A 57,671-nucleotide genomic window follows, 5' to 3' on the forward strand; every position below is an offset into this window, starting at 1 on the left:
GGGTCGCCTTTTGAGCGACTTCACGCATGGAACTGTGCGGATGACTGACATGATCATGAGACATTGGAGACAATCCTTTGAACATAAAAAACAGGTTAAATCAGGCAGTCTTGCGGACTGACTCATCAAGAATGACGGTGGCTTCGCCAGTTAGTACGCGAAAGACAAAGCTTTCCTGGAGATAAAGTTCAACCGTTTCGGCCGAATGGCTTAGATAGCCAATGGAAAAATCCTGACCGACGTCAAGCAGGTAATCTCCTCCGCGCATACTCATGACAAAGGCTCCTTCAAGGGCAGGAGCCCAGATGATCTTGCCATCGATCAGGCTTTCAAGATGCCTGCGGACCGGATATCCGTCATCATTGCCGCCATTGACCGCCAGATAGGCCTGCGCACCAAGAACAACGGCATAGGGACCATTGACGCCCGCCAGTCTGAGCGCATTCAGGGCCCGCGCAATGGCGGCAGGATAATCCTTTGCTGCTTCGGGCAATTGGAGTGGAGTATTGGTCGTAGCGTTCCGGACGCCCTTAATGCCGGCGGCTTCATAGCCATTAAAAATAGCACGGTCCTCAGAGAAGGCGATTTTCTTTGCCGCATCCTTGACCGGTTGCCAGTCAGAATCCAGCGACCCCCGGTCGACAGCGTCGATTTCCTCGCGAGAGAGCGTGAATGGCACCCGGAGTTCAACCAGAGGCAGAACGGTCCGCGCGGACGCGATGACACCTTCAGAAGGCGCTTGCAGCATGGCTTTACGCCCGGTTCCCACCGCGGCGAAGGCCTCACCTTTGGGTTCGGTCGTATCTACGATCCGGCGCCCGGCCAGATGACGCCGAAGCGTGCGGGCCGCCTCCTCTTCGATCTGTGCCCAGGCTGCACCTGAAACCGGAGCAAGATGGCGATGCAGGTTGTTCATGTCAGACATCCTCTTTCAGGGAACCGATAGCGAGGGAGCCATGTCCCGAAATTCCTGCCTGTTGTGCAGGCGGGGTCTTTCCAGTTTCCGACCTAGCGTCGTCGTGTTTTGCCGCAGGAAGCACCATATCAGGCACATTGTCCAAGAAATCGGCTGTCGGAATAAAGAAAAGGGTCCCGGTGACTGCCCGGCTTACATCGAGAATACGATCATAATTCCCGGCGGGCTTACCGACGAACATGTTCTGAAGCATCCGTTCGATACGGTCAGGCGATTTGGCGTATCCGATGAAATAGGTGCCATATTCGCCCTTGCCGACCTGCCCGAAAGGCATGTTGTCGCGCACGATCTGAAGCTGCTGCCCGTTTTCTTCAATGTTGGTCAGAACATTATGAGCATAGCTGGGCTTGTCGACGTCCCGAAGTTCGATATCGGATACTTTCCTGCGGCCGATGATGTGTTCCTGAACCTCGGTCGGGATGGCATCCCATTTTTTCAGATCATGAAGGTATTTTTGGATGATAACGTAACTTCCACCGGCAAAAGCGGGGTCTTCGTCTCCAATGATCGTCGCGTCGAGAGCAGTCTGGCCCGTCGGATTTTCAGTTCCATCCACAAAGCCGAGCAGGTCGCGCTCGTCAAAATATTTGAAGCCATGGACTTCATCAATGATCTCGCCGGCCCCATCCAGACGCGATGCAATGGCAGATGCCAGTTCGAAACACAGATCCATCCGTGTCGCACGGATATGGAACAGCAGGTCCCCCGGGGTGGACGGCGCCTTGTGCACGCCATCGATTCCCTGAAAAGGATGGAGACCGGCTGGTCTGGGCTGTCCGAACAGACGGTCCCAAGCGGTAGAACCAAGCCCCGTGATGCAGGAGAGACGTCCGTCAGGAATGCGGAATCCTACGCCCCGAACCAGTGAGGACATATCACCCAGAAGATCCCGGACCTGCGCAGTTACCTCTGCCCCTTCCCGGAATGTTGCCACGAGGAATACTGCGGCACTGGTCAGCGTTGCTGAAACGGGTTGGGATATAACCAATGAACTCAAATTCCCTTACACCAGATCTGGTTTCGTCTGATGTTTTATACAGGGTTTTCACGAGCTGGAACAAGTGCGTTTCAGGTACCCTTTTTTCTGGACTACCGCATTATAACCTACAGGTATAAATATATACTGATGCAGTCTTGAATCTCCTTCACAGAACTGACGTCTGTACTTTCCATAAACCTTTCGCCCGCTGCCGGAAAATCTGCCTGTCCGGGATGGCCGGGATTCTGTAGACGCGAACCAAACAGGGTATGTCTGTTCCATTGTCGATGAGAACGTGCTGGCAGTTGATTTGCTACAATCTTCCACCTCCGCATCGTGAATCAGCACACCACAAGACTGGGAAACAGGACGGAATACTGCTGCCCCCATCAGGCAAAAGGGTCTGGAAAGAAAATCCCTTCGAGCCGGAAGATGGTCAGCCAGAATTCAGCTATAGATTTTCATGAAAATTCTGACGACTTCCCTGCCATGCCTGGAAATGGCTTCTGCGGAACTGTCGACAGGGACACACAGGCGCCTGCGCTCCACAATACCAGACATACAGAGCGAAATGAAAACCCGCTCTGCCTGATCCATGTCCTCAACCTGAAGAGTCTGTTTTTTACACCAGTAAATCAACGCGGAACGGATACAGGAACGCGTCGGATTGATCGCATATTCCTGCATGATTTCCGATATTTCCGGAAATTTGGGCGCTTCCGAGACGACAATCCTGTAAATCCCCAGAGAGATCGGATGCGTTATAGCGGTGACAAACTCCTCACAGATGGCAACAAGACAGGTTTCGCACGCCCCGTCAAAATGCTCCTCGTATCTGAACAGACCGGAAAGCTTGTTTTTGCTGATACTCAGAATGATCTCCCGGAAGAGATCCTTCTTGTCCTTGAAATGATTGTACAATGTCCCCTTGGAGACAGCAGCGTACTGTGCGATCCGTGACATGGACGCACCTTCGTATCCCAGATCCAGAAAAACCGCTTCTGCACCACGCAGTATCTGATTCCGTTTCGCCTGAAATGCTTTCTCACTCAGGGACAAAGTAGACATACGATCCTCGGACACCCTTTCAATCAGTTCGTCTTTGCCGCACGGGCGCTGGCGATCTGCTTTTTTCTGGTCAATGGGTAAGTAGTTTCCCATCCACCGCCCAGGGCATTGTAGAGTTTCACCACGTCTGTTGCGAGTTCAGCAGTGCTGTCTGCAAGATTCAGATCGGCATTTTCCATGTTGGCCTGTGCCGAAAGGACATTCAGATAGTTTGTCAGGCCGTGACGATACTGATCCCGGGCCAGTTCGAAAGACTGACGCGCAGCCTCACTGCTGGCGGTAAATCCGTCGTGCCGGGCCTGTTCGTCGCGATAGGCGATCAGGGCATTATCGATGTCACGCCACGCTCCAAGAACCGTCGAGCGATAGGCAATAGCGGCTTCGCGCTGCTGCGCCCTGGTGAGACGAAGATTGCCCGTCAGACGTCCGCCCTGAAAGATCGGAAGAGTAATGCGGGGTCCAACGTTCCAGGCGCGGGCGCTCCACATGCCGAAATCCCGGAAGGACAGCGACTGGATCCCGAACCCGGCGTCAATAGTGACCTTGGGATAGAACTCCGCCGTTGCGGATGCGACGCCTGCCGTGGCCGAGTGCAGCCGGGCGTCGGCCTCACGGATATCCGGCCGGCGTTCGGCAAGCTGGGACGGAATGCCGACAGGAACGCGCGGCGGGACAACCGGAATTCGGTTGGCCTGCTCCAGTTCGGCGTTCAGGGAACGCGGAGGAGCACCCAGAAGAAGGGCAATCGCATTCATCTGCTCTTCCGCAGCCTGCTTCATCCGGGCGATCTGTGCGTCCGTTTCGCCAAGCTGGGCCCGGGCACTCTGGACATCGACGTCACTGACCAGTCCAGACCGGTGCCTGTCTTCCGTCAGGGCAAGTGTGGAGGCCTGAAGACCACGGTTCTCCTGCGCAATCCGCAGACGCTCCTGCGCACCGCGGAGGGTCATGTAGTCCCGGGCCATATCCGCCTGCCGGGCGATCAGGATACCGCGCTGTACTTCCCGCGAGGCCTGCATCTCGGCTTTCGCCTGCTCGTAGGCTGAGGAAATCCGTCCCCACAGATCGATTTCATAGCTGGCGTCAATCCCATCCGTCCAACGGTTCAGCAGAGGGATCTCGGCGTTGCTGGCGGCGGCTCCCAGATCTCCGACCAGAGGGTTGTTGACGCCTCCGACAGTAGAAGACTTGGCAATGTGACCGAGGATGTACTGGAGCGACTTAGAACTGTACTGATTGCGTGAATAGGATGCGTTGGCATCCAGCGTCGGGAAACGTCCCGCACCCGAAACCAGCATCTGAGCACGGCTTTGCGCCAGTTCCTCCGCTGCCCGCTGAACATCGAGATTCTGCTCGGCGATGCGACTTTCCAGTTGATCCAGTTCCGGATCATGAAAGATCTTCCACCAGTTCGGATCAGGTCTGTCCATACTGGCCTGACTGAACTGATGACTGTCCTGCGGACGCGGCTCATATGCGCCCGGCGCCCAGGGGTCAGGCTTGTGGTAATGCGGCCCTACGGAGCAGGCCGACAGGGCCGTCATGGCGGACAAGATAACCCCTGCCCTGACAAACTTCATCTGAAACATAGGCTGTAAAAACACGCTCATCAGTGGCCTCCCGCTTTCTTGCCGCCATGTGCGCTGTTGGGAGCCAGAAGGAAACAGACTGGCACGACCAGAAACGAAATCGTCCCGATTGCCATGAATATTTGATTGTACGCCAACATCGAGACCTGTGTACTGAACGTTTGCAGAAGTTTGTGAAGAGCAACCGAGGATGCCGCCGAAGACGTGAAGCCATGTTCAATGGCGCGCTGTTTCACAACAGCGAGATATTGCAGGTATTCGGAACGCAGCGGCGTCATCCAGTGCGCGAGATAACTCTGCCGCTCCTGCTGGGTCTCTATCACGGCGGCGGTACTCAGGGAAATGGCGAGCGAACCAACATAGTTACGGGACATGCTGAACATGGCCGACGCATCGCCGTTCAGTTCACGGGGCAACGTCTCATAGGCGATCGTCGAAAGAGGGACGAACAGGAAAGCCAGAGCCGCAGTCTGGGCAATCCGGTATTCCACGAGATGCATGAAATTGGTCGTCGGCATCAGATGGGCTGAATAGAACATGGAAACGCCCATGAAGAAGAAGCCGAAAGCGACGATCTTGCGGATCTGGATGAAGCCCATAAGCCGCCCCACAAACGGGATCAGACAGATGATCGCCACGCCACCGGGAGCGAGAACCTCTCCCGATACGGTTGCAGTATATCCAAGAACCTGCTGCGCAAACTGGGGTACGATGATCGCCGCGGCGTAAAGAATGGCGCCGACCATGGCCATGAGAAACGTGGCAACCGCGAAGTTTCGGTCCTTGAAAATAGCCAGGTTCAGGAGTGGATCCTTGGCCTTTAGCAGCCATACGATCGAAGCGATGATCCCGACGACGCCCAGTACGGCCATGGTAATGATGAAATTGGAACCAAACCATCCATCGTCTTCACCGCGGTCACACATGACCTCGAGACAACCCAGACCAATGGTGATCAGGGTAATGCCAATGACATCAATCTTCTCGCGACGTCGCTGCTCCCACGGCGGATCCTCAACAAGAGCGGACACACCGATGAATGTCAGGATGCCGAAAGGCACGTTGACGTAAAAAATCCAGTTCCAGGAAAAATTATCGACGAGATAACCTCCCGCGAGCGGACCGAGAACAGGCGCCACCACGGTTGCAATGGCAGCCAGCCCCATGGCCGCTCCGCGCTTTGCGGGCGGGAAGGTGTCGAGGATGATCGACTGCTGACTAGGCTGAAGACCGCCGCCAAAGAAGCCCTGCAACAGACGGAAAACGATCAGCATCGGCAGGCTGTTGGAAAGCCCGCAGAGAAAAGAGCAGACCGTGAACAGGGCCACACAGATGAGAAAGTAACGCTTGCGCCCGAAAAGCCGGCTGAGCCAGCCTGAAATCGTCAGAACGACACCGTTCGCAACGAGATAGGCTGTCAGGGCCCATGTCGCGTCGTCGTAGCTGCTGCCCAGCGCACCGGCAATGTGTGGCAGGGCCACATTGATGATGGTCGTGTCGAGCACTTCCATGAAGGCGCCCATCGTCACGACAACGGCAATCAGCCAGGGATTGGCTTTCGGCTTCCAGTCTTCATGTGCTGTGCTGGCAGCGTCGCTCATTGCACATACACCGTGGGCACAACGGACAGTCCGATGGCCAGCGGGAGCTTCGGGTCAAGACCGCTATCGATCAGGATCTTGACGGGAACACGCTGCACGATCTTCACGAAGTTGCCCGTCGCATTCTCGGCTGGGAACGCGCTGAACTGCTCACCTGAACCAAGCTGAATGGAATCCACATGTCCATGCAGTTTCAGCGCGGGATAGGCGTCCACACTCAGATCAACGGACTGACCGGGCCTCATCCTGGTGATCTGGGTTTCCTTGTAGTTCGCGGTCACCCAGATTTCAGGCTGCACGAGCGTGAAAATCTGCTGTCCCTGCTGGACGTAATTGCCCTGCTCGACATTACGCTGGGAAATCCAGCCATCATGTGGCGCGCGAACTTCCGTCCAGCCCAGATTCAGCTGGGCAAGCGCCAGATTGGCCTGGGCCGTCTTCAGAAGGGCCTGTTCTTGGGTAATGGTTTCCTGGGAGGTGGAGATATTCGGAATCACCGGAGTGGCCTGCTGCAGACGGCCCTGTGCGGACAGCACCTGGGCACGCGCCTGGTCGAGCGCGGCTTTGGCATAGTCAATATCCTGCTGGCTAGTAGCCTGACGGGATACGGTTGACTGGCGCTTGTAATCTGCAAGGCTTTTTGTTAACTGGGCCTTGGCGCTTGCCAGATTACCCTGCGCCTGCGTGAGAATGGCAGGAAATTCCAGCTTGGCGACTTCATATCGGGCATTGGATGCGCGCAGATTTGCTTCGGCTTCTTCCAGCTGACCCACGGCCTTCTGAAGCGACGCACGATAGTCCCGGTCATCAATTTTCACGAGCAGTTGCCCGGCGCGCACGAACTGATTGTCATTGACCAGAAGCTGGGTCACATAACCGCTGACATGCGGGGCCATCGAGATTTTCCGGCCGTCCGTATAGGCGTCGTCTGTATCGATGTCATTGCGGGTGAGGTACCAGTAGATGCCCGTGGCGATGACGGCGAGGACAATGAAAAGAATGACAAGGACCCGAACCAGAGGATTCTTCTTCTTTTTCCCACCTTCCTGTTTGGTGTCATTCGTATTTCCGGACTGATCGGTGTGGGAATCCTGCGCCATTTCGGTCTTTCCAAAGATATTGTGCTTTTTGCGCCTGCCACACGGGCCTGCGGACGCGCGTGAGGGGCCAATGTTCGTCTTGTTGATGCCCTGCCCTAATATGACCATTCGGTTCGGTCAATTAAAATATCAGGACCTGAGCGGTGCCTCTATTTCTGGCAGATTTACAGGATGCCTCTTCATGAGGATGACATGCTCATTGGTCCGTTCCAGAAATGGCCTGGAAGATTCCGTGGTATCCCAGCAAAGTCGGGCAAGAGTGATCAGACCCGGGGAAAAATCTGTGCGGAAGATCGCAATCATAAGCTCGGAAAGGGCATGAATTTCGACCGGAACCGTTCTGTTTCCTCAAAAATCTGGAGAAGATATTGACCCGTCCGGCTACCGGACGCATGAATGATAGATGACCGTTGCAACCAAACAGATGCTTGTCAGACGCACCATTGTGGATGCAGCCCGTCCCCTGATCGGAAGCCAGGGTTTTTCGGCGGTTGGCATTTCTCAGATCATCGAGGTCGCTGGCATCCCAAAGGGCTCTTTTTATCATTATTTTGAGTCCAAAGAGGCGTTTGGCGAGGAACTTCTCCGTCTGTATGTCTCAGATTATCTGGCCAAGATGGACACCATGTTCGGAGCCTCCCGGAAAAATGGCCGAGAGAAAATCCTCGCCTACTGCCAGTTTTGGTGGGAGACGCACGTTGACGGGAAAACAGGTGACAAATGTCTGATCGTTAAGCTGGGAGCTGAGGTTTCGGACCTTTCGGAACGAATGCGGCATATTCTCAAAAACGGAACGGAACAGGCCGTCGAGCGCATTACGTCTATCGTCCGGGCTGGTCAGGAGGATGGATCCATCCAGTCGGACATGAATTCCTATATCCTTGCGCAGGCACTTTATCAGCAGTGGCTTGGCGCAACCCTGATGGTCAAGATCACAAAGGACTCACATCCATTTGATAATGCATGGGTAGCGACGAAAAGCTTTCTCGATCATACCTGAAGACAGCAGCGAGGCCCCGCCTCCTGTTGGTTCGATTCTATAGACGACCGGTCTAATATTATACGACCGGTCTAATTTTATTGGGAAAAGACTGTCTGAGGAGGGAGTTCTCTCAATGCATTCCCCTGCCCGCTCAGCAGATGGCCGTGCGTTTCGTGACCGGAGAGGTCAGAACCCGATGGTCACCTGCACGAAAATGGCAGGCTCTGCTCAGCGTTACTTTTTCCGTACGTGCAACACGAGGTAAGAATGGCTTACGCAAGTACCAATCCTTTTACCGGCGAAGTGCTGGCAACCTTCCCGAATGCAACGGATGCCGAGGTTCAGGCTGCTCTGACGCAGGCCAATGCCGCCTATGAAAAATGGCGTGAGACCTCATTTGCCGAGCGCGCCCGGATCATGAAGGCTGCGGCTGACATTCTGCGCCGCGACGTTGATAAATATGCCCGCCTCGGCACGCTGGAGATGGGCAAGCTTTTTTCAGAGTCCAAAAAGGAAGTCATCCTTTCCGCCGAGATCTTCGAGTATTATGCAAAATATGCTGAAGAACTACTGAAACCAGAATCTCTCCCCATTGCCGATCCTGCTGAGGGCAAGGCTGTTCTGGTTCATGAGCCGCTTGGGATTGTTCTTGCGATCGAACCGTGGAATTTCCCGTTCTATCAGGTCGTCCGCATCATTGCGCCGCAGCTCTCCGCAGGTAATGCGGTCATTCTGAAGCATGCGTCCAACCTGCCACAATGCGCCGCCATCTGCGAAGAGCTGATGAAGGAAGCTGGTCTCCCGGCTGGACTGTTCCGTAATCTTTACACAGCCCGTCACCATACCGAGATGATCCTGAGTGATCCCCGTGTTGTTGGCGTTGCGCTGACGGGTTCCGAAGGGGCCGGTACCATCATCGCCGCCACGGCTGGCAAGGCCCTCAAGAAATCCATGATGGAACTTGGTGGTGCAGATTCTTTCATCGTTCTGGAAGATGCAGACGTTGAAAAGGCGGCAAAGTTTGCAGTGATCGGACGTCACTGGAATGCTGGTCAGGTCTGTGTTTCTGCTAAGCGTCTTATTGTGGCCGACGCCATTTATGACCGTTTCCTGGAGCTGTACAAGAAGGGTGTTGCCGAACTGAAAGCTGGCGACCCAATGGATCCGGCGACGACGCTTGCACCGGTCTGTTCCCAGGGCGCGAAGGAAGATCTGGAACGCCAGGTCGAAGAGGCCAAGAAGCACGGTGCGAAGGTTGAAGCAATTGGTGCGCCTGTGCCAGAAAAAGGCTCTTTCTTCCGTCCGCTGCTCATGACGGGACTGGACAGCAACAACGCAGCCCGGCACTGGGAATTCTTCGGTCCGGTAACGCAGCTTTATCGCGCCAAGGACGAAGATGATGCGGTACGCATCGCAAATGACTCCCCCTATGGGCTGGGTGGTGCCGTTTTCACGAAGGATGAAACCCGTGGCGCACATGTGGCGTCCCGCATCCGGACGGGCATGGTGTTCATCAACCATCCACTCATTCCCAAGGCAGACCTGCCATTTGGCGGCATCAAGAATTCTGGCTTCGGTCGTGAACTGATCGGTCTGGGCATCAAGGAGTTCGTCAATCACAAGCTGATCAATATCGTTGATATTGACGCTCCACTGTAATGAAACGGGGTGATGGAAGTATTTCCATCGCCCTCTGATCCTGGCGTCTGATCATGCATGACTCCCGGAGTTGGCCTGACGGACGCTTTTCAAGAAAAACGCATGAATCTTGAAGCCAACGGATAACGCTTCGTCATCCGGAGCCTTCAGCGTGCCTGAAAAAACCTCTTTGGCCCCGGCAAATGTGGTTTTTCTGGCAGGAGCCGTGCAAACAGAGGCTTGGAAACCAATGACGTCTCGTCCTGAAATTCTGATTGTTGGCGGAGGTGTGGCCGGACTTTCGCTGGCGACCCAGCTGGGGAAATCTCTTGGCAAGCGTGGCAAGGCCCGCATTACCCTCATTGACAAAAGTTTCTCCCATGTCTGGAAGCCGATGCTGCACTGCTTCGCTGCCGGAACCGTTCTGAATGAAAACGACCGAATCAGCTTCATCACGCAGGCCAGCCGGCATCATTTTGAATTCTGGCCCGGAGAGGTTGTTTCGGTTGATCGGGACAAGAAGGAAGTTGTTCTCAGCCCGCTTCATGCTTCGGATGGTACGCTCGTACTGGATAGCCGGACCCTGCGCTATGACGCCATGGTGCTGGCAATTGGCAGTTGCGCCAACGATTTCGGTACGCCTGGTGTAAAGGAACATTGCCTACCAATCGATAATCTGGTCGATGCCAACCATTTCAATGAAAAATTCCGCATGGAGCTACTGAAGGCATTCGCAAATACCTCGGAACTGGACATCGCGATTGTCGGCGGAGGCGCAACAGGGACGCAGCTTGCAGCGGAACTCCACAAGGCACTTGATATTGTAGATCCCTACAGCCTGCATGCTTTCGGTCGTACGCCCCCCAAGCTACATGTCACGCTTTTGCAGTCGGGGGCCCGTATCCTGCCCGCTTTCCCTGAATCCGTCTCCGAAGCTGCCAAAACTGAACTGGAACGGATTGGCGTCACGGTCCGGACCGGTGCCCGCGTTACCGGAGCGGATGCAAGCGGATTCATCCTCAAGGACGGCACACATGTTCCGGCCAAACTCCGTGTCTGGGCTGCAGGCGTGAAAGCCCCACAGGTCACGCAGACTTATGGCGGGCTGCCACTGAACCGGTCGGGGCAAATTCTGGTCAATGGCAATCTTTCGTCAAAGGATGACCCGAATATCTTCGCCATGGGGGATTGCTCGTTCATCGAAGACGATCCTTTGCCAGCCACGGCGCAGGTTGCCCGCCAGCAGGCCAATCATCTGGGGCGGCATCTGCCAGCCTGGATCGAGCATGGGCGAGACGTGCCAGGATGCATCTTCCACAATAAGGGCGCCATCGTGGCGCTGGGTAAATACAACGGCTGGGCAGCACTCCCGGGAGGGACTGTCTGGGGTGGTGGATTTTCTCACGGTCTGTCGGCGCGGCTGGGACATATCATGCTGTATCGTCAGCATCAGATCGAACTGTTCGGATACTATCGCGGCCTGATCTCCTTTTTCTCCGACTGGGTGGAAGGTTTTGTCCGTCCCTCCATCCGGCTGGACTGATGATCTATCCGGCCTGTCTGAATTCATCGGTTACGGACGGGTCGGAAGATGCCGGACAGAAAGAAATTCATCAGATCGTCACACGGCAGACCGGGTTTTGTAGCCAGAATGGAAGCACGGTGTTTTTCGCAGCATGAGGATGTTCCATGACGCAGCCTTTCTTTCGGGGAAAAGAGCCACATACCCTTTGGCACGAAACAGCTGCGACGGCTTGGAACACGCAGGTAGCCGAAGCAAAAATATCCAGCATGAAGAATATTTTCCGGGACGCAAATTAGGATGACGGAGGTTATGATAGGGTTACACCTGCAAAAAACTGACTGTCCTGCCTGATGAAGCTAAAATTCCATTGTCGCCCCTCCTTCCTCTTCCCGATCCTTGCTTTGGGCGCAACAGCTCTTTTCCCCTTGCCTTCATTGGCCCGTCCCGTCACCCCAACGGCTACACCCATTCATCATCTGGTCGTGATTTATCAGGAAAATGTCTCGTTCGATCATTATTTCGGAACATATCCTCATGCGCTCAACCCTCCGGGAGAGCCGGTTTTCCAACCCGCAGATGAAACACCGCGCGTCAATACGCTCGAAACGGCGAAGCTGCTTCTGACCAATCCAAATACGCGCGCCGCCAATGGCCGGGATGCTGCCCTTCCCTTCCGGCTGGACCGGACACAGGCCAGCACTGCTGACCAAAATCATCTTTATACTGCGGAACAACAGGCCTATGACCACGGACGCGCGGATCTTTTCCCGCTTCATACCGGGCGGGGTCTACCCGGCGGAGTAGGCGCCTTCTCTACCCGCGGCCAGGTCATGGGATATTTTGATGGCAATACGGTCACGGCCCTATGGCATTACGCCCAGCGTTTCTCCATGAGCGACGCGGCTTATACAGATACCTATGGTCCATCCACCCCCGGCGCGATCGAGGTTGTATCCGGCCAGATCAACGGGCTGAAGATCGTTCATACGAAGCAGCAACGCGCAACCCTGACTGTTCCCTCTCCTTTCATACCGGACGGGCAAGGTGGCTGGACGATGATCGGAGATATCGATCCTGCGGGTGATGTCTGTTCCGTTCCCGGTGAACAGGTCATGCTGACCGGACGCAACATCGGAGACCTTCTGAATGAGCGGAATATCTCCTGGGGCGGCTTTATGGGCGGCTTTGACCTCTCGCTTCGCAACTCCGACAAGAGTACTGGTTGCCAGCGCCAGACATATTCGGAGATCGTTGCCGAACCGGTGACGGATTACATTCCGCATCATAACTGGTTTCAGTATTACACCAGCACGGCCAATCCGACGCATGCCCGCCCTTCCGATCCGTCCCGCATTGGTCAGACGTTTCTGAAAGACGGCGTGCATCGCGATCCGGCCAATCATCAGTACGACCTGAAAGATTTTGCCACGGCCCTGAAAGCTGGAAATCTGCCCGCTGTTTCTTTTCTCAAGATGTCCGCCTATCAGGATGGTCATGCCGGCTATTCCGATCCGCTGGACGAACAACAGGGTGTTGTGCAGGCAGTCAACCTGATCGAACAGAGCCCGGAATGGCAGAATACGGTAATCATCATCGCATATGATGACTCAGACGGATGGTATGATCACGCTTATGTCACGCCCCGGCATGGCTCCTATGACAGTATGGTGGATCAGCTTGATGGCCCGGGCCGGTGCGGAAAAGGCATCCCACAACCTATAGGTGTAAAGGGACAACCTGTGAACGGACGATGCGGCCCGGGAACGCGCACGCCATTTCTCGTGCTGTCCCCATGGGCCAAACGCAATTATGTCAGTCACGTGCAGATAACACAGAGTTCCGTCACCCGCTTCATTGAAGACAACTGGCTGAATGGAAAGCGTCTTGGTCAAGACTCCTTCGATGCGGACGCCGCACCGCTCGAGGATCTGTTCGATTTCACCGGCCCGGCACATCCTGATCCTCTGTTGCTGAATCCGAAGACAGGTACCCCCCTTTTACAGACCGGCTCACATTCTTGACGAGACAACGGCTGTACGGATTCCTTCTCGCCTTCGCCGGGACAGTCCTTTCCTCATCTGTCCTGGCAGAGCCTTCTTGTCAGCCTGACGCGAAAGGCGCCAATCCGTGCCCCGTTTCACTCCACAGGCCGGCAGCTTTTCCACTTTCCGCTATGGCCCGGATCGGACGGCAGATCTTCTACGACCAGCAGCTTTCCGGTTCCGGACGCCTATCCTGTGCGTCCTGCCATGATCCGGCCCATCATTACGGCCCATCGGGGAAAACTTCTGTTTTTGTTGCTGGCGGGACAGGACTGAACAGGCCTGGTCGGAGGGCCATCCCTTCCCTTGCCTATCTGGACACCATCCCGAATTTCAGCATTGGTCCGGATAATCCGGAGAGTGAAGGCGCGCCCGTCCCGGTCCTGCCAGCTTCCGGTCCTAACATCCCTGTACGGAAAACCGCACGAGGTAGTGCGACTGCAACCATGGTCCCACAAGGGGGGCTGTTCTGGGATGGTCGGGCTGATACCTTGCAGCAGCAGGCCGCTGGTCCTCTTTTTGATCCGTCAGAAATGGCGGCTGACCCCAAGATCGTCATCCATCGTTTTCGGTCCGCACCTTACACGGCATTGCTGCTGGCACTCTCCGGACCAGCCGCCAGGCAGTCCGACCAGCTTCTCCTTTCCGAGGCCCTGTTTGCCGTCGCGCGCTACCAGATCGAGGAACAGGCTTTTCACCCTTATAGCAGCCGCTTCGATGACTGGCTGGAAGGCAGGGCGCATTTTACCCCTGCGGAACAGCGGGGTTATCTACTTTTCAATGATCCAGCGAAAGGCAACTGCGCGGCCTGTCATCCCGACCGCCCTCTGCCAGGAAATTTTCCTCCTCTTCTGACGGATCATCAATATGAAGCGCTCGGAGTTCCAAGGAATATCAATCTGATGGGACCTGCAGGAAACGGTCGTTTCGACCTTGGTCTCTGTAAAGCCACACCCGGAAGCCAGCAAAACGCAGCGGCCTATTGCGGAATGTTTGTCACCCCGACCCTGCGCAACGCAGCAGACCGAAAAGTGTTTTTCCACAATGGTGTTTTCCATGACCTGCATCAGGTGATGGACTTTTATGTCCTGCGGGATATCGAACCAGAACAGTTTTATAATCAGGACGCGCAGGATCTTCCCAAGTTGTATGAAAAAAATATCGACAGGATGGATGCACCGCTGGACCGTACGAAAAAAGATACTCCCGCCCTGACAAAATCAGAACGGGAGGACATCATTTCGTTTCTGAAAACCCTCGTGGATCAGCCTGCCAGATAAGCTCCACTCAGGTGGCGGAGGACGGTCTCAGATACCGATTTTCCTCCGCAATGGAACATTCAGAAATCCACGCTTGCGCTGCCACCCACAAAGAATGGGGATGCAACATAATATGTGGTGCTTCCGGCAGCAATCTTGGAGCCGAATACCCCAGTCGTGGCCTTGCCGTTGGAAGCTGTTCCGTTCACAAAACCAAGATAATGGTTGTTTGTGATATTCTGAAGGTTCAGTTGTAGAACGGGATTCTTTAGGAAACCAAAATTCTTGAACCGGTATCCTGCATGGATATCCATGGTCAGATAGCTTGGAACGGACAGATCGTTATTAAAGGACGAATACTGTTTCCCGACATACTTCAGACTGAAACCGGCGAACGTATGTGAGTCATCATAATCGAGATTGAAAGCCACCTGCACTTTCGGTGTCTGTGGAGCAAATTTTCCTTTGCTGAAGACATAATCACTGGTGCTGCCACCAGCAGCAATATTGCTGTCTGTCCGGGCATCAATATATTCCGCGGAGACATAAGGTCGCAGATGATAGAGAATTGGGCGCGTACCAATTTCGAAATCCACACCATCAGCGTGCGAATTGCCACCATTGATGCTTGTTGAATAATAACTACCATTTGCCTGAACAACAGTCTGATTGTAAAGGCGGTTTGTGAAGTTGTAATGGAAGTAGGTTAGGGTACTGTTGAACAGTGCCCCCTGATAGCGAATACCGGCTTCTTCTGAAATGGAAATTTCAGGCTTCATATTGGTATTTGCTTTTGTTGAATACCCGCTTCCAACCGTGTAAGTGCCCGAGTCATAAAGCGACGTATTCATCGGGATACGGAAATTGGTTGTTCCCGAGGCAAAAAGCTGAATTTCGTTATTAACTTTGTAACGGATGGAGGCCGCAGGCAGGGGCTCGTACCAGCTTCCGCGAATATTCGAGCCTGTTGACGTATCGGGCAGGTAATTATGGCCATCCCGCATAACGATGGAATATTTCAGACCAGCTTCCAGCGTCAGACGATTGTTGAGAAGTGACAAGCTGTCGTCAATGAAGACTGTATGGATACGCGTCTGCGTCAATGTATCTCGATATTGAGCTGTTACCCCATTGGAAAGGGTCATGTTCTGCCCGCCGCCATATTCATTATATGGCTCACCCGTCGCCATGTTGACAAGGCTGTAGGGGCCTGTCTGGAACTGCTTGGAATACTCAAACCAGTATCCGATCATGACGCGGTTTATACCGGTATGAAGTGCCAGTTTCGTGACGGCACCAGGACGATAGGTCTGCGTATTGGATGGGTTGTAGAGGAGAAGACTGCTTGTATTGGACGCATTGTGATCGCCAATTGAGCCTGTAAGCGTCTGGTTGCCGTATTGCTGGCTTGTCAGACTTTCATTGTAGGCGCCACCACCATTTCCGTTGCCATACCAGAAATACGGCGTTTCGGTCAGGGTTAGGTTATCCGTTAGATGGAACGTGGACGGAGCGCTGGCGTAGATATTGGTAAACGGATTCTGATGCAATTTGTAGTAATTCGCGCTCGGATTCTTGGCATCCCATTTGCCGGCATAAGTATAATTTACGCCATATTTTGCCCAGTTGGCAGCCGACATGGATGGAAACAGGGTGCTGTCACTCTGGTTCCCAACAATTACCAACGAGACCCGGTTCCCGTTACCCCATTCATCGACCCACTTCGTTTCGCCATGCAGCTTTCTCTGCGCGCCAGGACCACGCCATGAATCTTCATGGGCGGCGGAGAACGAGACATATCCTTTGAGGTTGGTCGCTCCGATCCTGCCAGTATCTATACGGCCGAAAATACGCCGGGAATTATAGCTGCCATATGTTCCGTCAAGATGGCCACCAAAATGGTTCTTGGGGTCCAGTAGGTACATGTTGACCGCACCGCCTGAAGCACTGATATGCGGGCTGTCGAGATCCGCCGAACCCTGCTCCACATTAATAGTGCGCAGGTTTTCGGAATCAACGATTTCCTGAGGGTAGACAGCATAACTACCGATATCGTTGATGGGAAAACCTTCCAGCGTAAACCCGATCTGGCTTGCATTCAGGCCACGCATGGTCATGTTGCCTCCGTTCAGTCCGAGCGGATCGACAGAAGTCGTGTTCACACCCGGCAACATGGCGATAAGCTGCATCGGGTTCAGTCCGGGCGTCTGCTTGGAAATAAATTCCTGTGTCACGGTAGAGCGGGATTTCGCGGCATCTTCCGCCACCATCATGCCACCACCGGGAGAGGAATGGCGCGCGCCACGCACCTGAACAACTTCGGATCTGGCAGCATCCGTCGGGGATGTCGCCCCCATCATCGACGGCCCAGCATCGCTGTTTTTTCCAGCCTGATGCGCCGCAGCCTGCGGATGACCACCATGACGGTGAGATACGTCTGATTGTGCAAAGGCGCTTGAAACCGTTAGCGCCAGAACAGAGGTTGCACAGAAACAATAACGGGATCTCGTCACTATAACAGGCCCTTAACAAAGGTAATGATGGGGTTTTTTCTAAGAAAGCTCTACCGAAATTCCCCTTAACAGGTTTCATGTTTCTGACAATGTTATTTTTTTATGACGAAACCGGTCGAGAGTATCATATAATTTGTAACATACTATCTATGATTTCTTATATATCATACCCGAAACGAATCTGTACATAGATCTCTCCTGTAAGATCCGGAAGGACCTGTCTGGCCATCAGGCAGCATGGATATTTCTTTTCGGAGACTGGTGAATCGAATCCACATTCCAGACGTTACGGCACTTGGGAAAATCATTTCCGTTCAGAGGGATCACAAAGGAAAGTGCTCATGTCCACGTCCTGTACCGGTGTTGCCGGATGGTCGATTCCTTCAGCTCTGGCTACAAAATTCCCACAGGAAGGAACACATCTGGAACGATACGGAACACGCCTTTCAGCAGTCGAAATCAATAGCAGCTTCTACCGCCCGCATCGTCGGGCGACTTACGAGCGCTGGGCCGCGAGCGTACCAGCTGCATTTCGCTTCTCCGTCAAACTGCCCAGAACTATTACACATGAACGCCGCTTCATCGACTGCGAAGCGCTTGTCATGCAGTTTACTGAAGAAACGGACGGCCTCGGTGAGAAACGCGGCCCAATCCTTGTGCAGCTTCCACCAAGCTTCGCTTATCCCGGCATCATTGCTGAACAATTTCTTACCAGTCTAAAAGCCATCATCAATGGTGCTGTTGTGGTAGAACCGCGACATAGCAGCTGGTTTCAACCAGATGTGGAACATATGCTGAAAGAGCTGAAAATCTCAAGAGTGGCAGCAGACCCGGCCAGGCCTTTGTGCGCAGCGAAACCCGGCGGCTGCCAAGATCTCATCTATTTCAGACTACATGGCTCCCCGCTTATGTACGAATCACCTTATGATCAGAATGCTATTGAACAACAGGCAGCAACTGTTAGCTCTCTTACCCGCTCTGGACATGACGTCTGGACAATCTATGACAATACGACCTACGGCGCTGCCACACAGAATGCTTTTGATCTCGCAACCCTCCTTGCCGAGAAAAAAGGGTAAGAAAAAAGCAGCCTCATGCTTTATATTGTTTCTTTTTTTACAATATAAAGCATACTCTAACAGAAGAGGTACTGTGTCGGCATGAGATCTGACTAAGTGTCTGTTTCTACGGCAGTAAACGATATATCAGTCAGGGTACGTAACAGAGCATAGACAAGAATTAACTCGCAGAGGCAGCATAGTTGCGCAATTTATACGAACCAACCTTCGACAATTTCGTCACAGTTCAATTAAATGATTATTTCTGCTTCTGAGCAGGATCGTAAGCGACAATTCTTGAGCCTAATGCTGGTAAGCAGCCAGACATACCGAAAATTCGAATGTCCATTTTAGGGCAGGTGTCCAGGCAAGATAGAACTTTCACCCATCCAGTCACGTTTGCCTCACAGTAAAGAAAAAACGCAAAGCCTTTCGGTTCCCAAAGGAGACTTTCAAAACAATAAAGGCTGCTTGACCTTATTTTATTCAATCATATTCCCTTACCTATAGATTCCGCAAAACTCTTGCAAATACCAGCAAGACCGCCATTGCTGGTCTGATTTATCTGGACCGTGTTCTGGCTGGTGCCTCACAAACGGAACATATCATTGTAATTTGCAGGCGGTTCAGAGGCCGATATTCAAGCGATAGCAAGCTTATACATTGGGAGGTCAGGCACAAGTTCATGGAACCCGCCAGCTGTATTTTGGGCAGTAAATCCATGGCTGTATTTTCCGGATAAGGAATTACGGATAGGAATAAATTATAGAAACAATGCGTTTCTGTTATTTTGATTTGTTACTTCCTTTTCCTCACTTAATTCTCTTGATCCACAAGGACGCACAACAGGCTTTCCAACCTCTCTTTAGGCCTCCTGTTTTGCGCGTCCTGCCTCTTATCTCTGACTGGAGCACAAACCTCATGAAATCCCGTTTCTTCCTGCTCCCATTTGCCGCGCTGACCTTTGCGTCTATCGCACCTTATTCAGCCTCGGGCCAGGTCGTCACCAACCCGAGTCAGGCCCAGTCCGGCACTTATGATGTCGAACCTGGACATACACAGGTTGGCTTTTCCGTCCTTCATTTCGGCTTCACGAACTACCAGGGCACTTTCTCCGACGTCTCCGGCACGCTGGAACTGAATGACAAGAACCCGGCGGCTTCCAGACTGTCTGTCACCATTCCGATCGGATCAGTTCAGACCACCAGCGCCAAGCTGACTGAAGAACTCAAGGGGAACCAGTGGTTCAACGCCGCCCAGTATCCGAACGCCACGTTTGAGGCCACCAGCGTTCATCGCGTTGGCAGGGCTGATGCCATCGTAAACGGCAACCTGACCCTGCACGGCGTCACGAAGCCCGAGACGCTGAAAGTTCACTTCATCGGCGCAGGCGTAAACCCTCTCGACAAGAAATATACGGCAGGTTTCGAAGTTACGGGTACAATCAAGCGCAGTGACTTCGGCGTAAAAATGTATGTCCCGTATGTCAGCGACGAAGTGCAGTTGCGGATCGCAGGCGCCTTTGAAAAGCAGGACTGAATTTATGGCCGCGTCCACAAGCCAGACTGGGGGGATCACGCGGCATACCGCCCTGACGATCATTTTTCACGGGATGATCGCTGGGTGAATCCAAATACTGATCGTCATGGGACAGATCATGGATCACCCGCATTTCGGCCCGATGCGTGCTTTTCAGCTGTACACGTCGATCGGCATTACAGCGAAAAGGCATCACCACTTCCGGGTTGCCAGCTGATGAGAGCATGACTCCAACATATGAGCACTGGATAGGCTCCATTAGCCGAAAGTGTTCATGTTCCGGGCTTCTACACTTCCACCTTATCAGTGGCAGAAGATGCGCTACAGAAACGTCTCAAACACGCTGCCGAGCGGATGCTCATAGCGTCATAGGCGTCATGTTCCCCTTCGAAGCCGGCAGACCCCTCACTGGAGAAAGGATCGCAAACCAGTGCGTTTGCAGGTGGGCTTACAGGCAAGTCACGGATATCGCCCTCAACCCTCGAAGTAATCTTCTCGCTCTGCCGGAAGGCCGGCCCCTGAACCACCGCGGATATTTTGCCGCCTGTGCACTTCTGGTGCTGACCACTACCGAAGTGGGTCGTTTCTTCCTAGATACATTTTGCAAATAATCAGGAACAAAAATCGGGAAACGATGTGTTTCCTGATTTTCTGTAGCTCTGTCCATTTCAGAGCGTAAAGTCATGGTGTTCCTTACCAAACACGGAAACTATGCGCAACTGAACAAGAGGTTACGACAATGCCGAAAATTCTGGTTCTTTATTATTCCTCCTACGGCCACGTTGAAACACTGGCTCATGCTGTCGCTGAAGGTGTCCGGGCGGGAGGCGTTGAAGCTGTCGTCAAGCGTGTTCCGGAAGTCGTTCCCGAAGATAGGGCAAAAGCGAATTGCTTCAAACTTGATCAGAACGCCCCGATCGCCACAACAGGTGAACTGGCTGAATATGATGGCATTATCCTGGGAGCACCGACAAGGTTTGGGCGTCTGCCTTCACAGATGGCAAATTTCTGGGATCAGACCGGCGGTCTGTGGCTCAAGGGTGCCCTGATCGGCAAGGTGGGCGCGGTGTTTACCTCCACCGCATCCCAGCACGGTGGTCAGGAAACAACACTTTATTCCCTGATGACCAATCTTCTGCATCATGGCATGATTATCAGCGGCCTGCCCTACAGTTTCCAAGGACAGCTCAAGCTCGATGAAGTGACCGGTGGATCCCCCTACGGTGCATCAACCATCGCCGCCGGCGACGGCTCCCGTCAGCCAAGCACCAATGAACTTGATGGAGCCAAGTTCCTCGGCCAGCATGTTGCAGGAATTGCAAAGAAACTTGCATAATCCATCACATCGCTGAACAGGTGACACAGGCAGGGTCGATCTTCAGATGGACCCTGCTTTTTTGCGACAAACCGACGATAAGAAGTACCTGAGCCCGAATGGTCCGGGCCGCCTCCCCTGAACGGATCCCACCCGCATCAGGACACTCTCACGGGGCAGAAACCGCCCATGGCGGATGCTCGAAAGCCTTGGCGAGATGCTCCAGAAACACAGAGACCCGGAAAGGGCGAAGCGTGCTGCTGGGCGTTACAAGGTAAAGGGCGATGCTGGCAGCATCCCACTCCGGCAAAATCTGTTCAAACCGTCCATCCCGCAAGCCGTCCCAGATCATGAATTCTGGAAAAAGTCCAAACCCCAGATCCGCATTCAGCGCTGGAAGGAAAGCTTCAGCATTATCTGCCCGGAACCGAGACGCCTGCGACAGGACAAATTCTTCTCCGGTATTCGCCCTGGTCAAACGCACCGTGCCAGGGGCAGAATTGTTCGTATAGACGAAACTTTTCAGCTCTTCGAGATCCCGCGGATGGGTGGGACGACCGATACGATCCAGATAGGTCGACGTCGCGATCAGCAGAAGGCGCACCCTGCAAAGACGTCGTGCCCGGAGGGAGGAATCCGCGAGAGCCGCAATTCTCAGTGCGAGATCATAGCCTTCTGCGACGAGGTCAACAAGCGCATCGCTGAAATCGACGCTAATATCGATCTCGGGATATTGCTCCAGGAACCCGGGAAGAACAGGAGACAGATGCTGGATGCCGAACGTCATAGGCGCCGCCACCCGGATCAGCCCGGACGGACGATGTGTTCCGCCGCGAGCCTCACTTTCGGCGGCTTCGGCTTCTGCAAGGATGCGGTTGGCATGACCGACAAGAAGACGGCCGCTCTCGGTCAGGGACATGTGACGGGAATTGCGGTTGAAGAGCGAAATCCCCATGGATTGCTCAAGTCGGCTGACGGCTTTTGAAACGGTCGGTTTGGAAAGTTGAAGTTCCTCAGCCGCGCGGGCAAATGAGCCGCGTTCAGCAACCTTGGCAAAGATGGCCCACGCCTCGAAATCCGGAAGTTTCATATCAGCAATCCCTGGAACTGAACCTATTCCGATATTTCCATATTTTTACCATTTCTCATATCGCTATTGCTGATTTCTACAGGCACATGAACAGAAAACCACGTCCTGCAGAAGCACAAGCGGACCGGAAGAAGCGCTTCAAACACATCATGATTTGGAAACAGAGTCTTTCCAGCCTTTCTATATAATGTCCCTACCCTGACAGATATATTGTTGCCCAGACACCACTCCAAGCAGGAGATACTCATGATTGAGGTTCGTCCTTACAACAAGCTGGGTCATGCAGATCATGGCTGGCTCGACGCAAAACACCATTTTTCATTTGCCGAATACTTTGACCCACAGCGCATGCACTGGGGTGCACTCCGCGTCTGGAACGATGACACGATTGCACCAGGTACAGGTTTCGGAACCCATCCTCACAAGAACATGGAAATTATCACGTATGTCCGCAAAGGTGCGATCACACATGAGGACAGCCTAGGCAACAAGGGACGGACAGAAGCTGGCGACGTTCAGGTCATGTCGGCCGGCACAGGCATTCTCCATAGCGAACACAACCGCGAGTCCGTGCCGACCCAGCTTTTCCAGATCTGGATCATGCCTGGTCAGCAGGGTCACAAGCCGTCATGGGGTACGAAAGCTTTCCCGAAGGGCGAACGCGCTGGACAGTTTGTCATTCTGGCTTCCGGATACAAAAACGACGATGCGTTGCCAATTCATGCGGATGCCAGAGTGCTGGGCGCAACGATCGGAAAGGGACAAACTGTCGAATACAACCTTGGAATCGACCGTCTGGGATATCTGGTCCCTGCAACCGGAGCCGTTGAAATCGAGGGAAAGACCGTAAGTACAAGAGATGGCGCGGCAATTTCAGATACTGACACGCTGGTCATCCGCGCTCTCGAAGATTCAGAAGTTGTTCTGGTCGATACATCGGTCTGACAGACGTCTAGCTCAAAGGGGCCGGACCGGGTATGCATCCCTCCGGCTCCAGAGATATTCATGGAATTTACGCGAAACATGCCCATGATCACGGACGACATAGATCGCCGGGTAGGGCAGATCATCAGACAGGGCATAAGCACATAGCAGTTCGTGCGCCTGACCGGACGCCAACCTGAAGGACAACGCCCTGCTACGACAATCTGTAGCTACCCCTACCCTGGTGCCTAAACCTCCACGTGAGCGGCCTTACACTTTACGAATACATCTGCAGGACCAGGACTTCAAAACCAGAAAAATTCATCGCCAATCCAACCTATCAGACCACGGGACTAAACAATGTAGGAAAAGAGGCTACAGCAGTGCACTTGGTGCAGCGCCGAGCATCTTTCAACCTTCCTCTCCTCGACCTCCAGTACGATTGTCTAACGGCAGGCATGTTCTTTGTTGAACAAATTAGATTATCATAAGGAAATCCTCGACAGAGAGACAGAAATGAAGAAGATCATTGTCGCGGCAATATCACTTTCGAGTGTATTGTATTCCGTTGATAGCGCATACGCCAAGACGGGTTCTGTCCGACATGCCACTGCTGGTAGCAGTCCCTCATCAAGACAAGGCGCTCATACCTCTTCTCCCAGTTTGGATAGTAAAACTGCAGAGAGCATCAGGGTGACCGGACAGGGCGTCGTTTCCAATAATGGTGTTACAGGACGCACGCCCGGAGGTGGTCTGATGGCGCCCCAGCACGGACCGAAAACAAAACAAACCATTACACGGGACTACATCGCAACGCAGGCACCTACCAGTAATCCCGTCCAGCTTCTGGCCATGCTGCCAGGCGCTAATACAGCCAGTTCAGACCCTTTCGGGTTACAGGGCAGTACTATTTCCGTGCGTGGCATGACTAGCGGCCAGATCGGTTGGCTGTTTGAGGGAATGCCGCTTAATGATGTGGGTAATTCGGCCTTCTATGCCAATGACGTCGTTCTTTCCGAAGACCTCCAGCAGGTTTCTCTGACGCCAGGTTCATCAAATATCGACACACCGACACTTTCAGCTTCGGGCGGACTGGTGGAAATGAATATGATCGATCCCTCGCATCACGCGGGTGGAACGATGGATGCAGCTTATGGCAGCTACAATACCAGTCGGGAATTCATCCGGTTGGAATCCGGCGATATCGGTCATACGGGTTTACGTTCCTTCGTGGCTTTTGCAAATGTATATGGGAACGACTGGCGAGGCCCAGGAAAGGTCAAGTCCAAACAGATGGACGCTAAACTGGTCAAAGACTGGCTTGGTGGGAGCCAGACCCGCCTGGCGCTGAGTTATGCGACGCAGGATACACAGGAAGACCGTTATCCTACGCTTTCACAATTTGAAGAATATGGGAACAGCCAAGACTATAACTACACCAAGATCAGAGATACAGCGAATTATTACAAGCTGCATCGTAATATGTTTCAGAGTATGGCGGCAACCCTCCCCAATGAAATCAATGTCACACGCCATTTTCATCTTTCTGAAACACCTTATCTTTATTATGGATATGGCAATGGTGGTGGCGCTTCGACCCTGACAGCAGGCAGTCTTTACTCAGGTACGCAGAAAACAGCATTACTCGACCCAAATGGAAACGTCATGGGCGATGGAACACAGGTGATGGCCTATACGCCGTCCATCGCAAAGACGGTCCGAATCGGAAATGTTTTCAAGGGCACACTGGAACTGGGTAACCACACGATTACCGGCGGCTACTGGTATGAATGGTCTGACAAAATGCAGCAGACCGAGGCCAGCTATATCGATCCGGTCAGTGGCGAGGCCGCAAATATCTGGGGACAAACCTATAATTATTTGACTCCCAACGGTTATCCCTATGCAAGCCGCTCCCAAATCACCTTCAGTCAAGTACATATGTGGTTCATCGAGGACCAGATCGACCTGCTCCAAAAGAAGCTGCATATCGAGGTCGGGTTCAAGGACGCCTTCGTCAAACGCGATGGTTATAATTCCCTTCCCGGTGCGCCATATCGCGTCACGACGTCTAACAATGTTCCCTTACCGCAGGTTTCCGCCACGTACAAACTGGGCAAACACCACCAACTCTATGTTGTGGGTGCAACAAATTTCCGCCTCGCGCCCAATACGTCCATGTTCAACGTTTATAGTGGTTCCACCGGAAAACTTGCGACAGCTGCAACATCCCAGAGCCCAGAATATTCAATCGAAGAAGAGATCGGCTACCGCTATCACTCCGACCTGTTTCTAGCGGATGTAGCGTTCTTCAATTACAACTTTACCAACCGCCAGCTTTCTTTGAGCGCCTATCAGAACGGGGCTCTGGTTTCAGAAAACGTCAATGCAGGCGGTCAGACCACACGCGGCGTCGACGTCGAGGTCGCCACACGTCCGATCCTCTATCATCTGCGTCCTTTTGCCTCGTTCGAATACCTGCATGCCAGCATCGATAATGACCTCCATGTCGGAAATGATCTTCTGCCCACCAAGGGAAAGAGCCAGATCATGACGCCTTCCATTCAAGCTGCCCTTGGGCTCAATTATGACGACAGTCATTTCTTTGCGAGCGTCAATCTCAAATATATTGGTAAGCAGTATGCAACATTCATGAACGACGAACACATTTCAGGCTATTTCACTAATAATGTGACACTCGGATACCGGATGCACAAGCTGGGATTCCTCAAGGCGCCCCAGTTCCAGTTGAACCTCTCGAACATCGCCGATGCAAAATTTCGCACTGGCGTTTACAGCTTCACGAACGCAGCCAAGACGACCCAAGGTGTTTACGGGACTTCCATGTCCGGTTCTGCACCGACCTATTATCTAATGCCTGGCACCTCCGCGATGTTCAGCTTTTCTACGGGGTTTTGAAAATCATGGCATGCAGCATCTTTTGAAAATGCACATGCTATTCTCTTCACCCTTCGCACTGCCTTGCCGCTTTCACAGCCTTGCAGGCCCCTCGTTCATTCTGAAAAACGATCTCCTCGAGACAAGCAATTCAAACATCTAGTCTCTATCTCTAGGGCCAGGGCCCATCGATTTTTGAGAGAGATTTTGGTTCAGAGTATGTGAAAAAATCGAAAATAAGTGATCTGTACTGGCCGGGCAGATAAACACGTCTGCGGTCATTTCTCCAAAGAGTCATGGCTGACCGCGATTATAACGCTTATTGGTTCAGCGGCATCCCAAAACAGAGAGAGATAAAGCCATGAATTCCAGAATGAAAATCTAGAAGGGACTTATCAGATATGATAAGCGGCGCTGCAATCATATCAAAATTATGTTCGGCAGACTCAAGAACTGGCGACATGTCGATACACGCTACTACAGCTGCTGAAACGTCTTCTTTTCTGCTATCTATTTTACTAAAACCGTCGTGGTCTGGTTATGAATTCTCTGGCTAAACTTTGCGGTGTTTCTTTGTCCCACCACTTCTCAATGGACCAAACCACATCCAATACCATTAGTGAGATAACAGTATCTCAAGACGGTGTGCATATCGGCATCATATCGGTCTTGCTGTTTAATTATTAAACCGGAATGATAGGAGAAGAAAACAGACCGACGGAGATCGCTCGTGTATCGAAGGCGTTTTTTGGCCTCACTTCCTGTAGCCGCACTCACCCCCACAGCTTTGGCGCAAGAAAAAAGCAGTCAGCCCAATTTACCGAAATTTGAAAATCCGGGCGACGATCGCTTTATCCGACCTGATGTACATGCGGGAGACAGGCCTGTCGGCGCAAGCTTCAGCTCCCGGAGCGCTGTCTATGGCACCCACGGTGCTGCAGGCTCAGCTCATCCCCTTGCAACATTGGCAGCTATCGAGATCTTGAAAAAAGGCGGATCAGCAGCCGATGCCGCCATAGCTATGAATGCCTGCCTAGGTGTCCTTGAACCTACATCCTCCGGACTCGGAGGAGATTGCTATTGCATGTTGTGGGACCCTAAAGCGAAGAAAGTCGCGGGCCTTGCCGGCTCCGGTGGCAGTCCGCGGGGTCTGAGCCTTGAAACCGTTCGGAGCCGAGCGAAACATGGTGCGATCCCGCCACTTGGCGCGATATCTGTATCGGTACCTGGTGCACTCGACGCATGGTGGATGCTTCACCAACGATACGGCAAACTTCCCTGGGCCGAACTCTTCGCACCTGCCATCACATACGCAAACGAAGGGGTCCCTGTACCAGAAATGATCGCCTGGTACATTCGCCGCAGCCTCCGGGTCTTTCAGCGCTCCGGCGCAGGCGTGGAAGAAACGGCCAACGCACTAAAAACATATGGCCTTGGACATGGCGGTCCTCAGACAGGCCAGATATTCCGCAATACAGACCTGGCCCGCACCTATACCATGATCGCCCAAGGCGGCCGGGATGTGTTCTACAAAGGTGAAATCGCCCACACGATTGATACCTATTTCAGACGCATCGGCGGTTGGCTCCGTCATGAGGATCTTGCCGCACACCATGGCGAATGGGTGGAACCCCACCAGACTAATTATCGTGGTACGACGATCCATGCACTGGGCGCCAACACGCAGGGTATCGCCACACTCCAAATGCTCAATATTCTCGAAAATTTTGATCTTCGGGAAGCGGGCTTTCAGTCGCCGTTATCGATCCACCTTCAGGTCGAAGCCAAACGCCTCGCTTATGAGGATCGCGCTCGTTACTATGCAGATCCACATTTTTCGAAAGTTCCGGTCGAATGGCTTATCTCCAAGGAATATGCCGCACGTAGGGCCAAACTCATTCGTCCAGACCGCATTCTCACGCCAGTCTATCCGGGTCAGGCGCCTAGCCATGGTGACACGACCTACTTTTCGTGTGCGGATGAAAGCGGCATGATGGTTTCCATGATTCAGTCCAATTTCCGGGGGATGGGTTCTGGCCTTGTAGCCGACGGACTTGGGTTCATGTTTCAGGATCGCGGACAGCTTTTCAGCCTCACAGACGGCCATCCCAATCTTTACCAACCCGGGAAACGCCCCTTTCAAACCATCATTCCAGGCTTTGCCTCCCACGGAAATACACCATGGCTCGCCTTTGGAGTGATGGGAGGAGACATGCAGCCCCAGGGTCAGACGCAGATTATTGTCAACCGTAAGGACTATGGTCTGGATGTGCAGGCTGCGGGAGACTCACCGCGCTGGCATCATGAGGGATCATCCCAGTCCATGGGGGAAGATCCACCTCAACTTCCGCCTCATGGTCTGCTTCGGCTTGAAAGTGGTGTCCCGGACACGACCAAGGCGGCGCTGGCCAATCTGGGCTGGACGCTCGGAAAATCCGACGGAGGGTTCGGACGTTACGAGTGCGTAGAAAATCGCCCGGATGACGGTCAACTCGTCTACGCAGCCGCATCGGAAATGCGCGCAGATGGCTGCGCCCTCGCTTACTAGCGACCTGTTAGGTCTTAAATAACGGACTGGACTGCATGGGTGTTTGGAATAAGCACGATGCAGTCTGTCTTGGGGCCTCTGATCGAAGAAGCCCGTCCGAAGGGTAAGACCTGCCAAAGAACATGAGGCGATCGATATCCGCGATTTTCTGGCTCCATCAACAAGGTACGAAATGGCGTGTCCTGCCGCCTGAGTTTGGTTCCTGGTGGATTGCTGTCCGGTTGTTCATTTGGTGGCCGAAGCCTAGTGAGTGGCAGAGGCTCTTTGAAAGGATCAGAGGCAGGGACCCAGCTCAGGTATGGTCTTTTTCCGATGGCACGAACATTCATACCCATCACAAGGCAGCTAGAGTCGCCAAAAAAGGGGATACGGTGTGCCACAGGAATTATGAGGGCCCGGCTGCTCGCATGGAGGCTATGGTACTAAGGGCTATGTAGTTGCAGCCAGCCCCGACAGGGCACTGTCCTTCACACTTTCGCGCGGTCAGGCACACGAACTGCCATCCATTTATACCTTGCTCGACGATCTGGCGCGTTCATCAACCTATGTGGTCTGTGCTCGTGGACATGCCTCGCACAAATTCCGTGAGCATCTCTAAAACCAAGGGTCTCGTCCTGTCTGTCGTATCACCAAGACAAAATGATCCCAAGGTCGCCTACCCGAGATGAGCTTACAGAGACCGTGAAGAAACTGGAGATGAATGACCTGTAACTGGCTAGCCGAAGCCAGCTTCGCCTAATTCAATAACATCTACATGTATCCGCAGGACAGTCGGCTCAGATGGGAAAGACGCCTTTTGCATCTGCGGATGCATAAAAGCCGAGTGCGTGAGACAATAACCTCGATGGTTTTGACGGAAATGGCACGAGGAGATATTTCTGTCCTCATCATTGACAGGCTGAAAGCCGGAAAAAGACCTCTGGTTCCTGTCCGTGACGATACACGCTGAACCCTCATACTGGCTTCTTCAAATAAGTCCGTAACGTTCCAGCAGATTATCTACCTCCGTTCCATCCGTGAGATGACGTAACATCCCAGATGCAGGAACCTTCTTTCCGTCCCGCAATTCCGCCGCCGCCTGCAACAGCATCCGAACGTCGTAGATACTGCCAAAAACCTCCGGAACGGCACGATCAATGTCGAGCAGCGTATAGACCGCCTCCATTGCGGTGCGGACGGAATATTCCGTGGTGAACACTGTGTCTCGCGGCGTTTCGGCGAACTGCCCGAGAAAGGCAAAATTAACGCTCCCATCCGGCACCACTTTTGGGCGATCTCCCGGAGAACGCGGCATGAATTGCGCCGTAATGAAAGGCATCATACAGGGATGCGTAATCGCACCCGTCGCCGCCATGTCGTCGATCTGCTCAGGTGGCACGCCCATATGAAATAGCCACTCTCGCGTGATCTCCTCGCCGGTGCATTCCTGCATCGGTTTTTTCACATAGTCGCCCGGCACATCACTGAACAGCCCATAGAGCCACGCTACCATCTGCCCCTTCGGCTGACCTTTGAAATGCGGCTGGCGGCTAACAACCCAGCTCATCAGCCAGGCAGAATCCTGAATAGTGATCGGCCCGCCTGTTACCGTACGCCCGGAAAACGGATCGCGACCCGTAATCTTCTGCACAAGCTCAGGAATGCGCGCGTCTTGCGTTGTGACGGTCGCAGACAGCCAACGGGATTTCTCAGTGTCACCGCAGAACACATCCGGCCGGCCGAAAGCCGGATCCTGTCCTGCGATGTTGCGCCACAACTGCCAGATACTTCCGTCTCTGATGGTCGTATCAATCGGTGCGGGGGTATGGTGGTCGCCCCAATGGGAATTCTCCACCATGGAGCCATTAGTAATGAAAACCAGTTCGTCCGAGTCCAAATCGACGCCTGCTTCTTTGCCGCTTTCCAGCCAGTCGATATGGGTTGCGACTTTCTTACCGCCCGACATATCGAAGGCGACATTCGTCACTTGGACGCCGTGGCGAAACACGACACCCTGATCGACGAGCCATGTGGCCAGCGGCTTGCTCAGTGATTCCTGCTGATTGTATTTGGTGAATTTCAGAGTGTGCAAATCCTTCAGGCCAAGGATCTGATGTACAAAACGGGCGAGATAGCGCTTCATTTCGATCGCGCTGTGCCATGGCTCGAAGGCGAACATCGAACGCCAGAACAGCCAGAAATTCGATTTCATAAAATCGGCGGACAGCATGTCGCTGATGGTCTTGCCTGCAAGTTTCTCCTCATCCGCAAGAATAAGCGCAATGATCTCCCGCCGTGCCTTGCTAGTCAGCGTCAGGCTGTCCCGATCCGGTAGAGGCTGGCCCTTTCCACACATCGCCCGGACAGGACTGCTGCTGGGATCAATGCGGTTGAGATGGTAGAATTCATCGAGGACCGAGGCATCCGGTACTTCCAGTGAGGGGATTGAACGATACAAATCCCACAGGCATTGGAACTGTTCCTCCATCTCCCGACCACCGCGGATCAGCCAGCCAGTCTCCGCATTACCCGCACCATCCAACGCTCCACCATCGGCGTTCGACGCTTCAAGAATTGTGATCTTCGAAGGCGTCATCTGTGCATCACGAATCAGAAACGCAGCTGCCGCCATACCGCCCAGTCCGCCGCCGATAATCCACGCTGAACGGTCTTGCACGCCTTCGGGTTTTACCGGGCGAGCGAAGGCTTCGAAGTTACTCTGGGCGTATCTCATAGCGTACTGTGTCTTTCAGAGCCGTCAGTGGCCCGATTGATATGACGGAAAGAGAGTCCTCCGAATATAAATAGATTTTTGATGATCAGTGTCTGTGATATGCGTCAAATTCATGCAGATACTATCTTCCAGCGGATCAGCAGATACACTTTTCTCGGCAAACCGGAAATCTCGTCTCAGATTATATTCTCGTCGTTACTGGATTTTATGATGTCCGCTCCTTCAGTTCGGAACGAACATTTCGGACATTCAATTTACCTTGCATAGTTGCTTCTCCGTACGACAAATCTACGCGTTCCCCGTATGAGTTTACTCATCCCGATATTGCTTTCATCGCGAGGTTTCCACCTGCTCAAAGCTGCTTTTTCTTTCCCTTGCCCGTTCTCCTCCCTCTGAGATGATTTCTAACAAAATACCAAGGTATTGATTTGACGGAATTTTGAAGCTGTTCTTGGTTGCGTGTTTCTATCCGGCGCCAGTCCTTGAGCCTTCCGAACATAATTTCGATGCGGTCACGGCATTTGCATTTTCGCCTGTCATATCTAACCGGTTTTCCACGGGATCTCCGTTCTTGGGATGGAGGGTCTTATCCTTTTTTCCTCTAAGATGTCCCTGAACTAGTCAGCGTCATAAACCCCCCGATATTCCAGCATGTATTGAGCTGCGGGGAGGCTATCTAGAAGGGCAGTGGCACCGATATAATCACTGGCCTGTTCTGCTCATAAAGAAGCTGAGCGGCCGTCCATTTTGATCGGTGAACGCATGTAGCTTCGTATTCATACCGTCTTGGATGCAACCGATCTGGCGACCAGGCTCTCTTTTTTATCCGCAGGCTCGAATCCGTGCGGTGTATCTTGAGGTAAGTCGCATTAATCACGATGGACTAGGGCTCTGCCTTTCCAACTATCGAACCGCCCATCATCCGGGCAAAGATCCCATGGCACCTTAACGTTTTCAATGGTTGTAGAGCATTTTATGCAGGCCATACTTCTGCGGAGTGCATCACGCCATCGCAAACAATTGCGGTTCACGAAAATGATCTCGCCTAGCACGCGGCGACCGCCCACTGGGCACCACGGCGTTTTGGTAAGAACAGCTGCAGACGATCCCTCTGTTCATCCATCAGCCATTACAGGTCGCTCATCTTCAGTCTCTTCACAGAGTCTGAATCGAATTTTCTCCCAAAAACCGATGGATCCTGAGCCTATAAAGCCACAAGTACCCTTATGAAACTATCAGTTCCAAACTCGGAGCCATGATGACACAGCAATTGTTTTCGTCAGGATTTGCTGCTTCATGATATCCTGTCGGTTATTTTATCACGCAAGTGCCGCAATGCTCCTCAAGGAAACAGACTGAAGGCGCCACCGCGACCGAAACCACATTGAGCGCATGTTCAATCAGTTTCAGCAAATGCGGTGTATCGGTCCCTGCGCAAAGGCTGCTTTGCCCTTCATGAGTTGCTTCCATTTCGCCGCAAAACTCTGGATCAGGTCTTTTGTCAACATGATCTGATGCACTCGCATAGGGCCCTAAAGTCGAACAAGCATTATTCCATTCCGTCCATCAGGTACAGAAGAAGACATCAAAGAGACCCACCAATCAGCGGTTCTTTGATCCCTTCAAGTTTGTCGCCTCCATTCAATACACCACTGCGTTGAGAACAAAAGAAATAGGAGAACTGCCGAAGCATAAGCTCCAGCAGTTCTCCTTACTCAAAAACTGCGCCCAATTTGAGCAAAGACATAACGGCCTATTATTTCCTCGCTATACATCGACAGCGCGGTATTGGTCGCCCCATCAGGCACAAATGGCGGTTTCTTATCAAGGATATTATTAACCCCGAGTTCAAACTGCCAGTTCTTAGTGTTGTAATTCAACGTCACATCATGCGCGAAGATACCTGGAACCTTGCAATAAGAATAGACCTTGCAGCTCAGATCATTGGAACCATCATTGAAACGCATTCCTCCTGTGTAGCTCATCATGTAAGTAAGACTGAAGTTATCATGACTCCATGTTGCGGTAGCGTAATCACGAACACGCGGCATACCGTAACCACTTTGGTAAAACAAACGCCCAGCATAGTTATACCACGCACCACCTGGCTCGTTCTGCTGAAGATACCCAATCAGCTGCTGAAAGTTGTTGCTCAAATTCAAATGGTCATGGGGCGACAGACGGATACGGTAGTTCAGGTCGAAATCCAGACCGTTAGTCCTTAACCCACCGGCATTTGAGTAAAGATCATCAACCTGCGTCAGCTGTCCTGCCGTGCTCCGCGATGCAATATTACTACACCATCCTGTATTTGTTCCCGTATAACAACTATCTGCAATGTATTGCACTGGTAAAGTAGTGATCATATTCTTAATTGTATAATGCCAGTATTCTACAGAAGCCATCAGATTTGGAATCCAACGAGGCGTTATGACTGTACCGAAAGTATATGTACGCCCTTCCTCTGGTTTAAGGGCAGGGTTTCCACCTACCAGCGTTGGGATTTGGCTCGAATTAGCATTAACGAAAGTTGCGGTGTTGATGCCTTGTTTCGCGCAGGTCGCCACGACATTTGCGCTTAGCGATCCGTAACTGCCCGCTTGAGCACACGGGTCATTACCTGAATTGTAACTAATCGAGTGCCCACCATAAAGCTCGGTCATGGTCGGCGCGCGGAAAGATGTACCCAGTGTTGCACGAAAACGGATGTCTCGTACTGGCGCCCAGTTGACGCTAGCCTTCCAGTTATATGCAGTTCCAAATGTATTGTAGTCAGACCAACGACCCTGGGCATCAACAGTCAAATCATGTGCAAATGGTACATTGTGCAGTAAGGGAAGGTTTCCTTCAATATAGGCTTCTGTCACATTATAACCACCGCCTGTATACGTTGCTCCCCCCCCCAAGTCTCCATTTGAAGCGAGAGCATCAGGCGTATAACTTGCCTGTTCGCTGCGATGTTCCAGCCCCATGGCAATACCGAAATCACCACCGCCCTGCCAAGGCAGATGCGCCAGATGGTTGTTATGAACACGGGCATTAAAGTCACGCATCTGGTAGGTGCTGTGATCATTCTGCGTATAGCGCAGATAATCCGCCTGTTGTGCCGTTAATTTTCCGAACGGATTTGCCAGCGAACAGCCAGAAGAAGCCTGGCAGATTGCTGGATTATAGTTCACAGCACTGTTAGCGTCTGATGGATCTACCTGTTCGATCCCAAGTTCCTGTAGATAATGCGCATAATTCGTCATATTCTCGGTTGAGAATTTCGCCAAAGTCTGGCCGTATGACATGGATACGTCATACATCCAGTTGCCAACGATCTTACCCTTGGAACCGCCGGTGTACTGCCACTGATCGAATGCTTCTTCGTATTTGCGCTCACCCAGGTCACTAAACCGCCGGTACAGAGAAACATCATCGCCCCAGATGTTATACGGACTGGCAGCCGGCAGAGTAACTGCCGACGACAATGTGGACGGATAAGTCGCGCCAGTGACTGGATTACCTGCCAGCGTGTTCATGGCATCTTTGTGCGTATACCGGATCGACGAGTACAGATTGAAATGCTCATTAATCTCGTAATGCATGTCACCACTGAGAACAGCCTGCTGCAACGAGTTGGTCAGCATCTGATCAGAAGCGAAATTGTATCTGTCGGAAGATGAAAAATTATGAAACGCTCCGCTATTCCCTCCCCCAGTACCATTACTGACAAGATCAAAATTGGAACCAATCACGCGGGTATTGGTGGTTACAGAACTACCAAGCGTCGGTGCCTGACCAATTTCTGCATCGGAGTTCCATGGATCGGCAGACCAGTCACGGTTCTTCTGCCGAATACCAGACTGCGTCATGTATGAACCAAAAAGTGTAATATTACCCTTGTCGTGATCGAAGTTGAACCCCTTGTAACCAGAGATCTTCCCCATCTGACCATCACCATGATCGGTAATACCGCCGCGGATCAGAATGTCACCTTTGGTAGTATTGTGTCGCAGTTTAATGTTTATGACACCGGATACAGCATCAGCGCCGTAAAGTTCCGATCCACCGTCCTTAAGGATTTCAACAGATTCGATCTGATCCACTGGGATCGAGTTAAGATCGACGCACTGCGAGCCACTCCCGAAAGTCGGGACCTGGCGCTTGCCATCAACCAGAACAAGCACACGAGAAGGACCAAGGTTACGGATGTCTGTACAAGACATGCCGAGACCACCATTGGTGTTCGTATTATTGGTACCACTTGAGCCGATTGATGGCAGACGCAGGAGATAATCCCCCAACGTTGTTGCCGAAGTAGACGTGATCTGCTTCGCCGTAATTGTCTGAACCGGGTTCGCATTGGAATCCGCGCGCGTTGCAAGCGCAGAACCCGTGACGACAATGGACTCATCTGCGGAACGCGGAGCAAAAAGTCGACGCCGTGCGGTTGTTGTCATTCGCGCGGAAGACGCACTCGTAGTTGTTACCGGCGCGACTGTTGCAGGCATTGTCTTCGCATGCGTCACCACAGATGATGCCTGCCGCGGGGATTTCGAACGATGACTTATATGCTTTTTTGTCACCGTTTCGGCAGAAGCCGTAGCGAACAATGTCGCACAGATCAGTCCTATAGACGTCGAAAAAGTGAGGGTTTGCCTGTGCGCCTGTCTCATTTCAACTTAAACCTCATCTTTTGGATTTCTTATATCGTATACACATACATCTCGGATTCGAAACAGATAATTTTTGACGCCTTGATTGAAATTCAAACCTGGGAAATGTCAGCTTTTTGCATTATCTTTTTCAAACAACGTTTTAATGAGTTTTCCTATCAAGAAGCCCTCATTATCGGTACGTGAAAAGAGCGTTGGCCACCCTGTTTTCCATCAACATTCATGCCGTATGTTGCAGATACGACACAACCATTCAGGCTGTCATTTTGGGGAGACGTAAAGTATGTGCCTGATGGCAGACGCAGATACAGGCGAATATCACTCGGTGCAGTTTTCGGGAGAAAAATATCGACCGAAATATGCCTCAAAACCGGATCATATTGCACCTTCATAGAAACTCTGCCCCATCGGGTGGGGGCTTTTTCCACACTTATTTCCTTGCCCGACAACAGCCAACGATATGGTATGGCCCGCGCAAGGTGGAGAATTTCCGCTCCGTCATCCTCGTAGACCAATGCCCAGCGCAAAAGAATTGGAACTGTCATCTGGGCTGGAAGGCAGAACAGTGCGAGTTCCCCTTTTAATCCTGCCACTTCTGCTGCCGTCCAACTTCCGCGAGTATGGGCATGATAGCGATGCGCATAGAGAAACAGGAGATACTCTTCGATCCGATCCTGTCGCAACAAGGCTTGTGCGTAGCCGTAGGAAATAAATCCAAGAATATCCCTTTGCTTCCTACTTGGTGGCGTCAGGTTGCCGACAACTCCCATAACTGTCGCACCGTGAGCCCGCATTGAGTTAATCGTCGCAACCTCAAGATCTGCCGGCAATACACCGGCTTGAAGCATTTCCGCAAAAACACGATGCGCCCATTGCTGTTCACTGTATTGATGTCGTGCAAGCGACTCCCGAAACGTTTCCCGAGAACTTGGGAAAATGGGGACATAAGGGGGCGAACGATCTTCAAATAGTGAGGCCCTTAAAGCACTCTCAAGCCGAGCCGATAATAGATCCGCCCTTCTCTTCCAGTCGGCTGCCTTTACAGCTTCGCCTGGCCTAATACGCAACCAGACAGCCGCAAGATCACGCCATCCCCGGACAGCCATCGCCGAATTTCCAAAATAGGGTTTCCACCAGACCGATGGATCAGGAAACAGGCACGCATCGCTCTCACTCCATCCATGGAGTAGTCCGTACCCCGCGTTGGTTAGCGGAAGGGCCAACGCTTGATCGTGCAGCGTCGTCAGGACACCAGCCATGGCTGCAATACGATCAGCGTAACGCTGGAGTGTAATAGCGTCGCCAGTCAGATGCAGATAACGCGCCAACAACGACAGTGTCAGACCGGTCTGCCCCACTTCAAGGCCACGCATCGCCACCAATCCGTCATCACCGACGAATGCAGTGAACTGATTGTCAAGAATGGCCCGTGCGACGGCAAAACGCCCCCATTCCAGATTGGCCAGAAGCGATGAGGTGAAAATGTCCTGAAAGCCGTCATACTCCGAGCCTTCGTAATCCCGATCAACAACCCCATATCGTGGCCAAACGCCATCACGACGCACCATGGCTTCCTTGACAAAGGCATGTCGTGCAAAATCAGCCCAGTCAGCCTCTGGTAGAAGGGGTGATAGCGTATCGTTCAGAACGTCGTGCCAAACCTCAACGCAACGGGCGAGAGCCTGATTGAACTGCTCTGCGTCCGGTTCATGCCGAAACGGACCGAACGGGATATAGCTCGCTCCATAAACGGCGCGTACGACCTTTCCATTCTCGATCAGCATCATCCGCGTCCAGGTTGGAACTTGGCGGGGTATAACTGGGTCAACATCCGCAAATGTCACGACTTCCCAGTAACGTCCTTTGCCCAAAGAAAACTGCTTGACAACTATGGGTAGGCAGCCGCCCAACAAACCTTCCCTGCGACGACTGACAATCGGGCTATCCAAAGCGAGCTCAGATGCAATCCGGTTGACATGCCAGTTGCGGGTATTCCCTGCAGGCGTCAGTGGCATCACCCCTTCGGCATATGGAGGGGCCACAAAGGCAGTCCACACAATTCGCCCAGCCTGCTCAGGGGTAAAATGACTGTCAATGGGTGGAGCAGCGGCTCGAACCGCTGATGGATCAGGCTCTCCTCCGCCGTCCAGAAGACGTTCAGCCAGAAGATCATGCTCCGCGATTGCCAAAGTTCCAAAATCGAGACCGCAATAACAGCCTTCCAATGGAGCTTCGCACTCTTCCATAAAACGCTTCAGGACATGACATCGCCCACCAGGCCCAGTCAGGATCATGGCGCCTTCCATGCTCGTCAGATCTTCCTTGACCGACCATTTACCTCCAGAAGCTGCAAAAGCCTGACTGGACGCGACGCGCCAACCTGCCGATATGACGCTGCCAAGAAGAAAGAAACGACGACGGATCATACCAGAAACTTTTCCAGAGCAATCACTGCCCATGCCTCTCAGAAAATTAATTACGGTGGCAGCATCTTATCCTTTAAAATAATTGTATACGATATAACTTTTCACTTTATGCATAAGAATCTACAAAAAGAGGAGTGTTCGCAACCGAGGCTAGCCATGTATAATAAGCACAAACAGCGAGAAGAGACGCAGAATCCTCATGAAAGCCCAGACTGGGAAAATTCAGCCTCTGATTGTCAGAACAATTGGTGATCAGCTCTATGATATTCTGCGGGAACAGATTCTCAGTGGCACACTCGCAGCTGATCAGCCAATCCGTCAGGATGCTTTGGCCGCCGAGCTAAACATCAGCAAGATACCACTTCGCGAAACGCTGGCTCGTCTCGAGCAGGATGGGCTTGTCATTGCCCATGCCAAACGGGGTTTCACTGTCGCCACGCTCTCGGCCAGCGAAGCAGAGGAAGTTTTCGAACTCCGGATGCGACTGGAGCCGGAAGCCGCTGCCCAATCTTCTCTTGTCGCTACAGCTGCCGACCATAAGGCCGCACGTCGTCATCTTTCAGAACTTGAATCTGTCATTCGACAGAAAGATCAGGATCACAGTCTTTATAATCGCCTGTTCCATCTTTCCCTCGTCCAGCCAGGAACTGGAAGACTGACCTACCGTGTGCTGGAAACAATCAATGTCATTGCGGATCGCTATGTACGCCTGCATCTGAACACACAAGGGCGGGACAAGCGTGCTGTAGAGGAACATCGGCAGTTACTGAAAGCGTGGATCAATCGGGATGCTGCAGAGGTTGAAACTCTTCTGACTCATCATATTGCGGACACATTAAACGATCTGCGCAACCAACTGGCATCCGAAAATGCCACTGCCTGAAAAAAACCTCCTCTTCCCGGACTGATGTGAGCAGAGGAAGTATAGAATTATCAGGAAGCTCTGATTTTAGCGATCCAGCTTTCTACCCGTTCGGACATAAGATCTAGTGGCATTGCACCATTTCCCAGAATCACATCGTGAAACGCTTTGATGTCAAACTTGTTACCAAGTTCTGTTCTGGCATGTTCCCGAAGTTTCAAGATGGTCTGCTGTCCTAGCATGTAACCCAGAGCCTGCCCGGGCCAGGCGACATAACGATCCGTTTCAGCCTGCATATCAGGCTCACTCGTCGGCGAATGCGCATGGAAGAAATCGCTCATCTGCTGGCGCGTCCAGTGTTTGTAATGCACGCCCGTATCCAGAACTAGACGATCTGCGCGAAGCAACGCTCCGTTCAGGCGCCCATAGTCGCTGTACAGATCCTGATAAAAGCCCAGTTCCTTTCCGAGCCCCTCCGCATATAGCGCCCATCCCTCAATGTAGGAATTATACGCACCCTGCTGGCGAAACGCAGGCAGCGGCAGGTCCTGCGCCAGTGAAATCTGGAAATGATGCCCTGGGACACCTTCATGATAGGCTGTATCTTCGATGGTATACAGGTCACGCTTGGCATAATCGCCGGTATTGACGAACACGATACCTGGACGAGACCCATCCGGCGTTCCCTGATGATACTCTGCACCTGCAGCGTCCGCCTCCCGGTAGGTTTCCACGGACCGCACTTCCAAACGCGTTTTAGGTATCCTGTTGAAAATTCTCGGCAGGGCGGGCCACATTTGCGCGATCGCCGCGCGGTATCTGTCCAGGATTTCCTCACGCGAATGAGCATAAAGCTTAGGATCGTGATCTACGGACGTGCGCAGGGCCGTCAGATCCGCGAAACCCAGCTTGTGGGCGATGGTTGTCATCTGCCCTTCAATCAGGTTCACCTGCTTGAGGCCAAGCTGATGAATTTCCTCCGGGGTCATGGAACTGGTCGTCTGCGCCCGGATATCATACCGATAGATGGCGTCTCCATTCGGCAATGACCATATGCCTTCATGCTTCCGGCCATGCGGGGCATAGTCTGTTTTCACGAACTGCGCGAAGGCTGCGAATGCAGGACGAACTTCTGTATCCACCACTTTCAGAGTGACCTGCTGCAGTTTCCTTTGCTGCGCGGGAGAAATCCCTTTGGGAAAAGTTTCCACCGGCTGACCAAAGACGTTCTTCACTCCAGCAGGTGCAGCAACCTGCTCTAACTGCGCCACGACTTTTTCCAGCAGGTAGCGCGGCGGTACCAGACCGTCTTTTATGCCCTGCTGTGCCAACGTCCTAAGTTGGGCCAAAACCGTCGGCAGCGCATGGAGCCGTACAAGGTAGTCCTGATACTGTGCTGCCGTGTCGAAAGGAATGGAAGAGACAAACCCGGGTAGCATCAGCTGTACGCCCTGCACCTGATCGATCGGCATTTCATATGTCTTGAGCCTGATCCCTTCCAGCTTGTCCTGAAGCTGACGGATCATCATCGCACGGCTGATCTGTTCCTGCTCCGTCAAGGTCGCAGGATCGACGGCCTGAAAGCGCTTGAGGAATTCCGCGCTTGTCATAGCATCCCTTGAAACCTGTTCAAGGGAATAGTTCGTCCAAAATCTGTTATAGCGATAATCACCAATGGTCGTCGCCAGCTCCGGCGAAGTCCGAAGCTGGTACTGCCATTCCTCATCCAGAAGCGCCGCAAAAGCCTGACTGCCACTTGCAGCGGCAGGAACCGGCTGCGTCACAGTTTCAGGACCCGGAGCAGCCAAAGCCGCACTTCCTGTCTGGGCACAAACCAGGAGCAGGGTCACCAGACCATATCGCAGGAACACAGTAAAATTCTCCATACCAGTCATGTTGCGCCATCATAACGGCGACAGGCTCCGACGCCATTCTCCAGATCAGGAAACCTGGAAGCCATGGCAGAAGCGGTCTTCCTCATCAATCCAGATCGTATTGAAACCCGTTGAAACGGCACTCCCCTCAATGACGGGGATAATCGCCTGGTGTCCCTCCAGCATCGTTTCTTCCGCAACCGTTCCCTTGAAGGCACTGCGGATATAACTTTCATGAGTGAAGACATCCCCCACCTTCAGAGCACCCTTGTGATGCAGATGGGCCAGTCGCGCCGAGGTTCCTGTCCCGCAGGGACTGCGATCGATGGCATGATCACCATAAAAGACGGCGTTTCGTCCATAGTCAGCGGTTGTATCCCTGTCGACCCATAGGACATGACTCACACCCCGGATACGTTCATCAAGCGGATGAACCGGCGTGATTGCCGCCTGCATCCGTTCACGAATTATTGGACTGAGTTCCAGAATGCGCCGGGCACCGAGCTGATCCAGACTTTCATAGTTCCCCTGCGGCTCGACAATGGCATAGAAATTTCCGCCATAAGCAATATCCACCATCAAAGGACCCAGACCAGGTACATCGATCTTCAGCCCCGTCTCTGCGACATAGGCAGGCACATTCCGGATCGCCACGCTCCGTACGCGACGGCTCTCCTCGGTATAAGTAATGTCAATAATTCCCGCCGGGACCTCAAGTCGAAGTTTCCCGGGGACCCGAGGAACAAGCAATCCATGCTCCAGCCCGAAAGTCACCAGCCCGATCGTCCCATGTCCGCACATCGGCAGACAGCCACTGGTTTCAATGAACAGGATCCCTCCATCGGTATCCGCCTGCGTCGGTGGGTAGAAGAACCCGCCGGACATCATGTCATGACCGCGCGGTTCAAAGCACAGCCCGGTCCGTATCCAGTCAAACCGTTCCAGAAAATCCTGCCGGCGTTCGCCCATGGAAGCCCCGCGCAGAAGGGGCGCGCCGCCACAGATGAGACGAACAGGATTTCCGGCCGTGTGCCCGTCAATGCAAAAAAACGTATGCCGCATGGCGTTTAGTCCGTAGCAGAGTTTTATATCGTTTTCAGAGTGGGCTATTGCGCCTGTTGGCCTGATGCTACGGCATAGGGAGAACGCCCACCACCCTGGATGAAACGGTCGATTGCACTATCCAGCACCGGCAGAGGAACAGATCCGGTCGCAAGAACCGCATCGTGGAACGCACGGATATCGAAAGCCTTCCCCAAGGCCTTCTGGGCACGTGCACGGTTCCGGCGAATATCAGTCTCTCCCAGATAATAGGAAAGCGCCTGAGCAGGCCACGCGATGTATCGATCGACTTCAGTGTCGATTTCATGTTCGGAAAGCGCCGTGTTCTCACGCAGATACGCCCGCGCCTGCTCCCGGCTCCAATGGAAATGATGCAACCCGGTATCGACGACCAGACGTGCCGCCCGCCATGCCTGATAGGAGAGATACCCGAAGCGGTCATATGCCGTTTCGTAGATCCCCATTTCGTTGCCGAGATATTCGCAATACAGCGCCCAGCCTTCCCCATAGGCCGAAATATAGTTGAACCGGCGATAGGGGGGCACTTCCGGCTGTTCTTCCGCCAGGGACAATTGCAGGGAATGCCCTGGTGAGGATTCATGTAGCGTCAGTGCTGGAAGAGCATAAAGTGGGCGTGATGGCAGATCATAGGTGTTCACCAGATAGACATGCGCGCCACCACGCCCGGCGGTATAGACCGGCGCCACATCCGCGGGAACAGGCTCGATCGTGAAACGCCCTCGTGGCAGACGTCCGATGAAATCGCCAACCTTCCCGTCAACCCGCTTGGCCAGCCATGCGGCATCTTTCAGCAATTCATCACCGGTCTTTGGATAGAACTGCGGGTCAGTCCGCAGAAATTTCAGGAAAGCCGGAAAATCGCCTTTGAAACGCGTTTCTGTTATGACGTCTAGCATCTGCCTGTGCAGGCCCGCGACTTCCTTCAGCCCGATCTGATGAATCTCGTCCGGGCTCATATCCAACGTAGTGTATTCCCGGATCTGCGAGCGGTAATATGCAGCCCCATCTGGCTGATCTTCTGCCGCCAGCGATACACGGGCATGAGGGAAATATTCGTCCTTCATGAACGCATATAGCGTCCTGTAAGCCGGAATGACGGTGTCACGAATGGCTGCCAGACCATCCTTTCGCAAGGCTTTCTGTGTCTTGGGTGGAATACCGTCCGGGAAATGCAGGAAAGGCGGAGCGAACGCGCTTTTTTCCGGCGTGACAGCGGCCATTTTCTCCAGATCGCGGAGCCTCTGCTCTACAATAAGCTTAGGCTGAACAAATCCGCGCGCCATACCACCTTTCATGGCGGCAATCTCATCAGCGAAATACCGACCTGTTTCTCGCAGGCGACTGATATAGTCGCGGTAGTCTTTTTCGGCCAGAAACGAGACGTCAGAAGGAGGCAGGTCACTCCAGAAACCAGAATCCGCATCAAACGGGATCTGCCAGACCTTCATTTTCTGATCTTCCAGCAGGACCATCAACTGCTGCTTGTAGACCGCGTAATTTACCTGATCCTGCGCGGAAAGCTGCTGCACAGGTATGGCGTTGAGTTTCTCCAGCGTTCTGGTCCATGTTTCAAGTCGAACCTGCTGCGTACCAGGATCTTCTTTAGGTAGATGCGCCGCCGGCTTACCATCCAGTAGACTGCCCTGAAGCTCCATCCGCCAGCCCCATTCCTGCTCATACAGATCATGGAAAGCTTTTTGTGCGGTATTATCCGTCGCAGCTCTCGCCTGCACCAAGCCAATACTGCCCAACAGGGCTACCGTCGCCATCAGAGCCAGACATCTGAAACCTGAAACAGGCGGTGCGCAACAAACCCGCATAGTGCAAAACCCTTTCCGTCCGGAATGATGATTTCATGACTAAAACAACTTTCCGGACAACAGATCAGATAACAAGAGGCCAGCTGGATATAAAAGCGATTAGCTCAACTGGGGACGACTTGCGGCCGCGGTTTCCACCATATCAATCACCTGCTTGCGACGCTCTCCTTCAAGCGGCAGACGCGGCGAGCGGACCCGCTCATTACCACGCCCCATCACCTGCTCGGCAAGTTTGATGGACTGCACAAGATCATGCGCGGCATCCAAATGCAGCAGCGGCATAAACCAGCGATAGATCCGCAGAGCTGTTTCGATATCGCCACGCGCAAGAGATTCAACCAATGCCACGGACTCCTGCGGGAACGCACTGGTTAACCCGGAAATCCAACCCTTGGCACCAAGCGTCAGCCCTTCGAACGCCACGTCGTCCAGTCCCGCCATCATCAGGAAGCGGTCACCGAAGCGGTTGGGCACATCGGTATAACGCCGCGTATCGGAAGAACTCTCTTTCAGACCGACGATGGTCTTGCAATCTTCCAGCTCCGCCAGAACGTCCAGTTCGACGTTTACACGATACGAGGTTGGATTGTTGTAGATAATGATTGGAAGGTCAGTAGCCTGCGAGATCGCACGAAAATGCGCAACAAGTTCATGCGGCTTGGGCACATACACCATGGCCGGCAAGACCATTAGTGCATCGGCGCCGCTTTTTGCCGCCTGTCTGGCGAATGCCACAGCACGTGGCGTCGTCATTTCGGACACACCGACAAAAAGCGGGGCACGCGTTCCCGCAACTTCCCGCGCAGCTTCCAGAATCTGCACCTTTTCTTCGGGTTCAAGCGAGTTGTTCTCGCCACATGTTCCCATCATGACCAAACCATGCACACCATCATTGATCAGTGCATCGATCACCTTCTGCGTGCCACTCAGGTCAACGGACAGGTCTTCGTTGAACTGAGTGGTAACTGCCGGGAAAACACCTTCCCAAGTCATTTCCAGAGCCATCCGGGGCCACCTTATCATTGGTTATATAAATTATATCGTATACGTAACACGCCTTCTAAAACCCGTAAAGCGACTCTTCTTCCCATCTCGAAAAAAGCAATCTCCTCTCAGATAGAATAACCTCACCGAACGAGTTACATTATTATATCGAACTCAGAACGGATCACTTGTCCCGACACAAAAAACCGTCTATCGTATACGCAATTATCTTCCGTCTTGAGGCTGGAAAAGTATCCGTGAGCAACTCAGACCTTCTGCCTGTCCCACCTGCTTTTATCAACGCAGCATCCTTCACGCAGCGTATCCACACGGCACAGAAGCACCTGGAAGCCGCGGGTCTAGACGCCCTTGCAGTCAATGCAGGAAACAGTCTGCGCTATTTCACCGGCATCCCCTGGGATGCAACAGAGAGGCTGGTTACGCTCGTCATTCCCCGCAAGGGAACACCCGTGATGGTCTGCCCGCATTTTGAAACCGGATCTTTAAAAGCCTGCCTTCGGACGGAAACGGAAATATCCACATGGCAGGAAGATGAAAATCCGGCTTTGTGCGCTTTTGCTCCTTACGCCGCGGGAGCCCGCATTGCACTGGACCCGGACTTCACCCTCGGCGCCGTCACCGCCATGCGCACGGCCCGGCCAGACCTCATTCTCGAGGATGACAACGGGTTGATTTCCGGCATGAGAGCCTGCAAATCCCCCGAGGAAATCGCCCTGATCATGCACGCCATGACCATAACGCTTCAGGTTCACAAAGATGCATACGCGTTTCTGAAGCCCGGCCTTCTGGCGAGCGACATCCGTCATTTCATCGATACCCGTCATCGGGAGCTTGGCGCGGATAACGGATCCTATTTCTGTGCCGTACAGTTTGGTTATGCCACGGCTTACCCTCACGGCATTCCAGACAATCAGGTTCTGACGGAAAACGACTTGGTTCTGATCGATACTGGCTGCCGCCTGGATGGATATCATTCCGATATCACACGCACTTTCGCTTTTGGCAAAGCTGCTCCCGAACATGAACGTATCTGGGCCATCGAAAAAGAAGCACAGTACGCAGCTTTCAATGCAGCCCAGATCGGAGCACCATGTCATGAGGTAGATGAAGCGGCCCGTGCTATCCTTGTCCGCCATGGTCTGGGCCCGGATTATACATTGCCCGGCCTCCCACACCGTACCGGTCACGGTGTCGGCCTCTCCATTCATGAAGCGCCTTATCTCGTCCGCGGCAACGCCACGCCCCTCAAGGCCGGACATTGCATGTCCAACGAACCTATGATCGTTGTTCCAGAACAGTTTGGCATTCGCCTTGAAGATCATTTTTATATGACTGAAGAAGGCCCACGCTGGTTCACTGAACCTGCACACAGTTTCACCGCCCCGTTCAACTGAATTCCCGACCTGAAAGAAGGACATCCCGTATGTCTTCTCTTCTCCTTGCAGACCGCCTGAGTGCTCTGCGCCAAGCACTGCCAAAGCTTGGCGTGGAGGGATTTTTTCTTCCCCGCAGCGATGAACATTTGGGCGAATATGTGCCTGCCTGCGCCGAGCGCCTGGCATGGCTGACTGGCTTCACCGGCAGCGCAGGACTGGCACTCGTTCTGCCAGACTCGGCGGCTGTGTTTTCCGACGGCCGATATCAGGTTCAGATGCGCCAGCAGGTTGACCAGTTGGTCTGGTCTATTGAGCACATGTATGAAACCGCACCACCTGTCTGGATGGCCGAGCATGCGAAGGGAAGAGCCATTGGCTATGACCCGCGCACCGTCAGCATTCAGGATATGGAGGCCTTCCGCAAGGCGGGGTGCCGGATGGTAGCCCTGAACCACAACCCGGTCGACGAACTGTGGAGAGATCGCCCGGCATCCCCCTCATCCCCAGTTCTAATACAACCACTTAAACTGACGGGATGGGAGAACCGGGCCAAGATCCGGGACATCGCAGACATTCTGCAGCAAAACGATCAGGACGCCGTTCTGCTGCCCGACCCGACCAGCATTGCCTGGCTGCTGAATATTCGCGGGCGGGATCTACCGTTTCTTCCGATTGCCCTCTGTTTCGCTATTCTGCATGTGGACGAAACGGTCGATCTGTTCATTGATCCTTCCCGCATCGGTAGTAGCGTCAGCACTCATCTGGGCGATGCGGTCCGCGTGCGGAAACTGGCGGAGATGCCACAGGTTCTAAAAGCCTTGCACGGCAGGACTGTCCGTCTGGACCCTGCCCGCTGTCCAGTCTGGTTCGCCCTCATACTCGAAAGCGTGGATGCGGCACTCGCCCCGGATACGGACCCCTGCCTGATGCCCCGGGCCTGCAAGACGCAGGCAGAGCTGGAAGGCATGCGGCGAGCCCATCTTCTGGATGGCATTGCTCTGTGTCGCTTCCTCTGCTGGCTTGAAACACAGGGTATCGGCAAGACCGAAATTGCTATCTCAGACCATCTCCTTGCTCTGCGTCGGGAGGCTGATAGCTGCATTGGACCCAGCTTCCACACCATCACGGGCACCGGACCAAACGCCGCTATCATGCACTATGCTCCTACGGAGGAGCACTGTGACACGGTGCAGGCCAACACCTTCCTGTTGATCGATAGTGGCGGCCAGTACAATGATGCAACGACCGATGTCACCCGTACCGTCTGGATGGGAACCGGTACACCTCCCGAAGCATGGAAAACGCATTACACCTGCGTGCTTAAGGGGCTGATCGCCCTGCATTCGGCTGTCTTCCCGGCACACACCCATGGATACAGGCTGGACCCACTGGCCCGACTGGCACTCTGGCAGGAAGGTCTGGATTTCGATCACGGAGCCGGACATGGTGTGGGAAGTTGCCTTTCCGTTCATGAATGGCCGCTCGGTTTTACCCGACGTCCGGTGCTGGACCCGATCTGCGAGCACATGGTTCTGACCAATGAGCCGGGATTTTACGCGCCCGGTTCCCATGGCATCCGCCTGGAAAATCAGATGGAAACCTGCCTGGCACATCGAACCGAAACAGGCGACATGCTCTGCTTCAAAACATTAACCCTAGCCCCAATAGATCAACGCAGCATCGCGCCTTCCCGCCTGACAGACGCGGAACGGGACTGGCTGAACGACTATCACGCCGAAGTTCTGGCGCGGATAGGCCCACATCTGGCCGCAGAAGAATACACCTGGCTGGAACACGCATGTCGGAAACTGTGACACCTGCGCTTCCTCCACCCCGTTCCGTGCTCGTACTGGGCGGAGGGATAGTGGCACGATGCTGCGCCCTGCGTCTTCAGGAACAGGGATACGCCGTCACACTTGTGGCCAAACCGGACCTTGCACCTCCCTCATGGGGCAATGCCGGCCACATCGCCACGGAACAGACGCAGGTTCTGGCGCGTCTCTCCACCGCGTCCCGCGTATTGACGGACCTTTTCCCCCGAGGCCCTGTAGCACTGGACTGGCGCAATATCCCGGCATGGCTGCCGTGGTCTTTCCGCTTCCTGCACGCCTGTCGCCCCACCATCGTCCGTCAGGGAGATTCTGCCCTGAAGAACCTCATGGCAGATGCACTACCCGCATGGAAACGACTGACTGAAACCCTGGACAGGCCGGACCTGATTGATCTGCGCGGCATTATCAAGCTCTGGGAAGGTGCTACCGCCGAGCGGAGCGCCACTGCGTCCCTGCAAACAGACAACAGCTTCATCACAGCCACGCGCGTCGAAACCAGACTGATAGACATTTTCAACCAGACACTGGCTTCTCCGGTAAGGGCCGGAGTCCATTTCGCAGGTACGGCGCACATCACAAGCCCCCGCGAGATTCTCGACACGCTTCTCGCACGGTTTACGCTATCTGGCGGTGTGCACGTGCCAGCCATGGCTCTGAGCATCAACCATGCGACGAGGAACGTCCACGTCAAAACCACGGACGGTGATCTCGTCGCGGACCGGGTCATCGTGGCCTGTGGCATCCGCTCAGGTTCCTTGCTCCCGCGGGTCACTGTTCCCCTCATGGCTGAACGTGGATATCACGTGGAATGGGATCATGGTGGCCGCTGGACGCTCCCAAACGTGGTGTTTGAAGATCGGGCCGTTGTTGTCACCCGCTTCGGATCGCGATTGCGTGCAACGTCCTTTGTCGAATTCACACGGGATGCTTCCAGACCGGACCCATGCAAATGGCACCGGCTGGAAGCACATGTCAGGGAGCTTGGCCTCCCCGTCAAATCTGCTTTCAGCCGCTGGCATGGCTCACGGCCCACATTGCCAGATTACCTGCCTGCCCTTGGCACTCTCCGCCATGCCCCGCGCATCATCGCAGCCTATGGACACAACCATCTGGGTCTCACCCTTGCCCCCGTTACGGCAGAGTTAATAACCACGCACCTCCTGCATGGCACGCCTCTGCCAACACCGTTCAATCCCGACAGGTTCAGCCTGTCATCCTGATTTCACGAAAAGACAAGGATTTTTCATGCCCCTGACAGGCGCCCTTCTGATTGGTCAGAAAGCAGTTCTCCATCCTCAGACATTTAATGCAGTCAATGCAACCACCGGGGAACCCCTGGAAACTGCCTTTTCCTGCGCCACATCGGAGGACGTTAACAACGCCTGCCAACTGGCAGACGAAGCATTTGATACGTTCCGCACCCTCTTGCCCGATTCCCGTGCACGGTTTCTGGATGACATCGCAGATGCCATCGAAGCCATTGGCCAACCCCTTCTGGACCGTGCCCACGCCGAAACCGGCCTACCGCTTGCCCGTCTAACCGGTGAACGAGGCCGCACCATGGGGCAGCTCCGCATGTTCGCGCAGGAACTGCGCGCCGGACGGTGCTTTGATATCCGCATTGACCCTGCCCTACCGGATCGCACCCCAATGCCACGGCCCGACCTGCGTCAGATCCGTATCGGAATTGGCCCGGTTGCCGTTTTCGGGGCCAGTAATTTTCCCTTGGCGTTCTCCGTAGCGGGTGGCGATACAGCCTCTGCCTTCGCTGCGGGATGTCCTGTGGTGGTCAAGGCACACCCGGCGCATCCCGGCACCAGCGAACTGGTAGGTCGGGCCATTCAGACAGCAGTGAAAAAGAATGGTCTGCCGGATGGAACATTTTCCCTCCTTGGCGGCCCGGATCATGAACTGGGGGCCGCACTTGTCCGTCATCCGGCTATCATGGCCGTGGGTTATACAGGTTCTCGCGCGGGCGGGCTGGCTCTCAGCCATGTTGCCGCCGCCCGTCCCGTTCCCGTACCGGTTTATGCCGAAATGAGCAGTATCAACCCGGTCTATCTACTGCCAGATGCCCTGGAAAATACGGCCGAAAAACTCGGTTCCGCCTTTGTCGGCTCCCTGACCATGGGTGCTGGCCAGTTCTGCACCAATCCGGGACTGATCCTGGCATTGGCTGCCCCGGCTCTGGACCGTTTTCAGAATAGTACGCAGAAGGCGCTTGAATCCGCCCCCGCCCCTACCATGCTGACAAGCGGCATTCACGCAGCCTACGACGCAGGTGTGGCAGCCCTGGCCGAACGTTCAGGCGTAGCACTGCTTGGACGTGGACCGCATGGAGATGCATCCGGCTGTCAGGCCGCTGTCTTTACCACAGATGCCGAAAGCTTCATGAAAGATCCGTTCATGCAGCATGAGATTTTCGGTTCCTGCTCCCTGATCGTGTCCTGTCCAGACCTCAAAACCCTGCAAGCCCTGACCAGAAGCCTTGAAGGGCAGCTCACCGCCACCCTGCATCTGGAAAATGGTGACATTGCCATGGCCCGGACACTTATTCCTCTGCTGGAGCGCAAAGTCGGGCGTATCCTGGCTAATGCATGGCCTACAGGCGTGGAAGTCTGCGCCGCCATGGTGCATGGCGGTCCCTTCCCGGCCACGACAGACCCGCGTAGCACGTCTGTCGGCACCGCAGCCATGGAGCGCTTCCTCCGCCCGGTCTGCTATCAGGATTTGCCAGACGACCTTCTTCCCACAGGCCTTCGCAGAAACGTCTCCCCATAACACCCAGAACAGACGTCAGCCCAAGCAGTCCAGATAACAGGAGCGTTTCATGCCCCACGCGGAATCAGGTCACTTCAGACAGCGTCTCGGCCTGTTCGACCTGACCATGATCGGCTTCGGGTCCATCTTCGGCTCTGGCTGGCTATTCGCGGCAGCCCATGTCGCCGACATGGCCGGCCCTGCCAGCATCCTATCCTGGCTGATTGGCGGCGTGGCAGTCTTACTGATTGGACTGGTTTACTGTGAACTTGGCGCCGCCTTGCCTTTGGCGGGCAGCGTCGTCCGCTATCCAGAGCAGGCCCATGGTTCGACAGCCGCATTCCTGACCGGAGCAATGACCACCATCGCCTTTTCCAGCCTGATTTCCATCGAGATCGTCGCGGCTAGACAATACGCCGATGCATGGACAGGCGGACTAACCCGCAATGCGAGTGGCGATCCCACGCTGGCAGGATGGTTAGTCCAGTTCGCGGTCATGGTAGCGCTCTATGCGATCAACCGACGCGGTATCAGCAGCTTCGCCTTGGTCAACAACATCGTCACCATTTTCAAGTTTCTGGTCCCCACGCTGGTCATCGTGCTGTTGCTGGCTCATCTGCGCATGAGCAATTTCAGCATGCACGGTTTTGCGCCACACGGCTTTCAAGGTGTGGAAACAGCCATTTCCGCCGGCGGGGTCATTTTTGCCTATCTGGGACTGACGCCCATCCTGTCTGTCGCGGGCGAGGTCCGCAAACCTCAGAGAACTATTCCCATTGCGCTCATAGCCTCCGTCACCCTGTCCATGCTGGTCTATCTTCTGTTGCAGACTGCTTTTATCGGTGCACTACCCAGCAGCCTGCTTACTACAGGCTGGAACGGCATCTCAACGCGCATGGCTCTGCCCTTTCATGATATCGCCGTACAGCTCGGGCTAAGTTTTCTGGCCATTCTGGTGGTAACAGACGCCATTCTTTCTCCCACTGGGACCGGCAATATCTATATGTCCTCCACGGCCCGCGTGATTTACGCCTGGTCCAGAAGCGGCACATTCTTTCCCGTTTTCCAGAAAGTCGACACAAACCGCGGCGTGCCGGACAAAGCCCTGATGCTGACCTTCGGACTGGCACTTTTTTGGACATTGCCATTTCCCTCATGGCAGGCCCTGATCGGAGTTGTCTCCTCTGCTCTGATGCTCAGCTACGCCATGGCCCCTCCTTCTGCAGCAGCGTTGCGTCATTCCCAGCCAGAACTGCTCCGTCCTTTCCGAACACCATGCTTTGAAATTCTTTCCCCACTGGCTTTCGCCATTGCATCGTTGATTGTGCTCTGGACGGGCTGGCATACCCTAAGCTGGCTGATGCCAGCATTGCTCGTCCTGACTGCCATTTTCATGGCTGCAACTTGGCGGGTTCTTCCACCCGATGACTGGAAACAGAATATCCGGTGCAGCCTCTGGATGCCGGTCTATTTTCTGGGACTGCTCATCCTGTCCTGGCTCGGCCCTTTCGAAGGCATGGCACAATTGAGCCACGTAAGCGATGATATCGTCACGATCATATTCGCACTACTCATCCATCACTGGGCTGCCGTCTGTGGCCTCAGGACAGTTCCGGCAGCCATGCCCCTGCCAGTTCGCGGATAACGCTCAGGGCCTAACCGACAGCACACGTACGTCAAAGAATGGTCCGCTTGTCCGGCTACTGCCGGGCTCAATCCGCAAAGTGAAGGTCTTCCTGCCACGTATCCAAGTTTCCGGGATCATGGCTTCCATATCCACAAATTGTGCAGGCCTGTTAGCAGGCCATTTCAGATTGGGAAGCGCCTTGCCGTTCACCAAGAGCCGCGCTCCACGCGTGCGGGCGATGTCCGCACTCCATACGGTCACTTTTAAAACCAGCGGTCCGGGCTTGATCTGCATTCTACATTCGATGAACCCACCAGAGCGCAGATCCCGCCCGTTCCGTCCTCGATAGACCAGGGGCCAGGAGTTATCCGCACGCAAGGCGTGATCATGCTCCTGTTGCATTTCCCCCAGATGAATCACATCGATTGTCCGCGCCGCAATATCCTTCTGATGCTGCTGCTCCCTGCGATAGGAATCTTCTTCCTGCGCCCACTCGCTCTCTGAAAAACAACGCAGATACAGGGCACTCCGGCGCATGTACTGGGCGTAAAACGGCCTGAACTCAAGCTGTGACGGCCGGCCGGCCCGTGTCGTGCGAAAAACGGATGCCTGACCTGCCGCCGGAACGAGATCCTGCGTCAGATCGTCAGTAACAACAGCGGGGTCCACTGCATCATACACACCGCCCGCCGGGGCAAGATCTGCCGCCATTACCATTGGCCCGCGCAGAACCGTCACAAGTTTCGAATCATCCACCGGGCTTTCCGTCCGCACCGTCATGGGAAGATCCAGCACGACATGATCTCCCGCAGACCACTTCCGGTCCAGAACGATATATCCGTCAGAAGGGGTAGCCGGCACGTCCCGACCATTTACAGCCACTTGGATTGGCTCCCTGACCCAGCCGGGCACACGCAGCGCCAGCCTGAAAGCCACGGGGGAATTCAGATCTTCCAGCAGAAGACTGACCCGCCCGTCATGCGGGTATCCGGTCTCCATCTTCCATGAAACATCCTTGCGGTCCCAGACCATCCGCGACGGGATATACAGATTGACGAAGAGCGTTTCTTCCCGCTGCCACCAGATGGAGTCTCCATGCTTGGCATGGCTTTCCATCCCCGTGCCGACACAGCACCAGAAGCTCTCTGTTGGGGTAGACCATTCCCGCACACCAGCTGTGATGGTGGGCGTCATGTACGTGAACATACCGGTCTGCGGATCATGGGCCGCCAAAATATGGTTCAGATGCGCCCTTTCGTAATAATCGAACAGAGCGGCCTGCGGGTTCGATGCATAACACTGCCGGGTAAGCTTGAGCATGTTGTAGGTATTACAATGCTCGCAGGTTTGTTCGGTAATATGCTGTGAAATCGTGTCGGGTTCAGAGAAATACTCCCGATCTGCATTTCCACCAATTACATAACTATGATGCCGAGTGACTGCTTTCCAGAAGAACTGCGGACCAGTCATCCAGTGCCTGTTTTGGCTGACTTCGGCAATGCGAGCCAAACCAACGAGCTTAGGAATTTGAGTGTTGGCATGGCGGTTCGCCAAGTCATCACGCTCTTCCATCAGAGGATCCAGAACAGGCCTGTCATAAATCCGATATGCCAGACGCAGCCATTCTTCATCCCCCGTTCGAGCTGCTAGCTCCGCAAAGCTTTCGTTCAAACCACCATATTCACAGGTCAGCACCTTTTGCATCTGAGCATCAGTCAGTTTGCCGAAAAAGGCTTTCAGAAATTGTCCCAACCCGACGGCAACATTCAAAGCCTGATCGCAGTGGCAATAGATGTGCGCATCAAGCAAGCCTGCAAAGGTTTTATGGATATTGTAAAGTGGTGACCATGCTCCGTTCAGATCGAACCCAGACGAGCGGATGTCACCTGCCTCAATCTCGGCAAATATTCTTTTGCCATCAACCAATGCGCCATTTTTTTCTTTGCGTGTAAAGCCAGCGACATAACCATCGCCCCACTGCTTCTGAACGACAACCAGTTCCTGTACGATATATGCTACGCGCTCCCGACACGCAGCGTCATCCGTCTGGGCATACATCAGGGCCAGGGCAGACAGGTAATGACCCAGTGTATGTCCGGCAATCGTATCGCTTTCCCACCCACCATACAGAGCGCCCTTCGGTGGAAGTCCAGCCTGCTTGCGGAAATTATGCAGAAGACGGTCCGCCTCCAGACTGAGAAGATAGATCCTGTTACGTTCAACAGCTTCCAGCCATGGAGAAGGTAATAAGCGTACATTCGAAAGCGGTATTGGCGTAACATCTGCTCCGGAGCTACTCTCCTGCCCCGCAGCGAGAGCATTCTGCAATCCGCTTGGCAACAGGGTATTTACACTTCCCATAGCGGCACCAGTCAGCAGAAAACGCCGTTTCATTTTAGCAATCATGACTTTCTCCCTACCTTTTGCCGAATGAGATGATCCCACTTACCATATTACGTATACGATATTCGATTAAGAATATAGCTGATAGGCTATTCTGCCATACTGTTTTCTTTTCAGAACGTATGTTTCTCTATAATCGTATACGAAATAATGAATCTGGTGCTGTCATGGATCCAAATACGCCCTCTCCTCAAGAACGACGTTCCTCCTTTGCCACCGTTTTGGTTGCAGAAGCAGCGGAACGGGCCGGTTTTTATGGTGTGAATGCTATTCTGCTTCTGTTCATGGTACAGCAACTTGGAATAACCGATCTCAGAGCAGACCTCATAGTGGGCGCTTTCGCCGCAATGACCTATGCAACCCCACTTCTGGGTGGATGGATTGGTGACCGCTTATATGGACCGCGCTGGACAGCCGTGCTTGGCACAATCCTGTTAAGTACCGGTTACGCACTCCTTGCGTGTACTATGATGTCACGGCCATTTTTCGAACCTGCTCTGGCTTTAGTCGCGACCGGAAATGGGCTTTTCAAACCCAATGCTGCCCAACTTGTCCGCCGCCTTTACGAAAAATATCCGCTGAAGCGTGATTCAGCTTTTACACTTTATTATATGGCAGCCAATGTGGGGTCCGCCCTGTCTATGTTGCTTATTCCATGGGTGAGAAGTACGTTTAATCCACTGACAGCCTTTTTTCTCTGCGTAGCTGGCCCAGCAAGCGCCTCGTTCATCCTCCTGACACAAACCCACACACTGCGCGATATAGGTTTACTCGCCAGGCACCCTCACTCCCGACAGCGTGCAGCTGTGCTCGGAATAGGATCCGTTCTCCTCTGTATACTATCGGTGACATTCATCTTATACAGTACATCACTCGCACGGTTAACAGTATTTACCTGCTTTGCAATGGTCTGTATCCTCTGGTCCAAGCTTTACCATCGCGCACTCGCGCCCGAAAAAGCAAACTTGATTGCCTTGGGGATTTTGTTTCTTCAAAGTATTTCCTTTTACTGTTTTTATCAGCAGATGCAGACGTCCCTCACTTTGTTTGCCTTAACTAATCTGGATGGGACCTTTCGTCTTCTGGGACATCGGATTGTTACCTTCTCTGCTGCCCAGTTTCAGGCACTTGATCCACTTTTTATTATTCTCCTCAGTTCGCCAATGGCCAGAATTTATGATTTTTTGAACCGCCGTGGCCGCGATTTCTCGTTGCCTACCAAATTCGCTATCGGGTTCGGATTTGTCGTAGTAGCCTTTTTTGTATGGTGGATCGGCATACATGTCGCCGCAGGAAAACTAACGAGTGCATGGTTTGTGATGGGCGGATATCTCGCGCTTGCCACGGCAGAAATTCTGATCGGCGGCCTAGGACTTGCCGCCGTCGCAAAATACATTCCTCCCAATCTGAGCGGCATAATGGTCGGCGCATATTACTTGACTGTTGGCGTGGGTATGTATCTGGGAAGCGAAATCGCCAGTATAGCCAGTGGCACAAATTTTCCTCGCGCCATCCAAAGTCAGCATTACGAAAACCTGTTCGGCATTCTGTGCCTTTGCGCTCTTTCTTTAACTCTCATTACTTCTTTTCTTGCCAGCCACCTCGACAGAATGCAAAAGCACCTGCCTTAAAGAAATCGTTCCCAAACAAAAATATTAAGTATACGATAAACGGTAATATCTACCCCAAACACCGATAGCACGCGTCATCGTGACCGCCACCGATAACCACTTGGTCTGACAAACATGCGCCGTAACGAACCAAAATTTTCCTTATTATACGCCTTACAGCTCTTACTACGGGCCGCGTCAATGATACTTATATTCGTAGCATCTGCTCAGAGCGCCAGCGCAGACGGCATGCCACATATCATCGGAAAAGATGGGCACTTTCATTTGGAGATAGATGGAAAGCCTTTTTTCGTTCTTGCTGCACAAATGCATAATTCCAGCGCATTTTCCTCAAGCCTTCCAGCATTCTGGAACACAGCGGATCGTTTACATATCAATACGGTGCAGGCACCTGTTTATTGGGAAACTTTTGAACCGTCTCCCGGCCGTTACGATTTCTCCATGGTCAATCAATTGATCGACGGCGCACGCACTCATCATGTGCGGCTGATATTATTGTGGTTTGGCACATGGAAGAATGGCGCCGGACATTACGTTCCGCTCTGGATAAAAAGAAATCCGCAGATTTATCCGCGCCTCGAAAACGCGGATCACCTTCCTCTGGACGGAATGTCGCCTTTCGGAGAGCAAACGCTTGCCTGCGATAAAGCTGCCTTCAAGGCTTTAATGACTCACCTCCGAGAACGTGACGCCGACAGACATACCGTCATCATGGTGCAGGTTGAAAATGAGCCAGGCCTTCTTGGCACGGTCCGCGATCATACCACTACTGCCGACCGCGCATTCGACGCTCCTGTTCCCGCTGATGTCCTAAGCGTCACAAAACAGTTACGCCACGGAAACTGGAGCGCAATTTTTGGCTCACAGGCGCCGGAAATCTTCAGCGCCTGGGCTGTGTCCCGCTATATTAATCAGGTCGCCGAAGCAGGTCGTGCAGTCTATCCGCTTCCACTT

General features: G+C 53.4%; 36 protein-coding genes and 2 pseudogenes (2 of these 38 running past the window's edge). 20 read left to right on the top strand and 18 right to left on the bottom strand.

Annotated elements, in window-relative coordinates:
- The 7 genes from GMO_RS11770 to GMO_RS11800 form a co-directional block, all read right to left on the bottom strand.
- Positions 1-64, bottom strand: the 5' portion of a protein-coding gene (locus tag GMO_RS11770) for a hypothetical protein (RefSeq protein ID WP_040509442.1). Its footprint begins 179 nt before the window's first position; 64 of the gene's 243 nt are visible here — the first part of the coding sequence; it begins with the start codon at positions 62-64; its stop codon lies beyond the left edge, outside the window.
- Positions 65-100: 36 nt separating this feature from the next.
- Entirely contained in the window at positions 101-916 is an 816-nt protein-coding gene (locus GMO_RS11775) for a family 1 encapsulin nanocompartment shell protein (RefSeq protein ID WP_040509443.1), read from the bottom strand.
- 1 nt (position 917) lies between these two features.
- Positions 918-1,964, bottom strand: coding sequence for a Dyp-type peroxidase (locus GMO_RS11780; protein ID WP_040509445.1), 1,047 nt, complete (start codon positions 1,962-1,964; stop codon positions 918-920).
- 438 nt (positions 1,965-2,402) lie between these two features.
- Positions 2,403-3,116 (bottom strand): TetR/AcrR family transcriptional regulator, encoded by a 714-nt coding sequence (locus tag GMO_RS15000; protein WP_083813669.1) that lies wholly within the window; start codon positions 3,114-3,116, stop codon positions 2,403-2,405.
- Positions 3,047-4,567 (bottom strand): efflux transporter outer membrane subunit, encoded by a 1,521-nt coding sequence (locus GMO_RS11790; RefSeq protein WP_083813677.1) that lies wholly within the window; start codon positions 4,565-4,567, stop codon positions 3,047-3,049. The genes GMO_RS15000 and GMO_RS11790 overlap by 70 nt, the downstream gene beginning before the upstream one ends.
- A gap of 65 nt (positions 4,568-4,632) precedes the next feature.
- Entirely contained in the window at positions 4,633-6,213 is a 1,581-nt protein-coding gene (locus GMO_RS11795) for a DHA2 family efflux MFS transporter permease subunit (RefSeq protein ID WP_008852649.1), read from the bottom strand.
- The gene (locus GMO_RS11800; protein WP_008852650.1) at positions 6,210-7,313 is read right to left on the bottom strand and encodes an HlyD family secretion protein; all 1,104 of its coding nucleotides are present in this window, start codon (positions 7,311-7,313) and stop codon (positions 6,210-6,212) included. The genes GMO_RS11795 and GMO_RS11800 overlap by 4 nt, the downstream gene beginning before the upstream one ends.
- Positions 7,314-7,716: 403 nt before the next feature.
- On the opposite strand from GMO_RS11800, the gene GMO_RS11810 reads away from it, so the two are divergent.
- From GMO_RS11810 to GMO_RS11830, 5 genes are all read left to right on the top strand, one after another.
- Positions 7,717-8,313: a TetR/AcrR family transcriptional regulator gene (locus tag GMO_RS11810; protein ID WP_008852652.1), complete on the top strand. Its 597-nt coding sequence runs from the start codon at positions 7,717-7,719 to the stop codon at positions 8,311-8,313.
- Positions 8,314-8,562: 249 nt separating this feature from the next.
- Positions 8,563-9,954, top strand: coding sequence for an NAD-dependent succinate-semialdehyde dehydrogenase (locus GMO_RS11815; protein WP_008852653.1), 1,392 nt, complete (start codon positions 8,563-8,565; stop codon positions 9,952-9,954).
- A 229-nt stretch (positions 9,955-10,183) separates the two neighbouring features.
- Positions 10,184-11,476 (top strand): NAD(P)/FAD-dependent oxidoreductase, encoded by a 1,293-nt coding sequence (locus GMO_RS11820; RefSeq protein WP_008852654.1) that lies wholly within the window; start codon positions 10,184-10,186, stop codon positions 11,474-11,476.
- A gap of 332 nt (positions 11,477-11,808) precedes the next feature.
- On the top strand, positions 11,809-13,479 hold the full coding sequence (locus tag GMO_RS11825; RefSeq protein WP_083813670.1) for a phospholipase C: 1,671 nt from the start codon (positions 11,809-11,811) through the stop codon (positions 13,477-13,479).
- A gap of 152 nt (positions 13,480-13,631) precedes the next feature.
- On the top strand, positions 13,632-14,780 hold the full coding sequence (locus tag GMO_RS11830; RefSeq protein WP_008852658.1) for a cytochrome-c peroxidase: 1,149 nt from the start codon (positions 13,632-13,634) through the stop codon (positions 14,778-14,780).
- 59 nt (positions 14,781-14,839) lie between these two features.
- On the opposite strand, the gene GMO_RS11835 is transcribed toward GMO_RS11830, so the two are convergent.
- On the bottom strand, positions 14,840-17,119 hold the full coding sequence (locus GMO_RS11835; protein ID WP_008852659.1) for a TonB-dependent receptor: 2,280 nt from the start codon (positions 17,117-17,119) through the stop codon (positions 14,840-14,842).
- Between the two features lie 494 nt (positions 17,120-17,613).
- On the opposite strand from GMO_RS11835, the gene GMO_RS11840 reads away from it, so the two are divergent.
- The 3 genes from GMO_RS11840 (at position 17,614) to wrbA (ending at position 21,205) form a co-directional block, all read left to right on the top strand.
- Positions 17,614-18,351: a DUF72 domain-containing protein gene (locus GMO_RS11840; protein WP_040509449.1), complete on the top strand. Its 738-nt coding sequence runs from the start codon at positions 17,614-17,616 to the stop codon at positions 18,349-18,351.
- Between the two features lie 900 nt (positions 18,352-19,251).
- Positions 19,252-19,869 (top strand): YceI family protein, encoded by a 618-nt coding sequence (locus tag GMO_RS11845; protein ID WP_008852661.1) that lies wholly within the window; start codon positions 19,252-19,254, stop codon positions 19,867-19,869.
- A gap of 739 nt (positions 19,870-20,608) precedes the next feature.
- Entirely contained in the window at positions 20,609-21,205 is a 597-nt protein-coding gene (wrbA, locus tag GMO_RS11850; RefSeq protein WP_008852662.1) for an NAD(P)H:quinone oxidoreductase, read from the top strand.
- A 148-nt stretch (positions 21,206-21,353) separates the two neighbouring features.
- Here wrbA and GMO_RS11855 read toward each other — a convergent pair whose 3' ends face one another.
- Entirely contained in the window at positions 21,354-22,274 is a 921-nt protein-coding gene (locus GMO_RS11855) for a LysR family transcriptional regulator (RefSeq protein WP_008852663.1), read from the bottom strand.
- A 246-nt stretch (positions 22,275-22,520) separates the two neighbouring features.
- Here GMO_RS11855 and GMO_RS11860 point away from each other — a divergent pair, with 246 nt between their 5' ends.
- The 4 genes and pseudogenes from GMO_RS11860 to GMO_RS11875 all read left to right on the top strand — a co-directional run bounded on the left by GMO_RS11860 (position 22,521) and on the right by GMO_RS11875 (position 28,644).
- Positions 22,521-23,219 carry a pirin family protein gene (locus GMO_RS11860; RefSeq protein ID WP_008852664.1) on the top strand — a complete coding sequence of 233 codons (699 nt, stop codon included), beginning with the start codon at positions 22,521-22,523 and terminating at the stop codon, positions 23,217-23,219.
- Between the two features lie 495 nt (positions 23,220-23,714).
- The gene (locus GMO_RS11870) at positions 23,715-26,117 is read left to right on the top strand and encodes a TonB-dependent receptor (RefSeq protein ID WP_083813671.1); all 2,403 of its coding nucleotides are present in this window, start codon (positions 23,715-23,717) and stop codon (positions 26,115-26,117) included.
- A 364-nt stretch (positions 26,118-26,481) separates the two neighbouring features.
- Positions 26,482-26,586 (top strand): annotated as a pseudogene (locus tag GMO_RS15005) (IS5/IS1182 family transposase); the annotation flags it as partial.
- Positions 26,587-26,826: 240 nt separating this feature from the next.
- Positions 26,827-28,644: a gamma-glutamyltransferase family protein gene (locus GMO_RS11875; RefSeq protein ID WP_008852667.1), complete on the top strand. Its 1,818-nt coding sequence runs from the start codon at positions 26,827-26,829 to the stop codon at positions 28,642-28,644.
- A 967-nt stretch (positions 28,645-29,611) separates the two neighbouring features.
- On the opposite strand, the gene GMO_RS11885 is transcribed toward GMO_RS11875, so the two are convergent.
- The 4 genes and pseudogenes from GMO_RS11885 to GMO_RS11895 form a co-directional block, all read right to left on the bottom strand.
- Positions 29,612-31,357: an oleate hydratase gene (locus tag GMO_RS11885; protein ID WP_040509451.1), complete on the bottom strand. Its 1,746-nt coding sequence runs from the start codon at positions 31,355-31,357 to the stop codon at positions 29,612-29,614.
- A 457-nt stretch (positions 31,358-31,814) separates the two neighbouring features.
- Positions 31,815-32,480 (bottom strand): annotated as a pseudogene (locus tag GMO_RS14750) (IS5 family transposase); the annotation flags it as partial.
- Between the two features lie 592 nt (positions 32,481-33,072).
- Positions 33,073-36,018, bottom strand: coding sequence for a TonB-dependent receptor plug domain-containing protein (locus tag GMO_RS11890; protein ID WP_008852671.1), 2,946 nt, complete (start codon positions 36,016-36,018; stop codon positions 33,073-33,075).
- A 158-nt stretch (positions 36,019-36,176) separates the two neighbouring features.
- On the bottom strand, positions 36,177-38,477 hold the full coding sequence (locus GMO_RS11895; protein WP_008852672.1) for a hypothetical protein: 2,301 nt from the start codon (positions 38,475-38,477) through the stop codon (positions 36,177-36,179).
- Between the two features lie 166 nt (positions 38,478-38,643).
- Between GMO_RS11895 and GMO_RS11900 the strand changes: the two genes are divergently transcribed.
- Positions 38,644-39,327: a GntR family transcriptional regulator gene (locus GMO_RS11900; RefSeq protein ID WP_008852673.1), complete on the top strand. Its 684-nt coding sequence runs from the start codon at positions 38,644-38,646 to the stop codon at positions 39,325-39,327.
- A 50-nt stretch (positions 39,328-39,377) separates the two neighbouring features.
- On the opposite strand, the gene GMO_RS11905 is transcribed toward GMO_RS11900, so the two are convergent.
- From GMO_RS11905 to GMO_RS11920, 4 genes are all read right to left on the bottom strand, one after another.
- Entirely contained in the window at positions 39,378-41,192 is a 1,815-nt protein-coding gene (locus GMO_RS11905; protein WP_008852674.1) for a DUF885 domain-containing protein, read from the bottom strand.
- 54 nt (positions 41,193-41,246) lie between these two features.
- Positions 41,247-42,242: a 4-hydroxyproline epimerase gene (locus GMO_RS11910; protein ID WP_008852675.1), complete on the bottom strand. Its 996-nt coding sequence runs from the start codon at positions 42,240-42,242 to the stop codon at positions 41,247-41,249.
- Between the two features lie 44 nt (positions 42,243-42,286).
- Positions 42,287-44,032 (bottom strand): DUF885 domain-containing protein, encoded by a 1,746-nt coding sequence (locus tag GMO_RS11915; protein WP_008852676.1) that lies wholly within the window; start codon positions 44,030-44,032, stop codon positions 42,287-42,289.
- Positions 44,033-44,182: 150 nt separating this feature from the next.
- The gene (locus tag GMO_RS11920) at positions 44,183-45,088 is read right to left on the bottom strand and encodes a dihydrodipicolinate synthase family protein (RefSeq protein WP_008852677.1); all 906 of its coding nucleotides are present in this window, start codon (positions 45,086-45,088) and stop codon (positions 44,183-44,185) included.
- 236 nt (positions 45,089-45,324) lie between these two features.
- On the opposite strand from GMO_RS11920, the gene GMO_RS11925 reads away from it, so the two are divergent.
- Genes GMO_RS11925 through GMO_RS11945 form a run of 5 tightly spaced genes read left to right on the top strand, consistent with a single transcriptional unit; the run spans position 45,325 to position 52,701 of the window.
- On the top strand, positions 45,325-46,482 hold the full coding sequence (locus tag GMO_RS11925) for a M24 family metallopeptidase (RefSeq protein ID WP_008852678.1): 1,158 nt from the start codon (positions 45,325-45,327) through the stop codon (positions 46,480-46,482).
- Between the two features lie 29 nt (positions 46,483-46,511).
- On the top strand, positions 46,512-48,278 hold the full coding sequence (locus GMO_RS11930; protein WP_008852679.1) for an aminopeptidase P family protein: 1,767 nt from the start codon (positions 46,512-46,514) through the stop codon (positions 48,276-48,278).
- Positions 48,263-49,516, top strand: coding sequence for an NAD(P)/FAD-dependent oxidoreductase (locus tag GMO_RS11935; RefSeq protein WP_083813673.1), 1,254 nt, complete (start codon positions 48,263-48,265; stop codon positions 49,514-49,516). Before GMO_RS11930 ends, GMO_RS11935 begins: the two co-directional genes overlap by 16 nt.
- 25 nt (positions 49,517-49,541) lie before the next feature.
- Positions 49,542-51,077 carry an aldehyde dehydrogenase (NADP(+)) gene (locus tag GMO_RS11940; RefSeq protein ID WP_008852681.1) on the top strand — a complete coding sequence of 512 codons (1,536 nt, stop codon included), beginning with the start codon at positions 49,542-49,544 and terminating at the stop codon, positions 51,075-51,077.
- A 49-nt stretch (positions 51,078-51,126) separates the two neighbouring features.
- Positions 51,127-52,701, top strand: a complete 1,575-nt coding sequence (locus GMO_RS11945) for an APC family permease (protein ID WP_008852682.1) — start codon at positions 51,127-51,129, stop codon at positions 52,699-52,701.
- A gap of 3 nt (positions 52,702-52,704) precedes the next feature.
- Here the strand turns inward: GMO_RS11945 and GMO_RS11950 are convergent, their stop codons facing one another.
- Positions 52,705-55,077: a glycoside hydrolase family 127 protein gene (locus GMO_RS11950; RefSeq protein WP_008852683.1), complete on the bottom strand. Its 2,373-nt coding sequence runs from the start codon at positions 55,075-55,077 to the stop codon at positions 52,705-52,707.
- A 176-nt stretch (positions 55,078-55,253) separates the two neighbouring features.
- Between GMO_RS11950 and GMO_RS11955 the strand changes: the two genes are divergently transcribed.
- On the top strand, positions 55,254-56,717 hold the full coding sequence (locus tag GMO_RS11955; protein ID WP_139064457.1) for a peptide MFS transporter: 1,464 nt from the start codon (positions 55,254-55,256) through the stop codon (positions 56,715-56,717).
- A gap of 228 nt (positions 56,718-56,945) precedes the next feature.
- On the top strand, positions 56,946-57,671 hold the 5' end (the start) of the coding sequence (locus GMO_RS11960; protein WP_050801470.1) for a DUF5597 domain-containing protein. It continues 813 nt past the right edge of the window; the window shows 726 of its 1,539 coding nt (coding positions 1-726); the start codon lies at positions 56,946-56,948; its stop codon lies beyond the right edge, outside the window.

It is taken from the genome of Gluconobacter morbifer G707, assembly GCF_000234355.1.
Lineage (GTDB): Bacteria > Pseudomonadota > Alphaproteobacteria > Acetobacterales > Acetobacteraceae > Gluconobacter > Gluconobacter morbifer.

Bases quoted from the DNA above. Each gene is read 5' to 3' on its own strand.
- GMO_RS11775 (WP_040509443.1), bottom strand. From the start codon at position 916: ATGAACAACCTGCATCGCCATCTTGCTCCGGTTTCAGGTGCAGCCTGG.
- GMO_RS15000 (WP_083813669.1), bottom strand. From the start codon at position 3,116: ATGGGAAACTACTTACCCATTGACCAGAAAAAAGCAGATCGCCAGCGC.
- GMO_RS11790 (WP_083813677.1), bottom strand. From the start codon at position 4,567: ATGACGGCCCTGTCGGCCTGCTCCGTAGGGCCGCATTACCACAAGCCT.
- GMO_RS11795 (WP_008852649.1), bottom strand. From the start codon at position 6,213: ATGAGCGACGCTGCCAGCACAGCACATGAAGACTGGAAGCCGAAAGCC.
- GMO_RS11800 (WP_008852650.1), bottom strand. From the start codon at position 7,313: ATGGCGCAGGATTCCCACACCGATCAGTCCGGAAATACGAATGACACC.
- GMO_RS11810 (WP_008852652.1), top strand. From the start codon at position 7,717: ATGACCGTTGCAACCAAACAGATGCTTGTCAGACGCACCATTGTGGAT.
- GMO_RS11815 (WP_008852653.1), top strand. From the start codon at position 8,563: ATGGCTTACGCAAGTACCAATCCTTTTACCGGCGAAGTGCTGGCAACC.
- GMO_RS11820 (WP_008852654.1), top strand. From the start codon at position 10,184: ATGACGTCTCGTCCTGAAATTCTGATTGTTGGCGGAGGTGTGGCCGGA.
- GMO_RS11825 (WP_083813670.1), top strand. From the start codon at position 11,809: ATGAAGCTAAAATTCCATTGTCGCCCCTCCTTCCTCTTCCCGATCCTT.
- GMO_RS11830 (WP_008852658.1), top strand. From the start codon at position 13,632: ATGGCCCGGATCGGACGGCAGATCTTCTACGACCAGCAGCTTTCCGGT.
- GMO_RS11835 (WP_008852659.1), bottom strand. From the start codon at position 17,119: ATGATGGGGGCGACATCCCCGACGGATGCTGCCAGATCCGAAGTTGTT.
- GMO_RS11840 (WP_040509449.1), top strand. From the start codon at position 17,614: ATGTCCACGTCCTGTACCGGTGTTGCCGGATGGTCGATTCCTTCAGCT.
- GMO_RS11845 (WP_008852661.1), top strand. From the start codon at position 19,252: ATGAAATCCCGTTTCTTCCTGCTCCCATTTGCCGCGCTGACCTTTGCG.
- wrbA (WP_008852662.1), top strand. From the start codon at position 20,609: ATGCCGAAAATTCTGGTTCTTTATTATTCCTCCTACGGCCACGTTGAA.
- GMO_RS11855 (WP_008852663.1), bottom strand. From the start codon at position 22,274: ATGAAACTTCCGGATTTCGAGGCGTGGGCCATCTTTGCCAAGGTTGCT.
- GMO_RS11860 (WP_008852664.1), top strand. From the start codon at position 22,521: ATGATTGAGGTTCGTCCTTACAACAAGCTGGGTCATGCAGATCATGGC.
- GMO_RS11870 (WP_083813671.1), top strand. From the start codon at position 23,715: ATGAAGAAGATCATTGTCGCGGCAATATCACTTTCGAGTGTATTGTAT.
- GMO_RS11885 (WP_040509451.1), bottom strand. From the start codon at position 31,357: ATGAGATACGCCCAGAGTAACTTCGAAGCCTTCGCTCGCCCGGTAAAA.
- GMO_RS11890 (WP_008852671.1), bottom strand. From the start codon at position 36,018: ATGAGACAGGCGCACAGGCAAACCCTCACTTTTTCGACGTCTATAGGA.
- GMO_RS11895 (WP_008852672.1), bottom strand. From the start codon at position 38,477: ATGGGCAGTGATTGCTCTGGAAAAGTTTCTGGTATGATCCGTCGTCGT.
- GMO_RS11900 (WP_008852673.1), top strand. From the start codon at position 38,644: ATGAAAGCCCAGACTGGGAAAATTCAGCCTCTGATTGTCAGAACAATT.
- GMO_RS11905 (WP_008852674.1), bottom strand. From the start codon at position 41,192: ATGGAGAATTTTACTGTGTTCCTGCGATATGGTCTGGTGACCCTGCTC.
- GMO_RS11910 (WP_008852675.1), bottom strand. From the start codon at position 42,242: ATGCGGCATACGTTTTTTTGCATTGACGGGCACACGGCCGGAAATCCT.
- GMO_RS11915 (WP_008852676.1), bottom strand. From the start codon at position 44,032: ATGGCGACGGTAGCCCTGTTGGGCAGTATTGGCTTGGTGCAGGCGAGA.
- GMO_RS11920 (WP_008852677.1), bottom strand. From the start codon at position 45,088: ATGGCTCTGGAAATGACTTGGGAAGGTGTTTTCCCGGCAGTTACCACT.
- GMO_RS11930 (WP_008852679.1), top strand. From the start codon at position 46,512: ATGTCTTCTCTTCTCCTTGCAGACCGCCTGAGTGCTCTGCGCCAAGCA.
- GMO_RS11935 (WP_083813673.1), top strand. From the start codon at position 48,263: ATGTCGGAAACTGTGACACCTGCGCTTCCTCCACCCCGTTCCGTGCTC.
- GMO_RS11940 (WP_008852681.1), top strand. From the start codon at position 49,542: ATGCCCCTGACAGGCGCCCTTCTGATTGGTCAGAAAGCAGTTCTCCAT.
- GMO_RS11945 (WP_008852682.1), top strand. From the start codon at position 51,127: ATGCCCCACGCGGAATCAGGTCACTTCAGACAGCGTCTCGGCCTGTTC.
- GMO_RS11950 (WP_008852683.1), bottom strand. From the start codon at position 55,077: ATGAAACGGCGTTTTCTGCTGACTGGTGCCGCTATGGGAAGTGTAAAT.
- GMO_RS11955 (WP_139064457.1), top strand. From the start codon at position 55,254: ATGGATCCAAATACGCCCTCTCCTCAAGAACGACGTTCCTCCTTTGCC.